Below are 56,175 nucleotides of genomic sequence, written 5' to 3'. Positions count from 1 at the left end.
GGGTGGTGCTGAGGCTGTCGGGCACGGGCACAAAGGGGGCCACGCTGCGGGTGTATCTGGAGAGCTACGTCCCCCCCAGCGGCGACCTCGACCAGAACCCCCAGCTGGCCCTCAAGGATCTGATCGACGCCATCGACGCGCTGGCCGAGATCCGGGTGCGCACCGGCATGGAGCGGCCCACCGTGATCACCTGAGCGGCCAGGGACCATGAGGCCCCCTGGCGCCACCGTTGCCGGGCTGGCGGCGGCCTGGTTCAGCGGTGCCGCGGGCCCTCTGCTGGCCCAGGAGCTGCCGCCGGACCCTCCCCAGGCCGCCACCGAGGTGCTGGAGGCCACCCGCTTCGCGCCCACCACCACCGTCAACCTGCAGATCAATGGCGTCCTGGGGGCCCTCCGGTACGACGGCAGCGGGGTGGACCGTGCCAGTAACACCGCGGTGGGGGCGCCGCTGCTGAACGGCGTCAGCCTCAACCACGAGCTGCGCCTGACGATTGACACCAGCTTCACGGGCCAGGACCTGTTCCGGATCCGCCTGCGCAGTGGTGACTTCGCCCCCTCCGGCTTCTTCGCCAACCCGCCCACGCCCCTGAGCCGGCTGGATGTGGCCTTCCAGGAACCCGCCTGCGGACCCGGGGAGCAGGGGTGCTCCGGCGGGCTGGTGAGCATCAACCGGGCCTACTTGCAGATGCCGCTCAGCCCCGAGATCCGGCTCAGCGTCGGTCCCCGGATCATGCAGCTCGACATGCTCCCCGTCTGGCCGAGTGTCTACAACGCGTCGCCAATCCTGGATCTGTTCCAGTTCGCAGGCTCGCCGGGCACCTACAGCAAACGGCTCGGAGGCGGCTTCGGACTCTGGTGGCAGCCCAAGGGCGGGCTGCAGGGGTTGAGCCTGGGCTACGCCTACGTGGCCGGCCAGGCCGGGGGCAACGAGCAGGGCGGCGGCCTGTTCTCCAGCTCCTCTTCCCAGACCAGCACTCTGCAGCTTGCCCTGAGCCGTCCCCGGTGGAACATCACCGCGGCCTACAGCCTGAGCAGCCCCCAGGTGAGGCTCAGGGGCACCCCCCTGGCCAGCCAGCTGGCGGCCGGCGGCCGCGACGGCAGCCTGGGATCCTGGTCGCTGGCTGGCTACTGGCAGCCCCGCCGCTCCGGCTGGCTCCCCTCGATCAGCGCCGGCTGGGGCCAGGACAGGTTCCGTTTCGGCACCCCGGCGCTGGCCGGACTCTCGGGGGTGCTCAGCCGCTCCTGGTACACCGGCCTGGTTTGGAGCGACGTGCTGGGGGTAGGCAACAGCCTGGGAATGGCCGTCGGCTCCCCTGCCCACGTGATCGCCATCCAGACGCCCAGCCAGAGCGGGATCGACGACAGCGGGCTGGCCTTTGAGCTCTTCTACCGGATCCAGATCAGCGATGAGCTCTCGGTGACGCCGGCGCTCTTCTGGCTGAGCCGGCCGCGGGGCGCCCTCAGCGGCAGCTCGGAGGTGTCCCAGGCCCTTCTCTTCCCCGCCGCTTCAGAGGGGGCCAGCCTGGGGGGGTGGGCCGGACTGATCCGGACGACGCTTCGCTTCTGAGGCCTTCTCCTCTGAGCCGCCGCCGGACCAACCCAAGCCCCCGCCGGATCAGCCGAACCAGTTCAGGAAGCGCTGGATCACCACGGCGTTGCTGATGTCCACGAAGAAGCCCGACACCAACGGCACAATGATGAAGGCCCGGTGGGCGGCACCGTACGTCTGGGCCACCGCCGACATGTTGGCCATCGCCGTGGGGGTGGCCCCCAGGGAAATGCCCCCGAATCCGGCGCAGATCACGGCGGCCTCGTAATCGCGCCCCATCACCTTAAACACCACGAACAGGGCGAACAGGAAGGACACCACGAACTGGGCGGCGAGGATGGCCAGGATGGGACCCGCCAGGGAGGCAATGGTCCAGAGCTGCAGGCTCATCAGGGACATCGTCAGAAAGATGCCCAGGGCGATCTCCGAGACGATGGCCAGGGACCGGGGGGCGGCCAGGTGGCGGATCGGCAGCAACCGCGGCACGGTGTTGGTGAGGAGGATCGCCGCGAACAGGCAGCAAACGAAGAGGGGCAGGTTGCTGCCGGCGGCCTTGAGGACTTCGTGCAGCACCTCCCCCAGGCCCAGGCTGACGTTGAGCCAGAAGAGGGTGCCCAGCAGGCTGAAGTAGGTCACCGCCTCCGGCTCCCTCTCCGGGGTGTCGCCCTCGGGCTTGGCCGCCGTGGGGGCCTGCGGCGTCTTGAGCCGGTGGCGGCGAATCAGGATCCGGGCGATCGGCCCGCCCATCAGCGAGGCCAGCACCAGACCGAAGGTGGCGCAGGCGATGCCGATCTCGAGGGCATTGCTGATGCCGTGGCTCTCGGCGAAGCGTGGTGCCCAGGCGATCGCCGTGCCGTGCCCCCCCAGCAGGGACACCGACCCCCCCAGCAGACCCACCAGGGGATTCAGCCCCAACAGCGCGGCCATGCCGATCCCGGTGAGGTTCTGCAGGATCATGTAACCCACGGTGGTCCCCACCAGGATCAGCAGGGGCCAGCCACCCGAGAGCAAGGTCTTGATGTCGGCATTGAGGCCGATGGCCGCAAAGAAATAGAGCAGCAGAAAATCCCGCGTCTGCAGATTGAAGCTGACCTCCGTGCCATTGATGGCATGGATCAGGGCCAGCAGAAGGCAGACGAGCAGCCCGCTGGTCACCGGTTCTGGGATATTGAATTCCCTCAGGAACACCACCTTTCGATTCAGCCAGCGACCGATCGCCAGCACCACAATGGCAATATTGAAGGTCGCGAAGCTTTCAAATTGCATGGTTTTCAATCACAACCCTGGACAGAAATGCGATAACTGAATCCGATGGCGGCAGGCGTGGTGGTGGAGCCGACGCGGAAATTCATCAACCTGGTGCGCTTGCCCGGAACGGCCTGAAAAGGCCCGAACATCCGGCCCGTGCCAGGCTCAAAGGTCGGGGTTTCGTTGATCACCTGCAGGTTGCTGCCGTCAGTGAACACCATGAAGCCGGACACCGGGAAGCTGGCGCGCTCGGTAGATGCGGACGTAAAGAAGAAGCGGTAACTGCCGAAGTTGCGATCCACGATGAAATCAGTGTTCCAGTTCGTTCGTCCTACAAGCCTGTCCGGCCCGATCCTTTTGGACACAACAGGGGTCCCACCGCCTCCGAGCGGCATCAGGAAGCGGCAGCTGGCCTGTGCGGCAGGCACACCGGTGGCCGCCGTCGCGGCAAACGCGGTGAGAGCGGCAAGGATCGAACGAATCACGGTCATGGGCGTAGCGGGGGAAATCACGAAAGGACAGCATGACAGCCGACTGAAACATCTCGGCAGCAGTGCCCTTGGGGAAGCTGTGTCGATCGCCGGCGGGCCCAGGGTGGCTGGCCATGGCTCTGTGCTTAGTCGTCACCCGCTGGGGTGAGAGCGATGGGGTCCTGTTGTTGGCGTTCTGCATGAATCCAGATGGCGATCATGCCGGCAAGAGGAATCGAAAGAAACACCCCCAGCAAACCCGCGACCCGCTGACCGATGAACAGCGCTAGAAACAGAATCACCGGGTTGAGCTCCATGGCTTTGCCCATCACCCTGGGACGGATGATGTTGTCCTGAATCTGACCAAGCAGCAGCGAAGCGATCAAGGCCCGCAAGCCGATGTCTCCACCCTGGGAACCGAAGACCATCACAGTGATCAGAACGATACCGAGGGTGGCGCCGATCCCAGGGATCACATCGAGGACTCCCACAATCACCGCCAGAATCAGACTGTACTTCACGCCCAGCAAAGGGAAAACCACGGCTGTCGAAACGGTCAGGAACACCATCAACAGCAGCTGACCGCGGATGAATCCCAGCACGCTCTGCAGAAAGATCACGGCAAAACGATCACGGTGGGGCTCCGGAATCAGTCGCAGAAATCCCTTCCAAAGCTTCTCACCATCGATCAACATATAGACACTAATCACTGCACCGAAAATACCTGTGAAGACTCCGGAGAACACAGTCTGCAGCAACCCCAACCCGGTGAGTAAGCCCTGTTGCAGCAACGTCGTGATTCTGTCGAATCCATAGGTTTTGAGGTATTGATGCAGGGGCGTGAGGTCTTGCTGTTTCAAGGTGCCCTGCAGATCCAGCAGCAGACCTTGGCCCTGATTCAGCACCTGCAGGCCAATGCCGGTGACGAAACCGATCAGGAGCACCAGGGCGCCAAGGGAAACGGCGGCGATCGCCCAGCCCCGCGGCAGATAACGGCTCAGCCACGTCACCGGGGCATTCAGCAGCGCCGCCACGATCGCGGCGGCTGTGAACACCGCAATCGTGCCTGAAAAGTAATTGAAGATCACCACCGTGACTCCGATGCAGGCCACCAGGAGTAAGTAGCGCACGAGATTGGTGGTGCTGATCATTGCGGCAAAGGCCCGATGCAGAGGCTGGATCGTAGACAACCGACGCCTTCTCCTCCCCTGCAGCAGCCTTGATTCAGCGGCTGCCCTCGGCTCTGGAGGCGAACAGATTCAGACCCAGCCGCTCAGACAGGAAGCGAGCCGTGAGCTGGCCGCGCACACTGTTGCCCGCCTCGTCGAGAGGTGGTGAATAGGTGGCCAGACCACCCTTCCCCGGCGCCACCGTGATCATGCCGCCGGCCACGCCGCTCTTCCCAGGCAGGCCGGTGGCGTACAGCCAGTCGCCGGAGGTTTCGTACAACCCGGCGGTGACCATCACCGCCAGCACGTGCTGGCAATGGATGGCCTCAATCACCTGCTCGCCGGTGACGGGCTGGCGTCCGCCGTTGGCCAGGGTGGCAGCCATCACGGCCAGATCAGCGGCCGTGACACTGAGGGAACACTGGCGGGTGTAGAGCTCGGTGGCCTCGTCGGGATCCCACCAGATGCGGTCATGGTCGCTGAGCAGGGTGGCCAGACCGGCGTTGCGCCGATTGGTGGCCAGCTCTGAATCGAAGACCCGTTCGTCAATCTCCAGCCGCCGGCCGGCGAAACGGGAGAAGCCGTCCTGGATGAAGGCCCATTTCTCCTCGCTGCTGGCCCCGGGCGCCAGGCTGGTGGCGGCGATCGCCCCGGCGTTCACCATCGGATTGGAGAGGCCCTCGCCGCTGCGCTCCACCGCCAGGACGGAATTGAACGGCAGGCCGGTGCTGTTGACGCCAAGCTTCTCGCGCGCCTCCTCCTCACCGATGGCCTGGCAGATCAACGCGAACAGGAACGGCTTGGAGATGCTCTGGATGCTGAAGGACTCCCGAGCCTCGCCCGCCTCGAACAAGGCCCCCCCGCAAGTCGACACGCAGAGGCCGAAATGCCCGGAATGGGCCGCCGCCAGGGCGGGGATGTAGTCGGCCACCTGGCCATCCAGAACCGGCGCGAAGCGGAGATGCGCCTCCGCCACCAGCTCCTGCACCACCTCGGCCGTGGGCAGGTGGCCGTTGGACACCCATTCGGAAACAGACCACATGGCGGAAGAGGACTCAGGTTGGCGACGCCTGCTCCCAGGCGAAATGGGGCAGGTGATAGAGGGCTTCCCGCTGGGCAGCGCTCCAGGTTTCGATCATGGCGGCCAGCTCAGGAGCCTCCGCCCCAAAGGTCAACTGGTGAGAAACCGCCAGGGCATCAGCGGGAATGATGGCCAGCTCGAACGGTGGACCTACGGTGAGATTCGAGCGCTGGGTGAGCACCTCCGAGATCAGGCAGAGCCGGGCGGCGTCCTCCAGAGAAAGGTTGGTGTGGCCCACGTTATCGAGGGGGGGTTTGCCGTATTTCGTCTCACCGATCTGCAGAAAGGGGGTTTCGCGGGTGGCCATGATGGCGTTGCCCTCTGAGTACACCAGATACAGACCGTGGGCCTCCCCGGCGATCTGGCCGCCCAGGATGAAAGAGGCGCCGGCACTGGCCCCCGCCTGCTTCAGGGCAGCGGCATTTTCCTGCTGCACCGCCACGCTCACCCGGCCGATGTAAGCGGCCGCTTCAAAGAGATAGTCACAGGAGCGCAGATCCCTGACCCCAGGGGAAAAGGCCTCGGCAGGGCGATCGAGATCCCGGCGGATCCAGCTGATCACAGCCTGGGTGGTGGCCAGATTCCCAGCCGCCAGAAGCACGAACAGCCGATCCGATGACGGCTGAAAGACATACATCTTGCTGTAGCTTGAAATATGATCAACCCCGGCATTCGTGCGGGAGTCAGAGACCAGAACCAGACCCTTCTCCAGCCAGTAACCGATGCAATACGTCACTCTGAAAGGCTGCAGATATGGCGCTCGAAGGCTAGCTCATTGCCAAAAACAAAGACGCCGAAAGTGATCAAGATCACCACCCTATGGCGCCGGGGCAGGTCCAGACCTCAAGGGGCGGAAGGGGGCGCAACGGTCGGACCGGTCGGGTCGCTGACGTTGGCGCAAAGATCCAGGACGATCTGCTGACCAACTGAACGGCCCACCGGAACCGCCCAGGGCTCCCAGATTCCATTGATCAGCCAGGCCTGGCGCAGGCTGCTGCAATGCACCGCCACAGCGGTCGCCTGCGCCCGGATCGGCCCGACCTCCGCCTGGCTGGGCTGCACCAGGCTGACCCGGACACCACCGGGGTGGAGCTTCCAGCCGCCCCAGTCCACGAGTGTGTTGCCGTAAAACCGCCAGCGGACCACGTCTCCCGGTTGTGGCGGCACGGGCGAGGGGGGGGCGGTGGGCGCCGGAGCCTTCACCGCAGGGGGACTTACCGGAGGAGACGTGGCGGAGCTTCTGGCTACCGGCGCCGGCACAAGGGGTTTGGGGGTGGCAGTGGGTTTGGACGCAGGCTTGGCTTTGGCTGTGGCGGTGGCCGTCGGTATGGCCTTGGCCACAGCGAGCGCCGCAGGCAGCTTCAGCCAGGCGCCGACCTTCAACTGGTCGGGCTTCACCCCGGGGTTCATCTTCTGGAGCTCCGCCACGGTGGTTCGGTGGCGGGCCGCCAGGACAGCCAGCGTGTCACCTGTGCGCACCTGCACAAGGCCCTTCGATGGCGGCAGTTTCAGTGACTGGCCGATCTGCAGCTCCTCGGGCCGGCTGATCTTGTTCAGCCGCATCAACTCCTGCACACTCACTCCGTAGCGGGCCGCCAAGGCCTCGAGCGTGTCCCCCTGGACGACCTGCACGCTGCGGACAGGCGGGGGCACCTGGGCGACAGTCATGGAGCTGAGGCCCAACCCGGAGAAGCAGAGAGCAAGGGCGAACAGAAACCCTTTCGTTGCCACAACCTTTCGACTCACGATCCCAGCCACTCTCTGAACAACGAAACTACCAGAGGTGTGCGCCAAACCGGGCCGTATCTTCACCGGCCGAACGGCCGTCATGGAGGGCCGAGACGTTACATCAAGATGTTGCAAAGTTGCTTCACAACGAAGGAGCCAACGAGCGGCATCCCTGCAGCAATGTTGTGGCTTCTGTGTCGCCAGGAGAATCAGAAACCCCTGCAGAGGATGGCGCCGCCGGGGTGATCCTCTGGCGGTGCGGCCCTGGCCTTCTGAGCTCACGTGCTGCGGCGCGATCAAGCAGGGAGGCCAGCGCCAGCGCCCCATCGATTAACACCAGCACGGCCCAGAACAGCAGCAGCAGCATTTCTGCCAGGGCCGTCCGGCTCTGGGGAGGAGTGGGGGCGACGGGCTCCGGAGGGGCGACGGCTTCAAGGCCAGCCACCTCATGGCGAGGCTGGAACAGCAGGGCGGTGGGTGGATCAGTGGACAGCGGCCAGGGATGGCGCGACGCAGGCCGGCTCCTGGTCTTCGCCTGCTGCTCCCGCAACCGTTCGGCAAGCGTCGGCAGCATGGCGATCTCTCCACAACCCCTTTGGAAGATCCTCACGGCCTGGCCCAGCGACCGCAATGGCGCAGCCAGGCCAACGCATGATTCGTTACACGGCCACAGCCTGGGCTGCCCTTAGGCGGGGGGTTGCTCCTGGGCCATGGGCAGATCCGCCTGGTCGTCGACCGACTCGCCGAACCAGCGGGCCTCCAGGGCTTTCACCACCACATAGAAGGGAGGCACCACCCCCAACGAGAGCACTGTGGCCACTAGCAGGCCGCCGAAGATCACGGTCCCCAGGGACTGCTGGCTGTTGGCTCCCGCCGTGGTGGCCACCACCAGGGGCAGGAAGCCGGCCAGGGCGGCGATGGCCGTCATCAGGATCGGCCGCAGCCGCGATTCAGCCGAGGCGATGGCGGCCTCGGCGGCCGTCATGCCCTCCTTCATGTGCTGCTCGGCCACCTCAACGATCAGGATGCCGTTCTTGGCCGCCAGGCCGATCAGGGTCACCAGACCCACCTGGGCGTAGATGTTGAGATCGATCGAGCGCAGGGCCAGGAACGCCAGGGCTCCGAGCATGGCCAGGGGCACGGTCATCAGGATGATCACCGGCGTCACATAGCTCTCGTACTGGGCCGAGAGCACCAGATAGACCACAAGGATCCCAAGGCCGAACACCAGCACGCTGGCATTGCCCGCCGAAAGCTGCAAAGCGGCGAGGCCGGTAAAGGCATAGCCGATGTTGTTGAACTCCTGGGCATGGAAGAGATCCTGAATCCTCGTCAGGGCCTGCCCGGAACTCGTGCCGATCGCCTCGGCCCCCTGAATCAGGATGGTGCGGTAGAGGTTGAAATGGCTGATCACCGGTGGCGCGCTGGTGAGCTCCGCCGTTGCGAATTCCGACACCTGAACCATCTTGTTGTCATTGCTGCGCACGTAGTAACTGAGCACATCCTCCAGGGAACTGCGGTTCTTCGACGCCGCCTGCACGTAGATGTTCCTGACCTGGCCACTCTCATAGGTGAGGCCTGAGTAATTGCTGCCCGCCAGCACAGCGATCGTCTGCATGGCCTGCTGGAAGTCGACGTTGAGGGCCCCCAGGATCGAGCGATCGATCTTCAGCCCGAAAGCCGGGGCGCTGGGGATGAACTGGGTGTAGAGCGTGGAGAAGCCACCACTGGCCGTACCGGCCTGGATCAGTTGCTTGGCCTGATCATTCAGCTGGTTGAAGCTGAAGGCCCCATTACTGAGGTCGTTGAACTGGAAATAGAAGCCGCCCTGGGCAGAGAAGCCCGGGATCGCCGGCGGCTGGGCCGCCACCGCCATGCCGGAGCTGATCTGGCTGAGCTTGGCGTTGAGCCGGTTGATGATCGCCGGCGCTTTCTGGTCGGCGCCACTGCGCTCCTCGAGCGGCTTGAAGCCGAAGAAGAACACCCCCTGATCAGGACTGGCGCCGTTGAAGCCGTAGCCACTCACCACCGAACCGGCGATGATCTCCGGCTCCGCATTGAGCACCTTGGCCACCTCCAGGCCGGTGCCCTGGGTCTGGCTGAGGGAGGCGCCGTTCTGGAGCTGGAAGATCCCCATGCCATAGCCCTGGTCTTCTTCAGGGATGAAGGCGGAAGGCAGGGCGGAGAAGGCAAACACGGTGAGGGCGATGCCAGCTCCCAGGCCCACCAGGATCCAGCGACGCCGGGCGATCAGGGCCCCCACCATGGAGGCGTAGCCATGCTCCAGGCGGGCGAAGAAGGCGTTGAAGCGATTGAAGATCCAGACCAGATTGGCCCCGGCCAGCACGCCGGCCACCACGCCCAGCACGTAGGTGAGATTGCCGAAGGAGGCGGCACTGAAACGGCCGAAGGCCAGGCCCACCACCACGCCGCCGATGATGCCCACCAGCCGCCCCGGGGGCGCCGACTTCTGGCTCCTCAGCAACAGGGCCGAGAGCATGGGAGAGAAGGTGAGCGCATTGAAGGCGGAGATGGCGATCGAGAAGGCGATGGTGAGGGCGAACTGTTTGTAGATGATGCCGATGCCGCCGGGGTAGAAGGCCACGGGCACGAACACCGCCATCAACACCAGGGCGGTGGCCACCAGGGCCCCGAACAACTCCCCCATGCATTCCATGGCGGCCTGGCGGGGACGCATCCCCTTCTCCAGGTTCTTCTCCACCGCCTCGATCACCACGATGGCGTCGTCCACCACCAGGCCCGTGGCCAGCACCAGGCCCAGCAGGGTGAGCTGGTTGATCGAGAAACCGAAGATCTTCACGAAGGCGAAGGTGCCGATCAGGGAGATCGGAATCGCCAGGCTGGGCACCACCGTGGCCCGCCAGTCCTGCAGAAACAGGAACAGGATCAGCAGCACCAGCACGATGGCCAGGCCGAGGGCATCGATCACCCCCTCCACGGCCGATTCGATGAACTGGCCGATGTTGTAGATCTCGAACACCTTGACCCCCGGAGGGACGGTCTGGGTGAACTGGTTCATCACCTGCACCACCTGGTTCGAAACGTCGAGGGCATTGCTCTCAGGGGTCTGGAAGACAGCCACCGTGATCGAGGGGTGGCCTTCGATGCTGACGGCCTGCTGGGCGTAGGTGTTGGTGCCGTAGGTGGCTTCGCCGACATCCTTGAGCCGCAGCAGGTTGCCGGCGGGCGTGCGGCCGACGATCAGGTTGTTGAGCTCCTCAACCGAGACCAGATTGCCGTTGTTCTCCACCAGGATCGGGTAGGCGAACTTCTGGTTGCCCCCAGCTGGCGGTCCCCCCACCAGGCCACCGATCGCCACGGAGTTCTGGCTGCTCACAGCCTTGACCACCTGATCGGCAGTGAGGTTATTGGCGGTCAGCTTGTTGGCATCGACAAACAACCAGAAGGCAGGATTGCTGCCACCGAGAAGGTTGACAGTGGCCACACCCGGCACCCGTTCCAGCTGAAAATAAAGGTTCTGATAAATCAGACCATTGAGATAGGAGGCATCAAACTGACCCTCCGTTGAGGTCACCTGGTAAGCGAGCAGAATGGAGGGGGTGCTCTGCATCACCGAAACCCCGGTGGCCTGCACCTGCTGGGGCAACTGGGGCATCGCCAGAGACACGCGGTTCTGCACGTTCACCTGGTCGATATTGATATCAGTGCCTTCGTTAAAGAAGACCTGAATTGTGCTCGTACCAGACATATTGCTGGTGGAAGAAATATAATTGGCACCCGGAACACCGTTGATCTGCTGCTCGATCGGGTTGGTCACCGCCTGCTCGGTCACCAGGGAATTGGCGCCTCCGTAGTTGGAGGTCACCTGGATGAGCGGAGGGGCGATGTTGGGAAGATTCTCGATCGACAGCGTGGGGATGGCGATCAGGCCCACCAGCACGATCAGGATGCTGCAGACGGTGGTCAGAACCGGCCGCTTGATGAAGTTATCGGAGAACGACATCGGTTCGCTCAGCTCGCCGCCGGAGCCGTCGCCCGCCGCACCGGCATGCCGGAGCGGAGCAGGGCCGTGTTGCTCACCACCACCTCATCCCCCTTGGCCAGGCCGGACAGCACCGGATAGGCATTGTTCTGCAACTTGCCAAGCTTCACTGCCGTCTGTACCACCACCGGCGTGGTGCCGGGAAGTTTTTCCAGCTGCTGCTTCTGGGCCGGCAACAGCTGATCGGAAGCCTTGATCTGGGGCAGAATTGTGGACAGCGGCAACACCTTGTAGACGAAAGGTTGCTGGGCCTGCATCATCACCGCCTCGACCGGCACCGCCAGCTGGTCGCTGATGCCCGTGATGATGCGGTTGCGCACGTATTGGCCGGTTTTCAGCACCCCGGTGAGATTCGGAAACTCCGCCTTCACCAGCACCGTGTTGGGCTGGGTGGAGGAGCCCTGCTGAGCGGTGGCGAAGTAGGGGGAGACGAACACCACCCTGCCCACGCCCTTCACCGGTGGATTTCCTTGGCTCTCCACCTGTACAGGCTGGCCAATCTTCACCTGGCTGGACTGGGTGGCCGGCACATCCATCAGGGTCCAGAGGGAGCTGTTGTTCACGATTCCCGTGATCGCCTGGCCCTGGCGCACGTAATCGCCGAGCTTGACCGAATCGAGATTGCCGATCTCCCCGTCGATCGGAGCGGTGACGAACTTGTAGCCCAGGGTGGCGGCGCTGGAGCGGGCCTGGTCCCGACTCTGGATGGCCTGGGTGATGTAGTAGTCCCGATCCTTGGTCGAGACGGCCCCCTGCTCATTGAGGAAGACGTAGCGCTCAGCGTTGACGCGATCTTTGATGGCCTCGGCCCGGTCCGAATCGAGCGTGGCCGATTCCTGCACGTTGTCGAGCACGAGGATGGGCTGGCCCGCCTTCACCCGCTGACCTTCCCTGGCCAGGATACGCACCACCCGGCCATCGGATTGGGGCCGCATCACCACATTGGAGGTGGACTCGATGACGCTGATCGTCTCGATGCCCGGGGCAAAGCGGAACTCCCCCACCGTCACCGTCTGCACCACCAGCGGCTGTCGGGCCTTGGGCTCAGCGGAGCCACAGGCTGCCAGCAACAGCGCCAGGGGAAGGAGAGAGGGAAAAACCTGCCAGCGCACCGAACCGGTCCATACCTCTGCAAGGTACCGGAAAAGCCCCGTTCGCCCCACTGGTCCGGCGCGCCTTGCGGCCCCTCAGGAGCGGGGGCCGGGCCCACCACGGCGGCTGGGGCGGTGGTGGTAGTCGGGCTCCGGGTTGGACTCCTGCAGTTGGCGCACCGCCTCCACCGCCATGCCGGCCACCACCCCAAACCCCCCGAGCACCACGGTGCTCCAGAACAGGGCCTCGGGGGTGATCCTCAAGGGGGTGTTCCCCACGATGGCCCGCAGAAACTGGGCGATCGCCAAGCCCACCAGACCCGTGATCAGTCCTGCGCAGAGCACCCGCCGGCCACTCAGTGGTGGGCAGGGGGCTGGCATCAGGACGCTCCGCCCGCCCGTGCCTCGGCGGTCGCCGGCGGCGAAGCGGCCGTGAGCTGTTTCACCACCACGTAGAACACCGGCACCACGAACAGGGACAGCACGGTGGCCACGGCCAAGCCCCCGAACACCACCGTACCCAGGGACGCCTGGCTTCTGGCGCCAGCACCGCTGGCAAACACCAGGGGAAGGAAGCCGAACAGGGAGGAGATGGCCGTCATCAGGATCGGCCGGAAACGGGACTGGGCCGAGGCCCGCGCCGCCTCCATGGCACTTGCGCCCTCCTCCATGCGCTGGTTGGCGAGATCGACGATCAGGATGCCGTTCTTGGCCGCCAGGCCGATCAGCATCACCAGCCCCACCTGGGCATAGATGTTGAGCACTTCACCCCGCAGGGCCAGGAAGGCCAGGGCCCCCAGCATGGCCGTTGGCACGGTCATCAGGATGATCAAGGGATCGCTGTAGCTCTCGTACTGCGCTGAAAGCACCAGATAGACCGCAAGAATGCCAAGCGCGAAGATCACGATCGCCAGGGCCCCCGCGCTCACCTCTTCCCGGGAGATCCCGGTCCAGTCGTAGCCGACCCCGGTGGTGGAGAGGTTGTTGAAGAGGTCCTGGATGTCCTTGATCGCCTGGCCGGAGCTGCGCCCTGGCAGGGCCGACCCCTCCACCTTGATCGAGCGGAACAGGTTGAAACGGGGGATCACCGACGGGCCGGTGACCGACTCCACCTGGATGAACTCCGACAGGGGGATCTGCTCACCACGGGCGTTGGGCACATACAGGGATTTCAGTTGGTCCGGATTGGCGCGGTAGCGCTCATCGGCCTGCACGAAGATGCGGCGCACCCTGCCGGCATCAAAGGTGTCGTTGACATAGAACGAACCGATGTTGAAGCTGAACGTCTGCATCGCCGTGCCGTAGTCGACCCCGAGCGCCGCCATCCGATCACGGTCGACGAGAATCTGCAGCTGGGGGGCTTCAGGAGAGAACTGGGTGAACACCCGATCGAACAGGCCGCTCTGGTTGGCCTTGCCGACCAGCTGAGTGGCCGCGGCGAAGAAATCGGCGGGGGTGAGGGAGCCACCGCTGCGGTTGAGCATCTGCATCTCGAAGCCGGCCCCCGTGCCGTAGCCGGGGATGGCGGGGGGTTCGATCACGATGATCCGCGCCTCTTCAATCACCGAGAGCTTGCGGTTCAGACGCTGGGTGATCGCCGCCACCGACTGGTCCGAGGAGGTGCGCTCATCCCAGTTGCGGGTGCCGAAGAAGAACAGGCCCCGGTTGGGAGCATTGCCATCGAGACTGGCGCCGCTGAACACCGCCGCCGAGGTGATGTCCTTCTCGCTGCGCAGGATTTCGGCCACCCGCTGATTGATGCGGCGGGTGTTCTCCAGAGAAGCCCCGTCTGGGGCCTGGACGAAGCCGATGGCATAGCCCTGATCCTCCACGGGCACGAAGCCCGTCGGGATAGCGGTGAAGGCGTACGCGGTGAGAAGGATGCCACCGGCCAGCAGAGCCATCATGAGACGACGCTTACCGAGCACCCAGCCCAGTCCAGCTTGATAGCGCCGCTCCACACCGGCATAGATGACGTTGAAGCGGCGGAAGATGAACGGAGCCCCCCAACCCAGGACCCCGCCGATCAGCGTGTAGATCAGCACCTCCACAGGACTGTTGACCCCCGCCAGCAACAGGGCCGAGACGGCGCCACCGATCGCGAAAGGCAGCCGCAGGGGAAGTTTCGTGAGCAGAAGCAGGCCAAAGCCGATCCCCGTGGCCAGCGCCAGGACGCCCAAGGCCACCAGGGTGCCGCCGCCGCTGGCAAGCAGGCCGTACACGAAGCCGATGAACACCCCGGAGATGGCATAGGTGCGGCGACTGGGGGGCTCGCTCTCCCGGGCCAGCAACAGGGCCGAGAGCATCGGCGAGAAGGTGAGGGCGTTGAACGTGGAGATCAGGATGGAGAAGATGATCGTGGCGGCGAACTGCTTGTAGATCGTTCCTGTGGCCCCAGGGAAGAACAGCACCGGAACGAACACCGCGAACAGGACCAGGGAGGTGGCGATCACGGCGCCGAACAACTCATCCATGGTGGCTTTGGCGCTCTGGAGGGCACTCAGTCCGGCGGCCTTCTTGGTCGATGTGTCTTCGATGATGGTGATGGCGTCATCCACCACCAGTCCTGCGGCCAGCACCAGGCCGAAGAGGGTGAGCTGGTTGAGGGTGAAGCCGAAAGCCTTCACGAACAGGAACGTGCCCACCAGGGCCACCGGGATGGCGATGGCCGGCACCAGGGTGGCCTTCCAGTTCTGCAAGAACAGGAACAGGATCAGCACCACCAGCACCACCGCTTCCCGCAGGGCGGTGGTGACGCCGTCAATCGAGGCCTCGACGAATTCGGTGTTGTCGTAGATCTTCTGGATCGTCATGCCCACCGGCATGACGTCCTCGAATTCCTTGATCACCTCCTCCACGCCACTGGAGACGTCAAGGGCATTGCTGCCGGTGAGCTGGTAGATCGCCATCCCCACCGAGGGGACACCGCGCAGGTCGGAGGCCTCGATGTCGAAGGATTCACCCCCCAGCGTCACCCGGCCCACATCGCGCAGGCGAACCAGGCCGCCATCGGCAGTGGAGCGCAGGATCATCGATCCGAATTCCTCGGTGGTCCGCAGCCGTCCCTGCAGCTGCACCGTCAGGGTGAACTTCTGGCCCAGTGGGGAGGGGGCACCGCCGATGCGCCCGACGGGCACCAGACGATTCTGGCTGCGCAAGGCCTGCACCACATCGGCGGCGCTCAGCTTGTTGGCGGCCAGGCGATCCGGGTCGAGCCAGAGGCGGAAGGCCAGCTGGCGGTTGCCGAAGTAGGTGAGTTCACCGACACCCGGAACTCGCCGGACAGCATCAGTGAGGTTCTGATCAAGGAGCCCGCTGATGGTCTCAAGACTATATTGCTGTTTCGGATCTTCGCTGGTGAAGTTATAAACGAGCAGGATGGAGTTTGAGGCCTTATTCACCGTGATGCCCGACTGGCGCACCTCTTCCGGCAGGCTCGGCTGGGCCAGCGACACCCGGTTCTGAACATTCACCTGGTTGATGTCGCCGTCACTGCCGCTGGCAAACGTGACGGAGATGGCGCTGGAGCCATCGGCCGCACTGTTGGAGGTGATGAACTCCATGTTCTCCACACCGTTGATCTGCTGCTCGAGCACGCTGGTGACACCCTGCTCGACGCTGACCGCGTCGGCCCCCACATAGCGGGAGGTGACCCTCACCGTCGGCGGCGCGATGTCCGGCAGGTTCTCGATGGGCAGCAGCGGGATCGCGATCAGTCCGCCGATCACAATCAACAGGCTGCACACCGTGGTGAGCACCGGCCTGAGGATGAACGTGTTGGAAGGAGACATTCAGGCTTTGCTCAGTTCACCTTGACGGGCGCGCCGTTACGGAGGTTGATCAGGTTGGTGGTGATCACCCGGGTCCCGGCCTGGAGTCCCTTGAGCACCGGATAGCGGTTGTTCTGCAGGGGGCCCAGTTGCACGGGGGTCTGCAGGGCGAAGCTGGTGCCGGCGGGGAGCTTCCGGGCCACAGCCAGATCGGTGCGGCCTGGACGCCGCTCCAGGTCGGCCAGGCTGCCCACTTCATAGACGAAGCTCTGACCAGAGATCTGGGTGACAGCGGCGAAGGGCACCGACAGCTCCTGGCGGCTGTCGAGCACCAGCCGGGTGCGGGTGCGCAGGCCGGTGCGCAGCAGCCCGCCCGGATTGGCGAATTCCGCCTTGGCCAACAGCGACTGGGTGCCGGCCACCACGCCAGGATCGAGGGAGCCAACCACGCTCTGGGCCATGGGCTTGTTGGTGGCGGGATCCATGAGGATCACCGGCTGCCCCAGCCGCAGCCGATTGGAGAACACGGCCGGCACATCCACCCGGGCCATCAGTCGGTCGTTGCGGATGATCGTGGTAAAGGAAGCACCCGCGGCGATCACGTCGCCCAGCTTCACCTGCAGGTCGCCGACGATGCCGGAGATCGGCGCCTTGAGATCGCGGAAGGCCAGATCCGCCCGGCGCGCCACCAGATCCTGCCGCGAGGAGAGGTAACGCTGGCGAAACTCGTCCCGCTGGAAGGCACTGGCCGCTCCCTGGCGCACGAGGTATTCGTAGCGCTCATAATTGAGCTTGTTGGTCTGCACCTCCGCCTCCAGGCGGGCCACATCGGCGCGGCCCTGGGCTTGATCAAGCACCAAAAGGATCTGACCGGCGCTCACCTTGTCCCCCTGACGCACCTGCAAGCGCTCGATGCGGCCGCCGGCCTGGGCCGCGAGCCGCACCTCTTCGATGGCCTCCAGGGTGCTGACGGTGTCGACGTTGTCGGTGAAGGGGGCCAGGGTGGCCGTTTCGGCGCGGACCGAAAGGGGTGGCCTGGCGGCGGGAGGCTCGGGCTGGCAACCCGCCAGCAAGACCGCGACGAGAAGGGGTCCGCTCAGCAGACCAGCCCCGACAGCCTTGGATGAACGGCGACGCTGGGGGGAGAGGAGATGGGTTGCACGCTGTCGCAGCCCTGATGAAGTTATGCGCACCGAACCTTCAACGCGAACCCTTCAGCCCGGCGAATGCTACGGCATGGGAGAAGAATCCTGGGGCTGAAGCCGGGGTGGCGGCAAACCCTGATCCATCGACGTCTTCAATACCACACCAGAGGCCCCGAAAGCGCCGCATCCGTGTCAACCCTGGGCCCAGGTCGCGGCGGGTCCTTCAGCAGCTGTGGCGGGCCATCCCCCGAAGAACGATTCAAAGGTCAGACGCAGCTTCACCCGATCAAGAAATCTCCATATCACGGCACCATTATAGAGACCGAGACCCTGTCTTGCTCACCTGAAGACGAAGGCCAGTCCAGGGCCAGAGGTCGCGAAACGCCTCTCCCATGACCCCCAAAGAACCATCAACAACAGCCCAGCCACCACACCCTTTTGATCCACGCAGGTACCACTACAATCGGTCAAGACACTCGTCAAGAGCAAGCGACAAGTGACGAGCGAGACACCACCTCTGTTCGGAAAAACCAGGTTTCTCCAGGGCCTGATCGATGAGTTCATTGATCAGATCAACGAAGGAACCATCTACTTGGAAATGGGCATCAAGGCCTACCTTTCCGCAGGGGCGGCGACACCGGCCTGCGAAGAGAAACTAAGGCAGATCGTTGACACCAAAGAACGTTGTGCGGAATTGCGGCGCCGAATTCTCACCTTGCTCTATACCGAAATGCTGATCCCTGATGCCCGTGGAGACGTCTTGAAGTTGCTGGGAGAACTTTTCGCCTTGCTTGATGAAATGGGCAGCAAGTATGAAGACCTGATCATTGAGCATCCCGGCGGAATTCTCGGTGAGTTTCGTGAGGACTTTGAAGATCTGAACGCCATCGCCTTGAAATGTGTGAGGACCGTCATCACAGCAGCACGGACCTTCTTCCGAGACCCACCTTCGGTGCGTGATCACATCAATGAGGTTCGCATTTTTGAATCAGAGACTGACATGGTTGCCCTGCGACTAAAGAAACGAATCTATGGCTCTGATTTATCGTTCGAACGAAAGACTCAATTACGCGATGCCACCAACATGCTCGACAAACTGGCCGACAGATCCGAGAGCCTTGGTGATGACCTGGCCATTTTTGCGATCAAACGTGCCCTTTGATCGGCAAGCCTCCTCATGAGTCTGATCGTCACCCTGATCTTCATCTCCAGCGGCTTGTTTCTGGGCTGGTCCATGGGTGCCAATGATGCGTCCAATGCCTTTGGAACCGCCGTCGCCACCAGGATGATCCGCTTTTCCACAGCGGCCTTCCTCTGCAGTGTCTTCCTGATCATCGGCGCTGTGACAAGCGGGGCAGGGGCCGCCGATGGGCTGGGCAGACTTGGAACCATCAACACCCTGCCCGGTGCATTCACGGCCGCCCTTGCTGCCGCCGCCACGGTGGGCTGGATGAGCAAGCTGGGCCTGCCGGCCTCCACCGGACAGGCCGTGGTGGGATCGATCATCGGCTGGAACCTGTTCAGTGGGTCGGCGACGGACCTGAACACGCTGAGCCGCATTCTCTCCACCTGGATCGTTTCCCCCATCCTCGGAGGGATCTTCGCGATGGTGCTGCACAGCTGTCTTGTCTGGTGGATCCGGCTCACCAAGCCCCACCTGCTCGTGCTGGATAGAAACACGCGCACGGGCCTGATCCTGGCTGGGATTTTCGGCTCCTACGCGATGGGGGCCAATGGCATCGGCAACGTGATGGGCTTCTTCGTGGGGGCTTCACCCTTTCGGGATCTCACTTTCGGACGCTTCAGCATCTCCTCGGTCGAGCAGCTCTTCCTGATCGGCGCCATCGCGATAGCCATCGGGGTCTACACCTATTCCCGCAGGGTGATGATGACCGTGGGCGACAGCCTGCTCACCCTCACACCACTTGGAGCCCTCGTGGTGGTGGTATCGCACTCCCTGGTGCTGTTCATCTTCTCGTCCACGGCGCTTGAGGCCTTCCTGGCCAGCCACGGCCTGCCCACAATTCCCCTATTGCCGGTCTCAGGGTCCCAGGCCGTGATCGGCTCCGTTGTGGGGATCGGTCTGCTGCAGGGGATCAAAGGAATCCGCCAGATCCGATGGAATGTGCTGGTGGGCATCGCCTCCGGGTGGATCACCACGCCTCTGCTCGCGGCGGTGATGGGTTTCGTGTTGCTGTTTGTCGTGCAGAACGTTTTTGGCCAGCAGGTTTACCAAGCCGAGGTGAACCCACCGATGCCCGCAGCGCTGGAACGACCCAACATGGCCGCTCAGCCCATCAGCGAAGTATTCCCCTTACGAGGAGAGATTGGGGCGGTCGGTGCCACTGGCAGCAACGGATCAGGTGGCCCAACCAATTCCCATGGCGAGAAGCAAGCCGATTCGGGCGAAGCCTGAACAGTCAGAAATCCTTAACAGGACCACCATTTCTCTGACGATGGCGACCCCATCCTTTGCCTGGTCGAACCTCATGGTATCGCCAATAACTACCGCTGCAATTCGTCTCTCCAGGACCAGATTGCCATGGACAAAAGATGTTAGAATAAACAAATAGCCGATGGAGCCTGCGAGACAGGCCTCCTGGTCTTCCGCTACCTACGGGTCCAATCCCTGCCATTTCCTCACACCAAATCTCCAGGAATGACAAAACCAAGCGCCTCCCTTCATCAAGCGGATCCACAGAGCACAGCACAGGCCATCCCCTGGCACAGCCTTGACCTTTCTGCGGTGCTGACTCGCGTTGATGTCGATCCAGTCCAGGGTCTCTCCGATGCCCAGGCCGCAAAGCAACAGGAACGCTACGGGAAGAATGAACTGACAGCCAAGAAGGGTCGCTCTCCTCTTTGGATGTTTCTGATTCAGTTCAAGAATCCACTGCTTTACATTCTGCTCATCGCTGGTGTCGTCAAGGCCTTCATGGGCTCCTGGATTGAAGCGGGAGTGATCACCGGCGTTGCCGTTCTGAATGCCGTGATCGCTTTCGCCCAGGAATCAAAGGCGGAGTCTGCGATCAAGGCGTTGGCCTCCTCGGTCACCACCGAGGCCATGGTGCGTCGCAATGGCGAGATGCAGAAGCTGCCGTCTTCTGACCTTGTGCCAGGCGATGTGGTGCTGCTGGCTTCCGGCGACAAAGTGCCCGCCGATCTTCGCCTGGTCACAAGCCGCAGCCTGCAAGTCAATGAGTCCGGCCTCACGGGAGAATCCGTGGCCGTGGAAAAGGATGCCGACTGCAAGGCACTGGGTCCGGACATGCCCCTGGCTGATCGCATCAACATGGCCTATGCCGGCAGCTTCATCACCTTCGGGCAGGCTGAAGGCGTTGTCGTCGAAACCGGGCAGAGCACCGAGACCGGTCGGATTTCAACCTTAATGGATGAAAGCAGCGCCCTCACCACGCCGCTGACGCGAAAGTTTGAACGTTTCAGCAATCTGCTTCTCAGAGCGATTCTGGGGATTGCCATTTTCACCTTCATGGTTGGCCTGGCCTGGGGCAATACCCCATTTGACATGTTCCAGGCTGCCGTCGCCCTTGCGGTGAGTGCCATCCCGGAGGGTCTTCCAGCCGTGGTCACCATCACCCTGGCCATCGGTGTTTCGCGCATGGCGGAACGTCATGCCATCGTCAGGAATCTGCCGGCCGTGGAAACGCTCGGCAGTGCCACCATCATCTGTTCCGACAAGACCGGAACCCTGACGGAGAATCAAATGACGGTGCAAGCGCTTTACGCCGGCGATCACCATTATCAGTTTGTCGGTGATGGCTATGCCCCAAAGGGAGATCTTCTGGATGCCGAAGATGAACCGATGGACATCACCCAGTTGCCTGTGGCTGTTCGGGACTGCCTGCTCGCCGGCGTGCTCTGCAACGACTCTGAACTGGCCCATGAAAACAGGATCTGGAGCATCGTGGGTGATCCCACCGAAGGTGCCCTGCTGGTCTCAGGTCGCAAGGTCGGCCTCGACCGCGCCAAGCTCGCCGAAACCCATCCTCGCCTCGACAGCATCCCGTTCGAATCCGAGTATCAATACATGGCAACCCTGAACCAGATGCCGAACGGGGCCGGCGGGGTGATCTGGATGAAGGGTTCCGTCGAATCCTTGCTCAAGCGCAGCGATGCACTCCTTGATTCCCAGGGTCATGCCCACCCGATCAGCAGGGAAAAGCTCCAACAGCAGGCCGATCGCATGGCGTCCAAGGGTCTGCGCGTCCTGGCCTTCGCCCAGAAGCCGCAGGCGAGCACCGCCTTCGATCACGACGATCTGGCCTCGGGCCTGATTTTCCTCGGTCTTCAGGGAATGATCGACCCGCCACGCTCCGAGGCCATCCAATCGATTCGGGCCTTCCATGGCGCGGGCGTCGCTGTCAAAATGATCACCGGAGATCACAAGGTCACCGCTGAAGCGATTGCCGATCGCATGAAGCTCAGCCAACAGGAGACGACCACGGCCTTCAGCGGGCAGGAGCTCACGGACCTGGACAAGAACGAGTTCGTCCATGCCGCTCTGGAGGGAAGTGTCTTTGCCCGGGTCGTTCCGGAGCAGAAGCTTCGCCTAGTTCAGGCACTCCAGTCCCGAGGTCACATCGTCGCCATGACCGGCGATGGTGTGAATGATGCGCCTGCCTTGAAGCAGGCGGATATTGGCATCGCCATGGGGATCACCGGCACGGAAGTGGCGAAGGAGGCTGCGGATATGGTGCTCACCGACGACAACTTCGCTTCGATCGAAGCGGCCGTGGAGGAAGGCAGGAATGTGTTCCAGAACCTGATGAAGGCGCTGGCCTTCCTGTTGCCGGTCAACGGTGGTCTGGCGGCCAGCGTGTTTCTGAGCGTGATGGTTGGCCGGGGTCAGTCCCTGCCGATTCAGCCGCTTCAGGTGCTCTGGATCAACATGATCATTTCGATCACGATGACAATTCCCATCGCCTTCGAGCCCAAGCCCTACGACCTGATGGAGCGCCCGCCCCGCTCTCCCCAGCAGCCCCTGTTATCGCGGCCGTTGCTGGTACGGATCGCCCTGATTTCCACACTCAACCTGATCTTCATCTTCGGCGTCTTCGCCTGGGTCCGCGATTACAGTGGTGATCTCGCCCTCGCCCGCACCATGGCCATCCAGACCCTGGTCACGGGCCTGGTGATCTACCTGTTCAGCCTCAGCCAATTCTGGGCCTCCCTGGTGGCACGACTGCGGGGACGCCAGGTGGTTCTGGGGAACGTCTCACGCATCGGCTTCGGCATCCTTGCCGCTTTTCTGATGCAGGTGATGTTCAGTCAGTGGCGCGTGATGAACCTGCTGTTCGAGACCACACCGATGACGGCCAACCAATGGCTTACTTGCTTCGGCCTGGCAACGCCGATGCTGCTGGTGGCTCTGCTCGCCAACCGTTGGCCTGTCAACTGGGTACCGCCCCAGCGCACCGTCTCCTGAGCTGGCTGAGCCGGCTGCAGCGGGGCCCGGCCCTTCAGAGCAGGCCCCGGTAACGCACGAACAACTGCACCATCGTCCAGGAGCCCAGGGTCACCTTGATGGCCATCAGCACATTGAGCAGCGGGATCCAGCCACCGCTTTCCACCGTGCCGAAGCGGCCGCTCACTGGGACGATCCCCTCGAAGCTGACCATGGCGACGACAATGAAGAGCAGCACCGCCATCTTTTCCCACAGCTCGGCGTGCACCTTCCTGTAGAAGCGATCCGCCAGCCTGGCGGAGCCGCTGATCACCACCAGGCCGAAGGCCGTGCCGCCGGCCACACCGGCTGCGAAGCCACCCCCTGGGGTGAGATGGCCCCGCAGCGCCAGCTCCACCGCCACCATGGCCGCCACCGTCGCCCCGAGTCGGCAGAGCACCACCGAGGCCGTATCACTCAGCGCCTCGATCTGCCGCTCCGGGCGGGTGTCACTGAGCAGCCAGCGCACCCCCAGCGAAGCCATGGTGAACACCACCACCTCGCCGATGGTGTCGTAGAGGCGCGCCTGCAGGATCACGGCGGACACCGTGTTCGGGATACCGCTCTGACCCACAAGAAGGCTGATCAGGTGGACCGAGTCCACCGAGCTGTCCCTGCCGGCGAGCAGGGGTGCCAGGCAGAGGATGGCCGCAGCGGTGAGGACCAGGATCTTCACGGTTCGCGTGCTTCGTTCGCCGCCTCCATGCGGCCGATCTCCCCACCCCAGCTCTGCCAGCGCTGGGCGCCCTCCAGGGCCAGCAACCGTTCCCGCAGCCGGTCGTTATGCAGCCGCAGGCTTCGGCTGCCCACCAGCTCACCGTGCAGATCAGCCGCCATGCCTGGCTTCGAGGTCCCCTTCGCTGCCGAGGGCACCAGCTGAAGGCGCAACCGGGCCGGCTTCAGCCAGCTGGCCAGCAGCTCCGCCGCCGCCGCCTCCACCGGGTCGTCGGCGGCCACCGCCAGACGCAGCACCATCGAGGAGCGCAGCGCCACGGCGTAGAGGGTGCTGGACAGCAGCGTGCCCACCATCGCCTCCGTGAGGGCCACATCCGCCGCCCCCAGCAGCACGTAGACAAGGGCGGCCACCACCCCCAGGACCCCCCGCAGGATCAACACCTGGTACGGGTCGGCCCGGCTCACCAGCAGCACGGCCGTCAACGGCAGCAGCGCCGTGACCGGCAGCAGCAGGTAGAAGTCGTTCACTGGGATCTACGCCCCGGTCGCGGCTGGGAGCAGGCCGCCAGGACATAGCCCAGGATCGTGTTCCAGATCACGAGCATCAGCAGCGCCATCAGCAGCAGAGGCCATTCCCTCGGCAGTTTCAGCAGCAGACCCACCAGAATCAGCGCGGAGCCCAGGTTGTCGGCCACCGAGAGGCTGTGCAGCTTGCTGAGGTAGCTGCCGCTGCCGAGCAGGGGCCAGCTTCCCCAGAACCAGAACACCAGGCCCAGAGCAATCAGCAGCAGGCTGAGCAGGTTCAAGGCTCGCTGCTCCAGAGCAGGTTGGCCAGCAGCATGAGCCCGGCGTTCCCCACGCTCAGGATGATGACCCCCACCAGGCCGATCATCCAGTCGTCGCGCACCACCGACACCACCAGCATCAACACCGCCACCTTGGTGGAGAGGCTGGTGAAACCGGCCAGCAGATGCCAGACATCGGTGCGGCGGCAGGCCACCGCGATCGGAATCAGCAGCGCCAGCACCATGCCGTAAACCAGGGCGATCATGGCTTCATGGGCTCCTCACGGTCAGTCTGACGGCTGGGTTCGAGCCGATGCAGGCGGTAACGGCGACCATCCGCGCTGATCCCCAGCACAAGCGTCAGGGGCGTGAAGCTGATCCGGAAGATTTCCAGGAACACCAGTAGTCCGTGGGCACCCCGCGCCCGGCCCGGCCCCACCGGCTCGCTGGCCGGGATCTCCACCAGCCGCTCCTGGCCGTGGGGGACCCGCATCATGCGGAAGGCTTCGGCGTAGCCCTGGGGAATCACCCGCAGGGTGCGGCCCACCGCCGCCGCCAGCTGCCGCGGTGTCAGGCCAGGGCCGCGATCGCTGGGCAGCAGGAACGCCACGATCAGGCCGATCGCCAGGTTCACGGGCCGCAGATCGGAGGTCAGCAGGCACCACAGCACCAGCCGGAACGCGATGGTGAGGAACGGTGTCATCGGCCCAGCAGCAGCACCAGGGCGGCCCCGACCAGGACGGCGCCACCCAGCAGATCATCAAGGCCCTCCAGATCGGGCAGGCGAACACCATCCGGGCCCTTGGGCCACAGGCGCTGAAGGCCCAGTCCGGCGAGCAGCAGGCCAGCCGACTTGAGCAGGGCCTCGCCGATTCCCTGGGCCAGCAGCGTCCGCCAGCCCTCCAGGGCCCAGGGGGAGAGATTCAGCAGCAGCAGCGCCGCCACCAGCAGCAGCGCACCCGGCGAGCTGGGTGGGGCCTGCGCCGTGGCGGCGTCGTTGCCGGGCAGGCGCCACAGGCGGGCATACACAGCCGCCGTGCCCACAGACAGGAGCAGGACGGCGGCAGGCAGCGCGGCCCCAGGAAGCACCCCCACCGGCGGACCAGAAAGGGCCAGGCCCAGCTGCTCCTTGGCCAGAAAGCCGAGCAGGGGGGGTGCCCCGGCGATCGAGAGGGAGGCCAGCAGGAGCGGAGCGGCGTGCCGCCACGGGAACGTCTGGGAACGCCAGCCCTCGAGAGAATCGGCGGGCAGGCGGTCGCAGACCAGGAACAGCGCCGCTTTGGCCAGACCATGGGCCAGGGCATACAGCCCACCGACCGCCGGCACGAGCAGAACCATCCCCATCTGGGAGATGGTGCTCCAGGCCAGCAACCGGGCGACCCGGCGCTCGGCCAGGGCGAAGATCAGCCCCAGCAGGGCACTGGCGAGGCCGATCCAGCGCAGCAGGGAACCGGCACTCTCGGCCGCCACCGCGATGCGCAGCAGGGGGGCCAGACCGGCGCACACCACTCCTCCCGAGATCAGGGCGGAGACGGCGGCCGGTGCCACGGCGTTGGTGCGGGGCAGCCACAGCCCGGAGAGGAACACTTCAGCCTTGGTCAGCAGGGCCAGCAGCAGCAGGGCCAGAGCAATACCACTGCTCTGCTCCAGACCCGCCAGCGCGAAACTGCCCTGCTCGCGATACACCAGCGCCGCACCGAGCAGATAGAGAAGCATCACGCTGTTGCCGATCAGCAGGTACCGCAGACCGATCCAGAGCTGGGGAGCCCGATTTCCCTGGACCAGCAACAGAAAGGTGCTGATCCCCACCACCTCCTGAGCCACATAGATGCTGATCAGATCGCTGGCCACGATCGCCGAATGGATGCCGCCCTGCAGGAGAAGTAGTAACAGCAGAAAGGGCTTCTCCAGATCGCGGCCCCAGCCCTCCAACAGCACGGCCCCGTGCACCAAGGCCGTCAGCAGGAGCAGGGGCGAGGCGAGCGGATCGAGTTGCAGGCGAACCCCGAGGGGCCCGAGCAGGAGCAGATCCGCCGGCAGCCAGCCCTGCCAGGCCGCCAGGGCCATCGCCAGCGTCGTGGCCACCACCAGCAGGATCAGGGGACGCGCCAGCCGCGGCACCAGAGCCGCCAGGAACGCCGCCAGGAAAGGCAGAAGCAGCCAGGCGACCGTCAGGAGTGAACCACTCGGGTTCCAGGACACCAGGGAAAGGGGAGACATCCGTGACCCTCAGTCGCGGCCCAGCTGATCGAGCTGGCCCGCATCGAGGCTGGGATCCACGCTGGCCAGACGGGTGATCGCCACCAGCAGCAGCGCCTGAATCGAAAGGCCGATCACCACAGCGGTCAGGATCACGGCCTGGGGGATCGGATCGGCCCAGTCGTTGCCACCTGGAAACGCAACATTGCCGTCGAGGATCGGGGTGCGAAACCCGCTGCGGGCAGCAACGAGCACGAAGAAGGAGATCACCCCCGTGCCCATCACATCCATTCCCATCACCTTGAGGAAAAGGTTACGGCGAAGCAGCAGACCCACCAGTCCAGTGAACACGGTGAGCAGCATCAGCGCCTCCATCACCACAAAGCCATCGATGGCATCAATGATGGCCATGGATTCTCAGACATTGCGGAAGATCCGCAATCTATCGAGGACTTCTTCCGCACTGAGCAGCGCACCTCACTGCCAGGGTCTCTCCTTCACAACCTTGTCCCACCGACATGGGACGGATGAAGCGCGGACCGCCCTGACCAGCCAACTCGCCTCCCGCTCCCAAGACCGGCAGAGCGGCTCCTGGTCGATGGCCGGCTATGGGCAAGCCTTCAACGGAAGGTTGGATCGCCTCGATCAGAGCCGGCTGGGGCCACGACCGGTTCGCGTTCACCAGCCATCCGATGGCGGTGCGGACTCCGGCCTCGCCTTAGAACTGGCCACTCGGATCCGGTTCAGCCTGCGTTCGCCGCAAACAGACCATTCCGCCAGCCTCAGCGTGTGGGCCGCGCTGCTTCGCGACACCCTTCGCTTCTGATCGTGTGGAGTAGGCTCCCTGCCAACAAGTTCGTTCCACCCAGGTCACCGAAGATGAACGTTGTGGATGGAACGATTGAGGTGCAGTCGTTCCTTACGGTGACCCTTGGGATTCTCGTTCTTTTCCTCGGCAAGAGTCTCAACAGTCGCTTCCGATTGCTGCGGGAATTCACCATTCCGGAGCCCGTCAGTGGCGGCCTGCTGGTGGCTCTGCTGATCACCCTGCTGCATTTCGCCTTCGGTTTTGAGATCAACTTCGGCATGCGGGCCCGTGATGTGCTGCTCGTCTACTTCTTCACCACGGTGGGCATGAATGCCAGCTTCGCCGACCTGCGCCGTGGTGGCCGCTCCCTGGTGGTGCTGCTGGTGCTGAGCATCGTGCTGATGGTGGCGCAGAACCTGGTGGGAATCGGCCTGGCCCGCTGGAGTGGATTGCCGGCCGCCACCGGACTGCTGGTGGGCACGGTGTCGTTGATCGGCGGCCATGGCACCACGATCGCCTGGGCACCGAAGTTCGCCGCCGAACACGGCGTGGCCAACGCCCTGGAGATCGGCATTGCGGCCGCCACCTTCGGCCTGATCATCGCCAGTGCCACTGGAGGACCCATCGCCCAGTACCTGATCCGCCGCCACCGTCTGGCAACTCCCGGCTCCGAGGAGACGCCCGTGCAGGCAAGCCCGAGGGGCGGCGGGGAGGTGATGGGTCACCTCGATTTTCTGGGAGCGGTGCTGGCGATCAACATCTGCATCATCCTCGGCTCGATTCTGCAGAAGCTGATGCGCGACCTCGGGCTGTTCCTGCCATTGTTCGTGCCCTGCCTGATCGTGGGCATCCTGCTCAGCAACCTGCTGCCCAGCCAAGGGCCGAAGGCAGGGTTCCGCTGGCCCTCCAGAACACCGGCCCTGGCCCTGATCGCCGAGATCTCACTCGGGGCGTTCCTGGCGATGTCCCTGATGGCCTTGCAGTTCTGGACGCTGGTGGATCTGGCGGGGCCCCTGCTGCTGATCCTGATCGCCCAGTTCCTGCTGGCCCTGGTGATCAATCTTTTCTTGGTGTTTCCGCTGCTCGGTGGCACCTACGACGCCGCCGTGATCGCCGCGGGCTTCGGCGGCATCTCGCTGGGCTCCACCCCCACCGCCATGGCCAACATGACGGCGGTGACCCAACGATTCGGGCCCTCGTACAAGGCCTTCATCGTGCTGCCGCTGGTGTCGGCGTTCCTCATCGATCTGTTCAACGCCGTGCTGATCCCCTTCTTTCTGCGTCGCCTCTGAGCCTGCTGCCGCCATCAGGCGCTGCCTTCAGCGGCTCAGCCACCCCCGGCCTTCGGCGTCGCTCTCCACCCGCGGGGCGATCACGCAGATCTCAGGTTCGCTGTCGGTTGTTGGCGCCGCCCAGCCCCCGTCCCCATCCCATCCATTCCCATCACCTTGAGGAAGAGGCTGCGGCGCAGCAGCACGGCCTCCATCACCCGAAAGCCAAAGATGGCCATGGAGCTGCAGACGCTGCCAAGAATCCAGCACATACGAGGCCTTGATTCGCTACCAAGCCACCCAGCGTCAATCTCATACCATGACGGGGAAGGCACGGCAAGTTTTCCCTTGCCTACGTTGCCAAGGATGTGTCCATGGGTCTTATGCCTTCCGGCGCCACCTTCAACTCTCCCGATGCGGAGGATTCATCAGGCCTCCCCCTGGATCGCACAGCGGCCGAAGCGGGCCGGCTCCAGGGCCTCACCCAGGCCGAGGGAATCATCATGATCGTGCTGGGGCTTCTGGCCCTCAGCTTTCCTGTGGTGGCCTCAGCCTCCGTCACCGTGATGGTGGCGATCGCCTTCCTGGTGGGGGGCCTCATGGGCTGGATCGACAACCTCTCGCGTGCCCGACGCCTCGGCCGCTGGCACTGCTTCTGGAGGCTGGTGGTGTCCACCCTGTTCCTGGTCACCGGCATCTGGATGCTGCTGCAATTCAAATCCGGGGTGGTTCCTGCCGCCCTGCAGGTGAAGGCGCTGGCCACAGCACTCGGCCTGGTGTTCCTTGTGGAGGGGGGCGTGATGGCGATCGTCTCCCTCACCCACCGCACCACCAGGGGCTGGGGATGGGGACTGGCCAACGGCATCGTCACCCTCGCTCTTGGCTTGCTGATCCTGACGATGAGTCCGGCCAGCCTGCTCTCGGTGATCGGTCTGCTGGTGGGTATCAGCTTCCTGTTCAGCGGGTTTGACCTGCTGGCCTTCAGCTCCCGCTTCCATTCACGGGTGGAGTGAGCCAAGGCACGCCACAGTGAGTGATCTGTTCAGCCATCAAGGCGAGCAAGCCAGGCGCAGGATTGCCCCGCTGGCGGATCGCCTGCGGCCACGCACCCTGGACGACTTCGTGGGACAGGCGTCGATCCTGGGTCCGGGGCGCCTGCTGCGTCGTGCCATCGCCGCCGACCGGGTGGGCAACCTGATCCTGCACGGCCCCCCCGGCACCGGCAAGACGACCCTGGCGCGGATCATCGCCGGCAGCACCCGGGCCCACTTCAGCAGCCTCAACGCCGTGCTGGCCGGGGTGAAGGATCTGCGGGCCGAGGTGGACGCCGCCAAGTTGCGCCTCGAGCACCACGGCCTGCGCACGATCCTGTTCATTGACGAGGTGCACCGGTTCAACAGTGCCCAGCAGGATGCCCTGCTGCCCTGGGTGGAGAACGGCACCGTGACCCTGATCGGCGCCACCACCGAGAACCCCTACTTCGAAGTCAACAAGGCCCTGGTCAGCCGCTCCCGCCTGTTCCGTCTCCAGCCCCTGGAACCCGGCGACCTGGGCCTCCTGCTGGATCGAGCCCTGGCCGATCCCGAGCACGGCTATGGCCAGCGACCCGTCGAGCTGTCCGCACCGGCGGGCGCCCACCTGCTGGACGTGGCGGGGGGCGATGCCCGCAGCCTGCTCAATGCCCTCGAACTGGCGGTGGAAACCACCGAAGCCGACGCCGACGGGGTGATCCGCATCGATCTGTCCATTGCCGAGGAATCGATCCAGCAGCGGGCGGTGCTTTACGACAAGCAAGGCGACGCCCACTTCGACACGATCAGCGCCTTCATCAAGTCGATCCGAGGCTCCGATCCCGATGCGGCCCTGTTCTGGCTGGCACGGATGGTGGAAGCGGGCGAGAACCCCCGCTTCATCCTGCGGCGTCTGCTGATCTCCGCCGGCGAAGACATCGGTCTGGCCGATCCCCAGGCCATGGTGGTGGTGGAGGCCTGCGCGGCGGCCTTCGACAGGGTGGGCCTGCCGGAGGGGCTCTACCCCCTGGCCCATGCCACGCTCTACCTGGCCGGCACCGAGAAAAGCAACAGCAGCCTGGGCTTCTTCGATGCGGTGAAGGCGGTGCGCGACAGCCGCCGCCAGCAGGTGCCGGCCCATCTGCGCGATGCCAACCGGGATGGACAGGCCTTCGGCGATGGGGTGGGCTACCGCTATCCCCACGCCTATGCCGACCACTGGGTGGCCCAGCAGTACCTGCCACAGGCGTTGCAGGGGGAGGTGTTCTGGCAGCCGGGGTCCCTGGGCTGGGAAGGGGGGCTGCGAAAACGGCTGCAGCAGCGCCGGGCCGGCCAGCTGGCCGCCGCGGCCGAAACGGCGGCCGACGACAGGGGCGACCTGCTCAGCAGCAGCCCGGACGACCCCCTGCTGAACCGCTGGCTGCAGCGCCAGGCGGGGGCGGAGGGGGAACGGCTCGATCGGCTGCGCCAGCGCTTCTGGCAGGACGCCGCCATCGGGCGCCTCGACAGGGTGCTGGTGGTCGAAGCCCACTCCCTGCTCTGGGCCCTCGATCCCCTCGAGGCCGCCAGCGAAGGGGAGGTGGTGCTCACCACACCGAGCGCGGCGGTGCTCGATCGCCTGCAAGCCCAGCTGCAATTGCTGGATCAGCTGCGGCGACCCCGCTTGCTGGCCGTGGCACCCGACGCCCCCGACCAGCTCCAGGCGCAGCTGACCGCTCCGCCCCCGGGGGAGGGGCGCTTCGAGTGGATCGCCGCACGCCAGCCCTGGCGACACTGCTCAGCAGAGCAACGGCTGGCCTGGCTGGAGCAGCTCACGGCCTTGGCGGCCCCGGGAGCCCTGGCCCGCTTGCTGTTCACCCATCCCTTACTGGGACCGGCGGGCAGCCTGCGTGCCCACCTGCTCAGCCGCGCCGCAGGCGACATGCCGGCCGTTCTTGAGCGCGCGGCCACCAGGGAAAAGGCGTGGCTGGCGGGCGACGCCGAGCTGGCCGATCGGGTGCAGGAGGGGCTGGAAGCCCTCGGCTGGAGTGTGCAGCGCCGCTTCTGGGAGGAGGGGCTCGACCTTCCCCTGAGCGACGCCCTGCTGGAGCGCTGGTTCGGCGCTGAGGCCAGCTACCGGAAGCATCTGGCGGCGGCGCTTCCGGCCGCTGGCCGCAAGGGCCTCGAAGCCCTGTTCCGGGAGCGACGGGGTACCACCCTGCCCCAGCCCCTGGGACACACCCTGCTCTTGGCTCACAGGCTCCCGGGGCCATAAAAAAACCCCGGCATCGCCGGGGCTGAAGCGGATAGGGGGGAGGATCCTCCCCGATCGCTCACCAGAGGCCGCGAACCGGCTGATCCATCATGGGCGCAGGGGCGGGGGTGTCCCGGACCATGGCCACGGGATCGGCCATCTGGTTGGCCTGGATGCAGGCGGGCAGGAAGACGTACCAGGACAGCAGGGAGGTGCACTGGGCGGTGCCGGGCTGGCAACGACCCTCGGCGCAGATGTTCTGGGAACCGGTGTAGGTGTTGCAGAAATCAGCCAGACGGAAGTCGGTGGGCAGGGCCTTCATGATGCCTGCCGACGTGATGGAACCGTCCTTGGCGTCGGAGATGATCGCCGAACGCAGAGCCTGCACAGCATAGGTATTCATGCTGTAGTAAGGGAAGTAGCTGTTGGTCGCGTTCTTGAGGAACTTGACGCCGGCGTCCGAATAAAGGAAGCGAGACACGCCAACGAGGTTGACGGCATAGGTCTTGGTCATGCCCGACTTGACCTCATCGGAGGTCCAACCGGAGCGGGCGAGTCCACCTTCGAGACCCCGATCGGTGATGTCTCCGGAACCCAGAAACGTGTCGAAGGCAGCTTGGTTTGTCGACCACACGGCGCCGCCGGTGTTCCAACGGACAGGCAGATCGTTGTCCACAGCCGCAGAAGCGGGCAGCACGGAAGCCGTGAGGGCCGTTCCCACGAAGAGACCGGTGAGAATTTGCTTGAGCACGGGAGACGATGTTGACTTCACAATCAACCTAGCCATCAAGGGTGGCCCTGCCTACATCGGGTGTGCAGTTTCTTTGCCTCTCCACACACACCGGACGGGCACTAGTGGAGGAAGCGGGCCGTCTCGCCGCGCCTTGGGAAGGACAGTGCCCTTAGGGTACGAACACCTTCATCGTCTTCAAGGTTCGACCCATGGCCCTGCAGGTGGGAGATCCCGCACCCGATTTCAGCCTCCCCGATCAGAAGGGTGAGGCCGTGGCCCTCGCCGCCCTGAGGGGGCAGCGGGTCGTGATTTATTTCTACCCCAAGGACGACACCCCGGGCTGCACAAAGGAAGCCTGCAATTTCCGGGACCGCTGGAGTGCCTTCGAAACCCACGGCATCAAGGTCCTGGGGATCAGTAAGGACGGTGCGGCCAGCCATGGCAAGTTCGTCGCCAAGTACGACCTGCCCTTCACCCTGCTGACCGACGCCGAGCCCTGCCCGGTGGCCGAGTCGTACGCCAGCTATGGCCTCAAGAAGTTCATGGGCAAGGAGTACATGGGGATGATGCGGCACACCTTCGTCGTCGATGCCGACGGCAAGCTGGAGCGCGTTTATCTCAAGGTGAAGGCCGAAGCCATGGCCGATCAGATCCTTGAGGACCTGGGACTGGCCTGAGCCACGCCGCCGACCGGCGGACGGGGTCGCAGGGCCACAAGGGCCTCCAGGCAGAGGTCGGGGCAATGCATCAAAACGCCCTCCCCCAGCTCTGATGCGTGCTGCAGAAGCGGCATCAGGGTCGGCCCATCCCCTCCGGTGAGCACGATCCGGCAGCCAGGCTCAAGGGCCCTTGCCTGGCGTCCTGCCTCCAGCACCGCGGCGGCCAAGCCCTCGGCCACCCCCCTCCTCATCGCCGCGTCGGTGGCTTTGGGCCAGGCGTCCCCGCCGCCTCCAGCCGACAGCCCCTCCTCCAGGGACGGCAAGCCCTGGGTGCCGGAGGCCATGGCCCCCAGTTGCAGGGCGGCGCCCGCCATCAGCCGGCCGCCGGCGAAACGGCCGCGGCCATCCACCCGGGTGAGGCTCAGCACGGTGCCGGCGTCAGCCACCAGCACCGGGCCGCCCGTCAACCGTGCCGCCCACCAGCCCGCCAGGGCACGGTCGATGCCCAGCCAGGGGGGGACCTCAGCCAGGGGCACATTCTTCAGCTCCAGGCGCGTGGCGGCCGGCAGCCCGGCCTGGGGAGGCACCGGGCCCACCGCGGCCCAGGCCAGCGGAGGATCCCCCACCGCCGTCGGTGGGGGCAGGTGCAGGAACCGCAGCGGAGCGTCGCCACCACCCCCATCCGCACCGTCCAGGGCCCAGTGCCAGCGGCTGTTGCCGATCAGCAGCCAGCGGAGCTGGCGAGCCGGCACCTCAGATGCCCTCGCCCATCAGCCCGGGCATATGGATACCGCATTCCTGCTGCAATCCGCCGAAACGGGTGGCCCGGCCACTGGTGGTGCCGTCGTCAGGGGCACTCGTGTGCCAGTCGCCCACGGTGGAGTAGCCCTGCTCAAAGAGGGGGTGCTGGGGCAGGTCGTGCTCCTGCATGTAGTAGTAAACGTCGCGGCGACTCCAGGCGAGCAGAGGCCGCAGCGACCAGCGCTCACGCACCGGCTCAAGACACTGCATCGCTCCACGGTGATCCGTCTGGCCGGCACGCACGCCGCTGGCCCAGCAGTGCACCTCCAGCCGTTGCAGCCCCCTGTCGAGGGGGTCGACCTTTCGCACCCGGTTGTAGGTGCGCATGTCGTCGCGATTCCCCGTTTCCCAGAGACGGCCGTGCAGGGCCTCCATCCGGGCCGGGCTGAGGTCGGCCTGCAGCACATGCAGGTCGAGCTTGAGGCGGTCGCAGAGCTCGTCCGCGTAGCGGTAGGTCTCGGGGGGCAGGTAGCCGGTGTCAACCCAGAGCACGGGAATCGCCGGCCAGGCGCCGGAGCCGTCCAGGGCGCTCACCATGTGGAGCATTACCGCCGACTGGATGCCGAAGCTGGTGGTGACGGCGAAGTGGCCGGCGAACGCCTCCTGGGCCCAGCGCATGCGGCCGATGGCGTCGAGGGGCTCCAGAGAGGAGCAGGCGGCACCGAGGTCGATGGCGGATCCATGGCGATCGCGGGGCAAGGCCTGGTGGGCCGCATCCAGACCCGCCACGCTGCCCTCTGAGCTGATGGACGCCGTGAGGGGAAAGGACACCATCACTCCATCATCGCCCTTCAGGGATCCAGTGATTGTGGTTAAGGTGACGCCATGCAAGGGCAACGGGAAAAGGCCCAGAACGTCGTCATCGTGGGGGGTGGCTTCGGAGGCCTGTACACGGCACTGGCCCTGGCCCAGCGGAAGAACCACCCACCCGTCCTGCTGATCGAGCCGAACGACCGCTTCCTGTTTCTGCCACTGCTCTATGAGCTGCTGAGTGGCGAGTTGCGCGGCTGGGAAATCGCCCCCCGCTACGACGGCCTGCTGGCGGGCCGCGGCCTGGCCTGGCTTCAGGACCGGGTCGAGGGCATTGATTCCCACAATCGCCAACTGCACACGGCGGCGGGCCGTACCCTCCCCTACGGCCGCCTGGTGATCGCCACAGGCGCCCAGAGCAACACCTTTGCGGTGCCAGGGGCCGACCGCTACGGCCTGGGCTTCCGCAGCCTGGCCGATGTGGAGCGGCTGCAGCGCCTGATGGCCGACCTGAAAAGCCAGCGGCGACCCCTGCAGCGCATCGCCGTGGTGGGCGCAGGACCAACTGGGGTGGAGCTGGCCTGCAAGCTCGCCGACATGGCCGAAGGCAGCGCCGTGATCGAGCTGATCGAGCAGGGGCCGCAGTTACTGCCCCAGGCCAGGGCGTTCAACCGGGAACAGGCCGCTATGGCCCTGAGGCGTCGTGATGTGCGTCTTCGCACCCGCACCCAGGTGGAGGCGGTCGAGGCCGAGGCGATCAGCCTTCGGTGCCATCCGGAAGGGGACAGCACCACCCACAGTGAGACCCTGGCCGTTCGGGCGGTGGTGTGGACCGCCGGGCTGAGCTTCCGGGCACCCCGGATCGACCCCGCCCCCGCCTGCGACAGCCGCGGCCGCCTGCTCTGCGGGCCCGATCTACGGCTGCAGGACCATGGCGATCTGTTCGTGGCCGGAGATCTGGCCGCCCCGGTGGATCCGGACGGAACCGCTACCGAAGCCCCCGGCGCTGCCACTCCAGCCACGGCCCAGGTGGCCTTTCAGCAGGCAGCGGTGCTGGCCACCAACCTGATCCGGTCGTTGCGGGGCGAACCCCTGGAAGCCTTCCAGTGGAATGATCTGGGCGAAATGATGAGCCTGGGCATCGGCGAAGCCAGCCTCACCGCCGCCGGTGTCACCCTGGCAGGGCCGGCCGCCTACCAGCTTCGCCGTCTGGCCTACCTGACCCGCCTGCCGGGCCGGCCCCACCAACTGCGGGTCGCCGCGGGCTGGTTAGCCGACTGGAAACCATGACGGCAACGCCGGGTTCGCCGTCAACCTGGCCCCGTCCCCGGGGCCTGTTGCTCGATGCCATGGGCACCTTGATCGGCCTGCGCACAACCGTGGGCCACACCTATGCCGCCGTGGCGGCCGAGCACGGAATCGACGTCGCCGCTGACGCCATCGACCGGGCCTTCCCGGGTGTTCTGCGGCAGGCCTCACCCCTGGCCTTCCCCGGCCTCGAGGGCGACAGCCTGCTCCAGGCAGAGCGCCGCTGGTGGGGGGAGCGCATCGACGCCGTCCTGGGGGCCGCCGGGGCGGCAGGGGCTTCGGCGGCCCTGCAGGACGCCCTGTTCGATCGCTTCGCCGATCCTTCGCTGTGGCACGTCTTTGCCGATGTCCCCTCCGTTCTGCGCCGCTGGCACGGGGCGGGCTTGCGCCTGGCCGTTGTCAGCAACTTTGATCGCCGTCTGCAGCCGCTGCTGGAAGGCCTGGGCCTGGCGGACCTGTTCGGGGCGGTGGTGGTCTCCAGCAGTGCCGGGGCCGCCAAGCCGTCGCCGGTGCCTTTCCAGGTTGCCCTGGAGTCGATCGATCTAGAGCCATCCCAGGTCTGGCATGTGGGCGACAGCCCGGAGGATGGGGCCGGCGCCCGGGCCGCCGGGGTGCGTTGCCTGCTGGTGCGGCGTCCTTGAGGCAGGGGGTGCTGGCCGGTAAAACGGCGGGTCTGCGGCCCGCGGAACGGCGCCGGCTGGAGCAGATCTGCCACCGGCGTCACCCGGGCGATGCGGTGGCGGATCTGCTCACCCTGCAGCGCCTGGCGGCCGAAGGCCGCGACCTGGAGTTGCCCCTGACCCTGGTGGTGGACGGGCGCGGTCTGTGCCGCCTGCTGTGGGTGGGGGAGCTGGACCATTCGGCGCGCCTGCTGGAGAAACTTCCCGGCCCCTCCAGGCGCCAGGGCCACAACCTGCGTTTGCTCACCTGCGCGGGGGCTGGACGCCAGGCACACCTGCAACCCTCGGTCCAGGAGGCCGTTGTCGGCATGGACGTGGCGCCGGACCTCTGGCTGCGCTTCGGCCAGCAACCGGACACCGGCGGACGTTGGCCAGCTGCGATCCACACCCCGGCCGGCAGCGGCGATCGCGCCTGGAACTGCGTCCTGGAGGGGGATCTGGCCGAGCTCTGCGACCTGGATCCCGTCGCCCTCGCCGCTGCGGAGCCGCCAGATCCATCCCCAGCACCCGCCCTGGAGGGCCCCGAGCGGGTGCTGCTGCTGGTGCAGACCAGCGGCGACCGGGCCCTGAGCGACCGGCGCATCGCTGAACTCGAGGGCCTGGTGCGCAGTGCCGGCTCCATCCCGGTGGGCCGGGTGGAGCAGCGCCGCCATGGCCCCGTCTCCCGCAGCCCCTGGGGGGAGGGCAAGCTGCGGGAAGCGGCCCTGGAGGCGCGCCGCGTCGGCGCCAGCCTGGTGGTGGCCGACCGGGAACTCACCCCTGCCCAGGCCCGCGATCTGGAGGGGCTGCTCGACCTGCCGGTGAGCGACCGCAGCGAACTGATCCTCGACATCTTTGCCCAGCGGGCAGCGAGCGGCGCCGGACGGCTCCAAGTGGAGCTGGCCCAGATGCGCTACCGCCTGCCGCGGCTCACCGGCCGGGGCCTGAGCCTGTCGCGGCAGGGGGGCGGCATCGGCACCAGGGGCCCCGGCGAAACCCAGCTGGAGAAGGACCGGCGCGCCATCGCCCGTCGCATCGAGCGGCTGCAGCGCGAAGTACAGCGGCTGGGGGCCCACCGGGCCCGCCTGCGGGAAGGGCGACGCGACCTGCCGCGGGTGGCCCTGGTGGGCTACACCAATGCGGGCAAGAGCTCCCTGCTCAACGCCCTCACCGGGGCCAGCGGCAGCCAGGCCGTGCTGGCCGAGAACAAGCTCTTCGCCACCCTCGATCCCACCACCCGTCGGATCGAGCGGGCGGCGGGCGGCGACACGGACGGCCAGCCGCTGCTGGTCACCGACACGGTGGGATTCATCCGCGATCTGCCCCCCCAGTTGATGGAGGCGTTCCGCTCCACTTTCGAGGAGGCCCTCGATGCCGACGGCCTGCTGATCGTCGTCGATCTAGCCGATCCAGCCTGGCCCGAACAGCTCACCACCGTGCAGGCGATCCTCGATTCCCTGCAGGCCGCCATGCCCAGGCGGGTGATCGGCAACCAGATCGACCGATGTGCCAGCGGCGAACTGGAGCGAGCCAGGGCCGTGGATCCGGCCATGCTGTTCGTTTCGGCCACTGCGGACCTGGGACTCCAGCATCTGCGCCAGGAGCTGCAGTCCTGGCCGGCCGGAACCACGACCAGCGGCCCCACTGCTGTGCCAGCATCATCCGGCGCTAATTTCTCCCCGATGACCCTGCAACTGGGCGACACCGTTCCTGATTTCACTCAGGAGTCCCAGCTCGGCCCGATCAACCTCTACGACTTCGCCGGCGACAGCTGGGTGGTGCTGTTCTCCCATCCCGCCGACTACACCCCCGTCTGCACGACGGAGCTGGGTGAGGTCTCACGGCTGCGCGCCGAATGGGAGAAACGCAACGTCAAGACCATCGCCCTGAGCGTCGATTCCGCCGAAAGCCACAAAGGCTGGATCGGCGACATCAACGACACCCAGAACACCACCGTCGACTATCCGATCCTGGCGGACAGCGACAAGAAGGTGAGCAGCCTCTACGGAATGATCCACCCGAATGCCCTGAGCAACCTCACGGTGCGCTCGGTGTTCATCATCGATCCCAACAAGAAACTGCGTCTGCAGATCACCTATCCCGCCAGCACGGGCCGCAATTTCGATGAAATTCTGCGGGTGATCGACTCCCTCCAGCTCACCGACCACCACCAGGTGGCCACTCCTGTGAACTGGAAGGAGGGCGAGGACTGCGTGGTTGTGCCCTCCATCCCCACCGAAGAAGCCCGGGAGAAATTCCCCAAGGGTGTCACTGAAATCCGTCCCTATCTCCGGATGACCCCCCAGCCCAACAAATGAAGCGGCTGCAGAGTTGGCGGCACCGTCTGACGGTGCCGCAGTTCACGGTGGTCACCGGCGGTCTGGTGATTGCCTTTGGCACACTGCTGCTGGCAAGCCCGCTCTGCTCCAGCGATGAGGTAGGCCTCTGGGAGGCCCTCTTCACCGTCACCTCCGCCATCACCGTCACGGGCCTGTCGATCATCGACGTGGGTGCCGAACTCACCTTTTTCGGCCAGGTGACCCTGGCCGGGCTGATCCTCACCGGCGGCCTCGGGCTGATGGCCATCACCACCTTCCTGCAAGGCTTCGTCCAGGGCCGCTCGGGGCTGCGGCAGCGGCTCGACAAGGGGCGCGCCCTTGATGACTTCGGCGTCGGCGGCATCGGCCCCACCCTGAACCAGATTCTGCTGATCGCCGCCATCGTGATCGGCATCGGCACCCTGATTCTCTACAACTTCGGCTTCACCGATATTCCAGACAAGGGCCAGCGGCTCTGGGCTTCGCTGTTCCATTGCATCAGTGCCTACAACAACGCCGGCTTCGGGCTATGGCGCGACAATCTGGTGGGTTATCAGAGCCAGCCGGTCGTCAATGGGGTGATCGGTCTGCTGATCGTGATGGGAGGCATCGGCTGGCGCGTCACCAACGACATCTGGGTGAACCGTTTCCGACTGGCCCGCATCCGCCGCCTCAGCCTGCACACCCGGCTCGTGATTCGCACCACCATCCTGCTAATCGTGGTGGGGGCCGTTGGCCTGATGTTCACCGAACACTTCGCTACGGAGGATCTGGTGGGTCAGATGGGGTTCTGGGACAAACTCCAGGTCACCCTGTTCCAGTCGATCACCACCCGCACCGCCGGATTCAACACGATTCCCCTGAGTCTGGAAACCATCTCCGACTCGGGCATCCTGCTGATGATCATCCTGATGTTCATCGGCGCCAGTCCAGGTGGCACCGGTGGCGGCATCAAGACCACCACCTTCGCCGCCCTGCTCGCGGCCACGCGTTCCACCCTGCGCGGCCATGACGAGGTGGTGGTGAGGAACCGAGAGATCCCCCTCAAGGTGATCCTCAAAGCCGTGGGTGTCACCCTCGGCTCGGGCCTGTTCATTCTGTTGATGGCCTTGTTGCTGGGGCTGGGCAACACCACCGCCGGAACCCCGGGGAGCGAGGCCTTCACCTTCCTGGAAAAGCTGTTCACCTGCGTCTCCGCCTTCGGCACCGTGGGCCTCGACGTGGGTGTCACCAGTCAGCTCAACCGCTGGGGCCAGCTGGTGCTGATGATCGGCATGTTCGTGGGCCGGATCGGTATTCTCCTTTTGCTTTCGGCCGTCTACGGCAGCCGGCCCCAGAATCGTGTGGGCTATCCGCGCGAGGAGCTCTACATCTGACCACAGTCTCTCCCCTCCCCGCGCACCGAAGCCCCTTGACCCCCGCTCCATCCATGACTCTTTCAACGTTGGTCCCATGAATCAGTGGTGGCAATGGCAGGGCAGCGAGGCGGACACCTCCAACAGCTACGCCGTGATCGGCGTCGGTCGTTTCGGCAGTGCCGTCTGTAAGGAACTCCTCCGCCATGGGGCCGAGGTGCTGGCGATCGACAACAACCAGCGGGCCATCGATGAGCTGCGCCAGATGGACACCGCCATCGAGGCCCGAGTGGTGGACTGCACCGACGAAGAGGCCCTGCGGGCCGCCGGCGCCCTCGATGTGGGCACGGTGGTGGTGGCCATCAGCGAACCGATCGGCGCCAGCATCACCGCCACCTTGATCGTCAGGGACGGTGAAGGCAGCCGGGTCAGACAGGTGATCGCCAGGGCCACCAGCGACCTGCACGAAAAGATGCTGCGGCGGGTCGGAGCCGACAAGGTGGTGTTCCCCTCGAAGATGCAGGGAACGCGGCTGGGCATGGAACTGGTCCGGCCCAACCTGCTCGAGCGGCTTCGTCTCGACGACCGCAACAGCATCGAGGAGATCAAGGTTCCGAGTTCCTTCGTCGGCCAGTCACTGCGGGATCTGAATCTGCGCAAGAACTACAACGTCAGCGTGCTGGCCGCCGGCCCTTCCAACCAGCTCACGGTCAACCCGCCCGCTTCTCATGTGCTCAACGCTTCCGAGCTGCTGGTGGTGATGGGCAGCAGCGAAGCCCTCGAAGCCCTGCCCTCCCACTGAAGGCCTTGCGACAGACAGCCATGCGGGTGCTTGGCCTGATGAGCGGCACCAGCGCCGACGGGGTGGACGCGGTGCTGGTGCGCCTGGAGGGTCGTTCCGCCCGGCCCCGCTGGCGCATCCTGGCCGGCGCCCACACCCCCTACCCCCCGGACCTGCGCGAGCGCCTGGTGGCCGTCGGCCAGGGGAGGCCCCTGGACGCCGACGCCTGGCTGACCCTGGCCGAAGACCTGACCGAGCACCAGGCCCTGGCCGCCCGGGCCTGTGATCCCGACGGCCGCGCCGAGCTGGTGGGCTGCCATGGCCAGACCCTGTGGCACCGCCCGCCAGAGGGCGAGCGCCGCGGCGCCAGCTGGCAACTACTGCAGGGGCCGTTGCTGGCGGAGCTGCTGGGGCGGCCGGTGGTCTTCGACTTCCGCAGCGTCGATCTGGCCCTCGGCGGCCATGGCGCGCCCCTGGTGCCGGCCACCGACGCCGCCCTGCTGGGAAGGATCGGCGGCTGGCGGGCCCTGCTCAACCTGGGCGGCATCGCCAATCTCACCTTGCTTCCCCCCCCCACGGGGCCCGACCGGAAGGCCCCGGTGCAGGGCTGGGACTGCGGCCCGGCCAACACGTTGCTGGATCTGGCGGTGGCCCGCTTCAGCGGCGGACAGCTGCAGTTCGATGCCGATGGTGCCTGGGCACGGCAGGGCCGCATCAACGAGGGGCGGCTGCGGCAGTGGCTGCAGGAGCCCTACCTCCAGGCGGCGCCGCCGAAATCAACCGGCCGCGAGCTGTTCGGGGCCGCCGATCTGGATCGACGCCTGGCGGAGCTCGGCACCGATGTGGATCCGGCTGATGCCTTGGCCACCCTGACGGCCTTCAGCGCGGCGGCGGTGGGCCAGGACCTGGCCAGGGGTCCCCGTCCCCTGGAACTGCTGGTGGCCGGGGGCGGCACCCGCAATGGCTTCCTGATGGAGCAGCTGCAGCGCCGCTGCCGCGGCATGGCCGTCCAGGGCCTGACCGGTCATGGCATCGCCGATGATCAGCGGGAAGCCCTGGCCTTCGCCCTGCTGGCCTGGTGGCGCTGGCGGGGCCACCCGGGGTCTCTGCCCTCGGTCACCGGGGCCCGCCGGGCCGCCGTGCTCGGCGTGATGGCTGTGCCGCCTCCGTTAGGAGACTGAAGGGGGCAGGCGCAGCCGGCGGGGCGCCCCGCGCAGCCGGCGGGTGCCGCCCTGTTCCTGCTGCTCGAGTTCCCGGCGAAAACGATCTGCGGTGGCGGCCGGCCCATTCAGATAGGGCGCCTCGGCGGGCTGAACGGGGCGCTGATGTCGCTCGAGCCGTTCCACCCCTTGCTGGATGAGCACCTTGGCCATGTTGCTGATCGTGCGCGATTCGCTTTCGGCCAGTGCAGCGAGACGGGCACAGAGCTCCTCCGGCAGGACGACCTGGATCCGTGGCGACTTGGGCTTGCCGCTGGAGGAGGACTGACGGGTAGGCACGTTTCCTCTGGGTGGGTGCCGGAGACAGGGTGCCGCTGGGGTACGGCAGGATAGGAAAAAGTGTACAGTGACTGTCATGGGTAGTATCCAAAAGTAGGGTTGTGGACCCCTTCGGGACCCCGTCCCCCGAAGTTCCCGAACTCACCCTTCAGGCTCCAGACCGTTTCACCTGCCCGACACCCGTCCCTTCCGACGGCCCACCGGCCGCCTCAGTCATGGCCCGCTCCACCCAATCCCGCCCCACCGGCTCCGAGATCCCTCTGCAGCCCAAGAGCCGCCAGAGCCGGCGGCGCAGCACGGCGGAACGCAGCGACGTGCTGGTTTCGGCTGTGATCAGCACCTACCTGTTGACCCATCTGCACCACGTGCTGCAGCGCGCCGAGTACGGTGCCCAGCAGGAGGATCGGCAGTCCCTGGCCGCCAACTACGCCCAGTTGCGCAAGGTGCTCTGCCTCGATGCCCGCAGCATGGAAGATGCCTCAGCCAGCGGGTCAGAGGATGACATCAGCCCGCGCGCGGCCTGATCCCGCCCCATCGCCCCTGACGTTCCATCCCCAGGGGGTGCGCCGATGGCCCCCGAGCCCATAAGGTCAGGAAAGAATCCCGGCCAGGATGACCACCAGCAACGCCGCCGAGCTCTACGGACGCATCAGCACCGACGTGGAGCTCACCCAGTCACTGTTCCGCCAGGCGCTTCAGGATCCGAGCGGAGCCCTCAGCAGGATCGTCGCCCTCGGCGAGCAGGCCGGCCTGCCGGTCAGCCCGGAGGAGGTCAAGGCCCACCTGGCCGGCCTCGATGACGGCGCCACCAAGCAATGGCTGATCAAGGCCCGGGGCGGACTCTGAAGCCGGAGAACGGCGCCCCTCCTGCTGGGATCGGCGCGGCGGTTCACGACGCTGGGAGCCTCCCCCCTGGGCCCAGCTGAAGAACAGCCAGTAGCTCGTCAGCGCCAGGCCCGCCGCCACCACCAGGGCAGCGATCTGCTCGAGGCGCTTGATCATTCTGACGACACGACCGAACCCATCTGACAGTCTGCAGGACGCCACGACAGGGGATGATGCGCTCATTGCGACCGCTTTACGCTCCGTGCTGCGCCTCGAACGCATCGGCAAGATCTATCCCACCGGTGAGGTGCTCAAGGACATCACCTGGGAAGTCAAGGCGGGTGACCGGATCGGCCTGGTGGGGGTGAATGGGGCCGGGAAATCCACCCAGATGCGCATCATCGCCGGGCTGGAGGAACCAACCAGCGGTCAGGTGGTCCGCCAGGGGGATCCCCGCATCGCCTACCTGCAGCAGGAGTTCGATGTCGATCTCGCCCGCAGCGTCCGCCAGGAACTGTTCCAGGCCTTCGGTGAGGCGGCCCAGGTGCTCAATCGGCAGCGGCAGGTGGAGGAGGCGATGGGTACCGAGGAGGCCGCCGCCGATCCGGACCTGCTCGACCGGCTGATCGACGAACTTGGCCAGCTGCAGAGCCGTTTCGAGGCCCTGCACGGGTACGAGCTCGACGCCCGCATCGACAAGCTGCTGCCCAGCATCGGCTTCACGCCTGAAACAGCCGAGCGGGTCGTGGGGGACTACTCCGGCGGCTGGCAGATGCGGATCGCCCTGGGCAAGATCCTGCTGCAGGAACCGGATCTGCTGCTCCTCGACGAACCCACCAACCACCTGGACGTGGAAACCATCCAGTGGCTGGAGAGCTACCTGGTGGATCAGACGGTTCCCTTGGTGGTGATCAGCCACGACCGGGCCTTTCTCGATCGGGTCTGCAACCAGATCGTGGAAACCGAGCGCGGCGTCTCGCGCACCTACCTGGGCAACTACAGCCAGCATCTCGAGCAGAAGGCCCTCGAGAGGGAGGCCGGCCAGGCGGCCTTCGAGCGCCAGCAGAAGGAATTGAGCAGTCAGCAGGCCTACATCGACCGCTTCCGGGCCAGTGCGACACGCAGTACCCAGGCCAAGAGCCGCGAGAAGCTGCTCGACAAGGTGGAGCGGATCGAGGCGCCGCTGGAATCGGTGAGCGGGCCGCGTTTCTCCTTTCCCCCCGCCCCCCGTTCGGGCCGCGTGGTGGCGGCGATCGAGAACCTCACCCACGGCTACGACGATCAGATCCTGTTCCTGGGGGCGAATCTCGAGGTGGAGAGGGGTGATCGGATCGCCTTTGTCGGCCCGAACGGAGCAGGCAAATCCACCCTGCTTCGGCTGGTGATGGGCTACGAGATCCCCCTGGAGGGCCAGGCCGGCCTGGGGGAGCACCACGTGGTGGCGGGCTACTTCGAGCAGAACCAGGCCGAAGCCCTCGACCTGGCCAAATCAGTGATCGACACCCTGTTCGAGGCCGTTCCCGACTGGACCCAGACCCAGGTGCGCTCCATGCTGGGCAGCTTCGGCTTCAGCAACGATTCGGTCTTCAAGCCGGTGGAAAAGCTGAGCGGCGGGGAGAAAGCCCGGCTGGCGCTGGCCCTGATGCTGCTCACCCCCTGCAACCTGCTGGTGCTCGATGAGCCCACCAACCACCTCGACATCCCCGCCAAACAGATGCTCGAGGAGGCCCTGATGGCCTACGAGGGGGCGGCCCTGCTGGTCTCCCACGACCGCTTCTTCATCGGCCGGGTGGCCAACCGGATCGTGGAAGTGCGCGACGGCGAACTGGTGCTCTATCGCGGTGACTACGCCTACTACCAGGAGAAGAAACGCGAGGAGGCCGAGGAGAGCGAGCGCCTGGAGCAGGAGCGAAAACTGGCTGCCAAACGGGAGGAGCAGCGGCAGAAACAGCGGGCCAAATCGGCCGAGAAGGCCAGTGGCAAGGCCGGCACGACGGCTGACGACGGCTGAAGAGGCGAGAGAAAATACAACTTCATGGTTCCCTAGGCAGGAAGACTCATTTCTCTGGTATCGCGCGATCTGTGTGCATAAGCTGACAAGGTCACCCATCCAGGAGCAGCGATGACCATCCAGAACGTCGTCACCGACGGTCGGAACGCCGAGCGGGAGGAAACGGTCGGCGCCAGCGATGCGATGGAGGTGTACTTCGAATGCATCACCACCTGCTCCCTGGAGGACGGGGAGTGTGTCACCCGTTGCGTGGAAGAGCTGCGCGAGCGCCACTGACCAGAGCCAGCTCCCAGGCAAGGAACCGGGGGGTCAGGCCTGGGAGCCCCCTTCTCTGGATGTTGAGCGGATTTCCTGACCAGGGCGTAGGCCCTGTAACAGCCGCTACGTGACATCTTGAAACAGTTTGTAGCTTTGGGCCGGTCAGAAACGCCCCATCGCGCCTTCCACCATGTCCGAACCCCTCGCCCTCAGCCTCGGTCAAAAATTTGAGCTTGAGCGCATGACCCGGGCCATTGACGCCACGGGGGATCCGCAGGTCCTGCGGGGTCTGGCCAAGCAGTTGCTGCAGGCCTGGCAGAGCCAGAAGGCCGCCACCCAGTGGGTCATGCGCCAGCAACTGGGAGCACCGGCCCGTTTCGGCGCCGAACTCGCCGTGGATGCCGGCCTGCTCGATGCCCTCCGTTCCGACGACGGCAAGGGAGGCATGGACATCCTCTGAGGCACGGACTGAACAGGTTCAGTGGCCCGGCCCCGAGGTGGTGGGGTCGGGCCACCCGCTCATCCCTGGCGCAACAGGGCCATGTCACCAGGGACGAGGCGCAGGTTCACCGTCGCCCCCTGACGGTTCACCGTCAGGTTGAGCGTTCCTCCCACCCCGGCCCGCTCGACGGCCGTGATCACCTGGGAAGGATCCTTCACCACAGCCCCCTGGGCAGCAACGATCACGTCACCGGTCCTGAGGCCTCCCCGATCCGCCGGTCCGTTCGGTTGCACGGAAACCACGACCGCACCCCGGCCAGAACTCTGACCGCTGGCCGCCCTGACCTCATCAAGACCCACCCCGATCATCGGATGGGTGGCACGACCGGTCGCCACCAGTTGATTGACGATGCTGCGGGCCCGGTTGATCGGGATGGCGAAGCCCAGCCCTGCCCCCGGCCCTGAGCGCACCAAGGTGTTGATTCCCACCACCTCGCCATCGGCATTGAGCAGCGGTCCACCGGAATTGCCCGGGTTGATGGCCGCATCGGTCTGGATCAGATCCAGTCGTTTGTCGGTGATGCCCAACTTGCTGGCGTTGCGGTTCAGGCTGCTGATGATCCCCAGGGTGACGGTGTTATCGAGGCCGAAGGGGTTCCCCACGGCGATCGCCCAGTCCCCCACCTGCAGGGCATCGGAATTACCCAAGGGGGCCACGGGCCAGGGTCCTGCCCCCACCAGCCTCACCACGGCCAGGTCGGTGAGCTTGTCGAGGCCCACGACCCTGCCCTCGTAGCGCCGGCCATTCTCCAGGCCCACGGTCACCCGGTCGATCTGATCCACCACATGGGCGTTGGTGAGCACCAACCCATCGGACTGCAGGATCACGCCGCTTCCCTGGCCCCGTTCGGTGCGACGCGAGGGAGCCCCCTGCTGGGGGATGCCGAAGAACTGGCGAAACAGGGGGTCGTTCATCAGCCCCCTGGGCAGACCGCCACCGCCACCGGCAGATTGCACCGTGCGCTCCGTGTCGATGGTGACCACGGCCGGGCCCGCCCGGCGGATCGCCGCCGCCACAAAGGATTGCCGCCCGAGCACGGCCCCGGCCGGTTGGGCGAGGCCAGGGGAGGTGAGTGTCGGGCTGAGGAGAGTGGTGGTGGCCATGACCGTGGCCGTAGCCGCCGCCGTGGCTGTGGCAAGCCCCGCGGCGGCGGCGGCAAGAACGCGGGAGGAACGCATCGCGAAAAGCTCGTTAGTAACAAAACCGTAGACACGTCGTCGGCAGGCAGGAAGGGGAGGCAAACCGGCCTGATCGACTATGCTTTGTAAACTTTCTTATCGAGTCATGGACACAAGCCACCTGCTTCTCGCGTTTCTCGCCTTCGGTGCCGCCTGCACCACGCTCTGGGCCTGGATGGTGGCCACCTCCACCGCTCCAGCGGACGGGTGATGATGGGGGAGATTCCGCGGCATGCGGGGTTCCCATCGCGCCATGACCTCCCTCCTCTCGCAGATCCTTCCGATCCTCTATGGGGCCTGTTTCATCCTGCTTCTCTGGCAGGCCTTCAGGGTCATGGGGCAGGGATTTCGCGCGGTCCCACGGCCGGGCGACCCTGGAGCTGCTGCAACCGAAGCGGCCGGTGTTGTGGGTGATCGAACCGGCCGCCTCACCATTCATCCAGAGCTTCTCGACGCCGATGGTCAGCTGACCCAGGAGGATCTGCTGACGGTTCGTTTCAGTGGCGACAACGAGCAACCCGCCTTTCCCGCCGATCCGAACTGACCACGCCCGGCCGGCCGCTGAATAGGCTCCCTGAGGTGAACGCGCTAAACGGCGGAGATCGATGGTGGATCAGAGAACGCGAATCGTGGCGGCCGTGCTCGGAGCACTGAAGTTGCCACCTCGTTTTCGCCTCAAGATGGTGAAGGACGACCCCATCCGGCTCGAGCTCAGCATCACCCCGTCCTACGGGAAGGATCCAATCCTGGTGGGCATCGTCGAATCCCAGGACCTGGTGGCCCGGCGGGATCGGGAAGGCCGCATTCCCCGTGATCTCCAAGGGACCTGGGACTGGACGGTCCGCCACGGCAAGGTCACCACCGGCGGCTGGAATCCCTACCTGAAGGAGGCCCTGCAGACCATGTTCGAAACAGGGCTGCCGGCCATCGTCTACGAGGAAACCACCGGTGAGGCCTACCACCCGGTGGATGGCCTCCGCCACGTGCGCTGAACCCGCCTCTGCCCATTGACGGCCGCCTCGCGGCTATCACGGCCGCCCTCAGGCCCGGCTCCACCGTGCTCCTCCAGGCCGAACCGGGAGCCGGCAAGACCACCCGGGTTCCCCTGGCCCTGCTCGAAGCCTTCGGCCGGGAAGGCCGCCTCCTGATGCTGGAGCCGAGGCGGCTGGCGGCCCGCTCCGCCGCCGAGCGCCTGGCGACCAACCTCGGCGAACCCCTCGGCGAACGGGTCGGTTACAGCGTGCGGCTGGAATCACGCACCTCGGCGGCCACCCGTCTGGAGGTGGTTACCGCTGGGCTTTTTCTGCGCCGGCTCCAGGCCGATCCCGCCCTGGAAGGGGTGGCCTGCGTGATCTTCGACGAATTCCACGAGCGCCAGGCCGAGGCGGATCTGGCCCTGGCCCTGGTGCGCCAGGCCCGCAGCCTGCTGCGCCCCGAGCTGCGGCTGCTGGTGATGTCGGCCACCCTCGACCTGGAACCCCTGGCCGCCCAGCTGGACGGGGCTGCCGTGATCAGCTGCGAGGGCCGCAGCCATCCGGTCACGGTCGCCTACCAACCGCCGCGGCAGGAGGAGCGGCTCGAGCGCCAGGTGCTGCGGGCCCTCGAAGGCCACTGGCTGGATCTGCCCCAGCCGCGGGGCACGGTGTTGGTCTTCCTGCCGGGCCTGGGGGAGCTGGAGTCGGCGCGCCGAGCCATCGAAGCCACCCCCTGGGGGGCCGACGTCGACTGCGCTCTGCTGCATGGCCAGCTGCCGCTGGCGGCCCAGGGTCGGGCCATCGCGGCCACCCACCAGGTGGCCGGCAAGGTGGTGCTGGCCACGGCGGTGGCGGAGAGCTCACTCACGATCGCCGGCGTGACCCTGGTCATCGACAGCGGCCTGAGCCGTCTCAGCCGCTTCGATCCGGCCACGGGCATGGATGGGCTGGTCACCCAGTCCGCCAGCCAGGCCAGTGCCGAGCAGCGACGCGGTCGGGCCGGCCGGCTCGGACCCGGACATTGCCTGCGGCTTTGGTCCCCTGCGGAACAGCAGCGGCGACCCGCTTTCGACCCGCCGGAACTGCTCGAAGTCGACCCCCTACCGATCGCCCTGCAGCTGGCGGAATGGGGTGGCGCGGTGGACGACACCCTGCCCTGGCTCACGGCGCCCCCCCGCCGTTCCCTCGCCGAGGCCCGGAGCCTGCTGGGGCAGCTGGGGGCCATCGATGGCGACGGGCGCATCACCAACCACGGGCGGGCGATGGCCCGTCTGGGGGTCCATCCCCGCCTGGCCCACATGCTGCTGCGGGCCAGGGAACGGGGCTGGGAGACCCTGGCCACTGCCGTGGCCGTGCTGCTGAGCGAACGGGATCCCCTCGATCGGCGCGAGGCCGGCAGCGATCTGATGCGACGCCTTGACTGGCTGCGGCGGGATTCCGCAGGCCACAGGAGCGACGACGGAGCTGGAGCCCGGGGCCCCTGGCGAAACCTCCAGTCCCAGCTGCTGCGCCAGCTCGCGGACGGACGAGCCCCACGAGGGTCGGCGCCCAGCCGCTCAGTCCGTGACGTCCCCTCCGATCCCGACGACACCCGTGTGGCCCAGCTGCTGGGCTGGGCCTATCCGGAGCGGCTGGGCCGGGGCAGGGGCCGGGGCGATGGGCGCTTCCTGATGCGCAGCGGTCGCGGTGCCGTTCTCCCTCCGGGGGACCCCCTCGCCGGAGCCGAAGCCCTGGCGATCGCCAGCGTTGACGGCCAGGGCCAGGAGGCCCGGGTGCGGCTGGCGGTGGCCCTCTCCCGCCAGGGTCTGGAGGAGCTGCTGGCGGATAGCGTCGAGGAGTGCAGCGAAGCCCGCTGGGATGGCAGCGACCAACGGGTGCGCTGCGAACGGCTGCGGCGTGCCGGGGCCCTCGTGCTGGAGCGCCGCCCCTGGCCCGAAGCCTCCGGGGAGGTGGTGGAGCGGGCGCTGCTGGAGGGTCTGGAGCGGCTGGGGTTGGAGGTGCTGCCCTGGTGCCGCGCCAGCCGCCAGCTGCAGCAGCGACTGATGCTGGCCCACCGGCTCCTGGGAGCCCCCTGGCCCGACCGTTCGCCCCAATGGCTTCAGGAGAATCCGGGGGCCTGGCTGGGGCCGCACCTGGGTGGCCTGAGCAGTCTTCAGGATCTGCAGCAGCTGGACCTGACGGAGATGCTCTGGGGCGATCTGGACTGGTCCCTGCGCCGGGAGCTGGACCGGCTGTTGCCCCTCAGCCAAGCGGTCCCATCCGGCCGCCGGGTGCCGTTGGACTACGGCAGCGGAGCCCCGGTGCTGGCCGTGAAGCTGCAGGAGATGTTCGGCTGCCTCGAAGGGCCGACGGTCCTGGATGGCCGGCTGGTGGTGAAGGTGGAGCTGCTGTCACCGGCGGGACGCCCGGCGGCTGTCACCAGCGACCTGGCCGGCTTCTGGAGCCAGGGCTACGCCGAGGTGCGCCGGGAGCTGCGCGGTCGTTACCCCCGCCACCCCTGGCCCGAGGATCCCCGACAGGGCATCGCCAGCGCCCGGACCAAGGCCGCACTGGCACGGGAGGGTCGTGGCCAGGCTCCAGATCCCTGATCCAGCCGGTCCACCGAGGCCAGGCCCCTCAGACCAGACCCTCCAGAAGATGGCCGAAGCCGAAATGGCGCAGTCCCTCGAGGATGCCCATGCAGCCATGGCCGCTGGCGCGGTAGGTGAGCGCCAGACCCGGCAGAGCCTTCACAAGACCTGGCTCCGCATTGCCCACCATCACGCTCTGAAGCCCCGTCTCGAACATGGCCAGATCGTTGAGGGAATCACCGGCCGTTACCACCAGAGCGGGTTCCAGCTCCAGCCACTCCAGCAGCCCCAGCAGGGTGCTGCCCTTGTTGACGCCGGCCGGCAACACATCGAGGTACTTGTCGCCGGAAACAAGACAATCCACCCCATGGGCCTCGATGGCCGGCAATCGGCGGCGGTCGAGCCGGCGGGAGTCAATGCCGTAGGCCAGGCGTCGAACACTGCTGAGGGGCTTGGAGGAGAGTCCCGGGAGGCCCGCCAGCAGGGGCAGCACCCGCTCCTCCCGTCCGCGCCAGAGGGCCTCGATCGGCTCCAGCGCCAGGGGCGAGGGGGTGAGGGAGGCGCCGCAGGCCACGGTGCAGCCCACATCTCCGATCACCAGGTGGGGGGGATGGAGGCCAAGGGCCGCCTCCTCAGCCAGTAGCCGGGCGACGGAGCGCAGGTCCCGTCCGGTGCTGAAGACCTGCAGGATCCTGTGGCGCTGGGAGGCCAGCCAGCCATAGAGGCGGCGGCGGGTCGGGACACTCCCCTCCAGCAGGGTTCCGTCGAGGTCGGTGACCAGCACCAGATCGGTCTCGCTGGGCAGCGGCGCCATGAGGTGCTGCTGGAAATGGGCCCGGGGCGCCCGCCGGTGCTCCTCCGTGTCAGGCCCCCAGAGGGAACCCCGAGCAGAGCCAAAGGCCGGACTCGGCTTCACACCCATCGCCGTGCACGCCTGTCAACCGTGCAACCCACACCCGAGTTTGTAGCCCCTGCCACTGTCAAGATCCCTCCATGATTCGTTACAGTGAGGTTTCCACCGAGGGTTCCTTCCATGTCTGACGCTTCCCAGCCCCGCTTCGGTTTCGTCAATTTCGCCGAAACCTGGAATGGCCGCCTGGCCATGATGGGTTTCGTGATCGGTCTGGCGACCGAGATTCTCACCGGTCAAGGCATTCTGGCCCAGGTCGGCCTCGGCTGAAGGCCTGCCGCCCCAAGCCCACGATCTCTTGAGCCAAATCCAAGGCGAAGGCCGCCGGTCGATCCGGCGGCTTTTTCATGGCAACGGCAGCGGTCCTAGGTTGGCTTCCTTCCCGGGCTGCGCACCCCGATGGCACCCAACGCTGCCGTTGATCGCTTCTATGTCGGCAATCGCCGCGACGGCTCCAGGCTGCTGAGCAGCGCCCTTGTGATCACCGGGGCCGGCCTGATCCGCATCGACCATCCGGTCGGTCGGGCGGTGGCTCTGCTGGCGGGCCTGCTGAGCTTCTACTGGTGGCTCTGTTACCGCAAGCTCCAGCACTGACCCCATGCTCACGGTCCCTGGCAGCACCGCCATCCCCCGCCAGCACGACGGCATTCCCCGTTTCACGGTCGCCGAGCTCAACCAGGCCATCGGCACGCTGCTCGAACGGGGCTTCGCCCCCCGATTTCTTCTCGAGGCCACCGTGGGCCGCCCTCAGCAAAAGAAGGGCCATCTCTGGCTCAGCCTTGCCGACGGCCAGGCCAGCATCCAGGGGGTGATCTGGGCCTCCCAGCTGCAGAAACTCAGCTTCGTTCCCCAGGAAGGGGATGGGGTGGTGGTGGTCGGCAAGCTCAACTTCTGGGCCGCTCGGGCCAGCCTCACCGTGCAGGTGCTGGATGTGCGCCCCAGCCTGACCACCGTGCTGCGCCAGTTCGAGCAGGTGCGCAGCCGGCTGGAACCTGAGGGGTTGTTTGAACTGGAGCGGAAACGACCGCTGCCACCCTGGCCCCGCCGCATCGCGCTGCTCACCAGCGTGCCCAGCGCCGCCCTGGCCGACATGTTGCGCACGGCCCGGGAACGCTGGCCCGCCACGGACCTGCTCGTGGTGCCGATCCCTGTTCAGGGGAATGTGGAGTTCCAGATCGTCCATGCCTTCGAGACCCTTTGCCGCAAAGCCGCCAGCCTCGGCATCGAAGCCATCGTGCTGGCCCGCGGCGGAGGCAGCCGGGAGGATCTGGCCGTCTTCGATGGCGAGCAGCTGGCCCGCTGCCTGGCGGCGTCACCATGTCCGGTTGTTTGTGGCCTCGGCCACGAAGATGACGTGACCATCGCCGATCTGGTGGCCGACTACAGGGCCGCCACACCGACGGCCGCCCTGGTTGCTGTGTTGCCGGAACGCAGCCAGGTGCTCCGATCCCTGGTGCAGGAACGCGGCCATCTGCAACGCACCTTGACCCTGCGCATTGCCTCAGCCCGGCAACGGCTGACCACACGCCAGGAGCAGTTGGGGAGGCTGCACCCGCGTCGTGTTCTGGAGCAACGGCAGCAGTGGCTGGGCCAGCAACGACAGTTGCTGCGAGCGCTTTCTCCCCAGCACCTCCTCGCCAGGGGATTCAGCCTGCTGCGGGATGCCGACGGACACCTGCTGCGATCAGTGGTTCAACTGCTTCCGGGCGCCGACGTCATCGCCGAGCTGGCGGATGGCCGGGCGACGCTGAAGGTGCAGGGGACCGAACCAGCCGACGAACCAGCCGCAGCTCCCCCCTCCCAGACCGCCGGACCAGCCGGCTGAATGTTGCCCGTCCCTTCCATTCTTCCAACCCATGGCCAGGCCTACCCCCAGATCCAGCCCTCCCCTCCAGGAGACCTCCGAACCGGAATCAAGTCCGTCCTCAGCGGCAAACGTGGCGGCGGATCTCAGCTTCCGGGAAGCCCAGACGGCCCTGGAGCTCTGTCTGGCCCAACTGCAGGACCAGGAGCTGGATGTGGAGTCCATGGCTGATCTTTATCGCAGGGCCCTGGCCTACGCGGAGCGTTGCGAGTCTGTGCTGCAGCAGGTGGAACAGCAGGTGATGCAATGGGATCCGACCGAGCCGGAACTGGCTCCCACGCCCTACGTCCCATGAGCGAAGAAGTGATTCCGGCCCCGACAGGCCCTGGGGGCCTCAACTGGATGGCCTGGCTCTATCTCCTTCTTGCCGTAGCGGGCGGGGTCCTGCCCTGGATAGCCAATCTGGACTTCATCCGGGCGGAGGGTTCAGCCTTCGATCTGGGTCTGTTCATTCGCCAGGCGAATGCCAATCCTGCGGCCCGATCCCTGTCGAGCGATCTGGCCATCGGGGCAACGGCCGTCACCATCTGGATGGTGCGCGAAAGCCGACGGCTCGGTATGCGGGGACTCGGCTGGGTGTTGCTCAGCTGCATCACGATCGCGTTTGCCTTCGGAGCTCCCCTGTTCCTGCACTTACGCGAGCGCCGGCTGCTGGAGCTGTCCCGGACTAGCTCGGAAGGTGGCTCTCCAAACGTATGAGCCGAATGCTCAGGCAGATTCGTTCTCCCGGCTGCTTGGCTCCGCGGGGCCAGGGGCCTCGAGGTCGATGGCATCGACGTTGATGGTCACGTCGCGGGCGTCGATCTCCTTCTCTGGTCCAGATCCCCAGAAAATCTGTCCGGACGCTGGGTTGGCCGACGAACCAGGGACTTCGGCGCCATCGAAAACATTGCCGCAGGCCGGGCAGGCCTCACGAGCCAAGCTGGTGAAGCCGCAGGCAGAACAGGTGCGAAGGCGGCGGCGGAGCAGCTGCCAGCCGATCAAGCCCACCCCTGTGAGCAGCAATGGCAGGAACAGCAAAGTGAGGGTAAGCCCGCCGATCACATCGAGAAGCACACGTCCAGCCGAAGTGGGAACCAGAAGCAGGGCCGCTGCCACGCCAATCCACAGCCAGGGGATGCGACGCTCCATCAGCGCTGGAAGCGTGGATCATTTTCGATCCAACGCTCAATCGCCGCCAGACCTTCAAGGCCGGCCCAGCCCAGCAACAGCGCCGCCACCAGCCAGGCCGCCAATAGGCCAAGGCCGAGCAGCAGTGGGACCAGCGCCAAGGTGGTGAAGCCGATCACCACGACCGCACCAACGGCCATGCAGACAAGGGCGATGCTGGCCGGCAGAGGGGGAATCCGGAGGGAAAGTTTGGCCAAGGGTCGATGCATCGAGCGATCTCCATCTTGCCCCGAAAGTGGCCTCTCCTCACCGCGGTAGAGGTGTCGATGGCCCCCCCGCGGCACCGCCGGAAAGCACCACACTGAAACACTGGCCAAAATACAGAATCACCCCCACCATCCAGACCCAGAGCGTCAGCAGCAAGACACCCCCTACAACCCCATAGGCCTGGAAACGTAAGCCGAGCGCCAGCAAGCTCCTGCCCAGCAGAAGATTTGACAGAGTGAGGCTGCTGCTGACAAGAAGCGCGCCCGGAATCAGGGGTCGAAAGGGAATCCGGCGCGACGGCAGCATCCAGAAAAACACCAGGGTGGCGCCAAAGCTGATCAGCAGGGAAAGCAGCAGGTCAAGGCCGAAGGAAAGAGAACCCAGCCAAAGCAAAGGCTCAGGGAGATAACCCTTCAGCTGGTCATGGAAGCCAATGGATCCGAACAGCCGCACTGTGCTGAAAAGCTGGTCAACAACGATCAGGATCCCCACGAACAGGATCAGCGACAGCGCCTTCAAGCGCAGCGCCAGGAAACGGACCACAAGCTGCTGCCAGCGCAGGTGGTCAAGACCAAAGGGGCGATTCCACCAGAGACGGTCGGCACCGCGCTGGAGCGTCAGATAGATGTTGCTGGCACTGAGGGCGAGAAGCACCAAACCAAGGAGGCCGGCTCCAAACCCCTGATTCGTGAAGCGCCTCAGGGTGGCCTCAAAGCCTGGCAATGCAGATGGCGGCAACACCTGGGCCACGTAAACAATCAAACGATCAAAACGCTCGACGTCACGGCCGAGAAGCCGCGAAGCCACCGACAGCGCAATCAGCAGGGCCGGGAAGAAGGATTGAAGGGTGTGGTAGGCGAAGGCGGCACTGAGATCGACGCAATCCGCCCGCATCCACAACGCATAGGCCTTCCAGATAGGACGAAAGCGACGACGCCAACTCAAGACAGGATCCCCCAGAACTCCAGTAGGACGCGGCATGGCAGCGCCGTCAAAAAGCAGCCAACAGAAAAGCCACCCTACTCGGGTGGCTTCTCTCAGATCCACTTGGTGGAACTGTTGGCTCACAGGGTGCCTTACGGCTGCCTTGGAGCGGATGTTTTACCTGGCATCGAGCTATTTTC

The 56,175-nt window shown here is 65.8% G+C and carries 56 protein-coding genes and 1 pseudogene (1 of these 57 only partly in view); 29 read left to right on the top strand and 28 right to left on the bottom strand.

Annotated elements, in window-relative coordinates; genetic code table 11:
- Both KQ305_RS11860 and KQ305_RS11855 read left to right on the top strand, forming a co-directional pair.
- Window positions 1-194, top strand: partial view of an alpha-D-glucose phosphate-specific phosphoglucomutase gene (locus KQ305_RS11860; protein WP_259725610.1) — the 3' portion only. It extends 1,453 nt beyond the left edge of the window; only the last 194 of its 1,647 coding nucleotides appear in the window; its start codon lies off the left edge, out of view; the stop codon is at window positions 192-194.
- A 13-nt stretch (window positions 195-207) separates the two neighbouring features.
- Window positions 208-1,566 (top strand): carbohydrate porin, encoded by a 1,359-nt coding sequence (locus KQ305_RS11855; RefSeq protein ID WP_259725609.1) that lies wholly within the window; start codon window positions 208-210, stop codon window positions 1,564-1,566.
- 48 nt (window positions 1,567-1,614) lie between these two features.
- On the opposite strand, the gene gltS (KQ305_RS11850) is transcribed toward KQ305_RS11855, so the two are convergent.
- The 12 genes from gltS (KQ305_RS11850) to KQ305_RS11795 all read right to left on the bottom strand — a co-directional run bounded on the left by gltS (KQ305_RS11850) (window position 1,615) and on the right by KQ305_RS11795 (window position 17,202).
- Window positions 1,615-2,814, bottom strand: coding sequence for a sodium/glutamate symporter (gltS, locus tag KQ305_RS11850; protein WP_259725608.1), 1,200 nt, complete (start codon window positions 2,812-2,814; stop codon window positions 1,615-1,617).
- 5 nt (window positions 2,815-2,819) lie between these two features.
- Window positions 2,820-3,287, bottom strand: coding sequence for a hypothetical protein (locus KQ305_RS11845; protein WP_259725607.1), 468 nt, complete (start codon window positions 3,285-3,287; stop codon window positions 2,820-2,822).
- Window positions 3,288-3,412: 125 nt separating this feature from the next.
- Window positions 3,413-4,417, bottom strand: a complete 1,005-nt coding sequence (locus tag KQ305_RS11840) for an AI-2E family transporter (RefSeq protein ID WP_259725606.1) — start codon at window positions 4,415-4,417, stop codon at window positions 3,413-3,415.
- 73 nt (window positions 4,418-4,490) lie between these two features.
- Window positions 4,491-5,477 (bottom strand): glutaminase A, encoded by a 987-nt coding sequence (gene glsA / locus KQ305_RS11835; protein ID WP_259725605.1) that lies wholly within the window; start codon window positions 5,475-5,477, stop codon window positions 4,491-4,493.
- Between the two features lie 13 nt (window positions 5,478-5,490).
- Complete coding sequence (locus tag KQ305_RS11830) at window positions 5,491-6,252, bottom strand: 20S proteasome subunit A/B (protein WP_259725604.1); 762 nt, start codon at window positions 6,250-6,252, stop codon at window positions 5,491-5,493.
- Window positions 6,253-6,359: 107 nt separating this feature from the next.
- Window positions 6,360-7,184 carry a LysM peptidoglycan-binding domain-containing protein gene (locus KQ305_RS11825; protein WP_259725603.1) on the bottom strand — a complete coding sequence of 275 codons (825 nt, stop codon included), beginning with the start codon at window positions 7,182-7,184 and terminating at the stop codon, window positions 6,360-6,362.
- A gap of 202 nt (window positions 7,185-7,386) precedes the next feature.
- Window positions 7,387-7,818 (bottom strand): hypothetical protein, encoded by a 432-nt coding sequence (locus tag KQ305_RS11820; protein ID WP_259725602.1) that lies wholly within the window; start codon window positions 7,816-7,818, stop codon window positions 7,387-7,389.
- A 111-nt stretch (window positions 7,819-7,929) separates the two neighbouring features.
- Entirely contained in the window at window positions 7,930-11,229 is a 3,300-nt protein-coding gene (locus KQ305_RS11815; RefSeq protein WP_259725601.1) for an efflux RND transporter permease subunit, read from the bottom strand.
- Window positions 11,230-11,237: 8 nt separating this feature from the next.
- Complete coding sequence (locus KQ305_RS11810; protein WP_259725600.1) at window positions 11,238-12,380, bottom strand: efflux RND transporter periplasmic adaptor subunit; 1,143 nt, start codon at window positions 12,378-12,380, stop codon at window positions 11,238-11,240.
- A 75-nt stretch (window positions 12,381-12,455) separates the two neighbouring features.
- Complete coding sequence (locus KQ305_RS11805; RefSeq protein ID WP_259725599.1) at window positions 12,456-12,740, bottom strand: hypothetical protein; 285 nt, start codon at window positions 12,738-12,740, stop codon at window positions 12,456-12,458.
- Window positions 12,740-16,150, bottom strand: coding sequence for an efflux RND transporter permease subunit (locus KQ305_RS11800; protein ID WP_259725598.1), 3,411 nt, complete (start codon window positions 16,148-16,150; stop codon window positions 12,740-12,742). The genes KQ305_RS11805 and KQ305_RS11800 overlap by 1 nt, the downstream gene beginning before the upstream one ends.
- An 11-nt stretch (window positions 16,151-16,161) precedes the next feature.
- The gene (locus KQ305_RS11795; RefSeq protein WP_259725597.1) at window positions 16,162-17,202 is read right to left on the bottom strand and encodes an efflux RND transporter periplasmic adaptor subunit; all 1,041 of its coding nucleotides are present in this window, start codon (window positions 17,200-17,202) and stop codon (window positions 16,162-16,164) included.
- 568 nt (window positions 17,203-17,770) lie between these two features.
- On the opposite strand from KQ305_RS11795, the gene KQ305_RS11790 reads away from it, so the two are divergent.
- From KQ305_RS11790 to KQ305_RS11780, 3 genes are all read left to right on the top strand, one after another.
- Window positions 17,771-18,436, top strand: a complete 666-nt coding sequence (locus tag KQ305_RS11790; protein ID WP_259725596.1) for a DUF47 domain-containing protein — start codon at window positions 17,771-17,773, stop codon at window positions 18,434-18,436.
- Between the two features lie 15 nt (window positions 18,437-18,451).
- On the top strand, window positions 18,452-19,690 hold the full coding sequence (locus KQ305_RS11785) for an inorganic phosphate transporter (protein WP_259725595.1): 1,239 nt from the start codon (window positions 18,452-18,454) through the stop codon (window positions 19,688-19,690).
- Between the two features lie 243 nt (window positions 19,691-19,933).
- Entirely contained in the window at window positions 19,934-22,720 is a 2,787-nt protein-coding gene (locus tag KQ305_RS11780; protein ID WP_259725594.1) for an HAD-IC family P-type ATPase, read from the top strand.
- A gap of 34 nt (window positions 22,721-22,754) precedes the next feature.
- On the opposite strand, the gene KQ305_RS11775 is transcribed toward KQ305_RS11780, so the two are convergent.
- The 7 genes from KQ305_RS11775 to KQ305_RS11745 are packed head-to-tail and all read right to left on the bottom strand — an operon-like array spanning window position 22,755 to window position 26,808.
- On the bottom strand, window positions 22,755-23,414 hold the full coding sequence (locus KQ305_RS11775) for a Na(+)/H(+) antiporter subunit B (protein ID WP_259725593.1): 660 nt from the start codon (window positions 23,412-23,414) through the stop codon (window positions 22,755-22,757).
- Window positions 23,411-23,941: a hydrogenase subunit MbhD domain-containing protein gene (locus tag KQ305_RS11770; protein ID WP_259725592.1), complete on the bottom strand. Its 531-nt coding sequence runs from the start codon at window positions 23,939-23,941 to the stop codon at window positions 23,411-23,413. Before KQ305_RS11770 ends, KQ305_RS11775 begins: the two co-directional genes overlap by 4 nt.
- A complete protein-coding gene (locus KQ305_RS11765; RefSeq protein ID WP_259725591.1) occupies window positions 23,938-24,219 on the bottom strand; it encodes a monovalent cation/H(+) antiporter subunit G in 282 nt (93 codons plus the stop codon). The genes KQ305_RS11770 and KQ305_RS11765 overlap by 4 nt, the downstream gene beginning before the upstream one ends.
- Window positions 24,216-24,464: a hypothetical protein gene (locus KQ305_RS11760; protein ID WP_259725590.1), complete on the bottom strand. Its 249-nt coding sequence runs from the start codon at window positions 24,462-24,464 to the stop codon at window positions 24,216-24,218. The genes KQ305_RS11765 and KQ305_RS11760 overlap by 4 nt, the downstream gene beginning before the upstream one ends.
- Window positions 24,461-24,901 carry a sodium:proton antiporter gene (locus KQ305_RS11755; protein ID WP_259725589.1) on the bottom strand — a complete coding sequence of 147 codons (441 nt, stop codon included), beginning with the start codon at window positions 24,899-24,901 and terminating at the stop codon, window positions 24,461-24,463. Before KQ305_RS11755 ends, KQ305_RS11760 begins: the two co-directional genes overlap by 4 nt.
- A complete protein-coding gene (locus tag KQ305_RS11750) occupies window positions 24,898-26,418 on the bottom strand; it encodes a proton-conducting transporter membrane subunit (RefSeq protein ID WP_259725588.1) in 1,521 nt (506 codons plus the stop codon). Before KQ305_RS11750 ends, KQ305_RS11755 begins: the two co-directional genes overlap by 4 nt.
- A 9-nt stretch (window positions 26,419-26,427) precedes the next feature.
- Window positions 26,428-26,808: a cation:proton antiporter subunit C gene (locus tag KQ305_RS11745; protein ID WP_259725587.1), complete on the bottom strand. Its 381-nt coding sequence runs from the start codon at window positions 26,806-26,808 to the stop codon at window positions 26,428-26,430.
- 495 nt (window positions 26,809-27,303) lie between these two features.
- Here KQ305_RS11745 and gltS (KQ305_RS11740) point away from each other — a divergent pair, with 495 nt between their 5' ends.
- The 3 genes from gltS (KQ305_RS11740) (at window position 27,304) to KQ305_RS11730 (ending at window position 31,740) form a co-directional block, all read left to right on the top strand.
- Window positions 27,304-28,497 (top strand): sodium/glutamate symporter, encoded by a 1,194-nt coding sequence (gene gltS / locus KQ305_RS11740; protein WP_259725586.1) that lies wholly within the window; start codon window positions 27,304-27,306, stop codon window positions 28,495-28,497.
- A gap of 482 nt (window positions 28,498-28,979) precedes the next feature.
- Entirely contained in the window at window positions 28,980-29,489 is a 510-nt protein-coding gene (locus KQ305_RS11735; RefSeq protein WP_259725622.1) for an HdeD family acid-resistance protein, read from the top strand.
- A gap of 16 nt (window positions 29,490-29,505) precedes the next feature.
- On the top strand, window positions 29,506-31,740 hold the full coding sequence (locus KQ305_RS11730) for an AAA family ATPase (protein WP_259725585.1): 2,235 nt from the start codon (window positions 29,506-29,508) through the stop codon (window positions 31,738-31,740).
- 58 nt (window positions 31,741-31,798) lie between these two features.
- Here the strand turns inward: KQ305_RS11730 and KQ305_RS11725 are convergent, their stop codons facing one another.
- The gene (locus KQ305_RS11725) at window positions 31,799-32,506 is read right to left on the bottom strand and encodes an alpha/beta hydrolase (RefSeq protein ID WP_259725584.1); all 708 of its coding nucleotides are present in this window, start codon (window positions 32,504-32,506) and stop codon (window positions 31,799-31,801) included.
- Window positions 32,507-32,661: 155 nt separating this feature from the next.
- Here KQ305_RS11725 and bcp point away from each other — a divergent pair, with 155 nt between their 5' ends.
- On the top strand, window positions 32,662-33,129 hold the full coding sequence (gene bcp, locus KQ305_RS11720) for a thioredoxin-dependent thiol peroxidase (RefSeq protein WP_259725583.1): 468 nt from the start codon (window positions 32,662-32,664) through the stop codon (window positions 33,127-33,129).
- On the opposite strand, the gene KQ305_RS11715 is transcribed toward bcp, so the two are convergent.
- The gene (locus KQ305_RS11715; protein WP_259725582.1) at window positions 33,099-33,863 is read right to left on the bottom strand and encodes a type III pantothenate kinase; all 765 of its coding nucleotides are present in this window, start codon (window positions 33,861-33,863) and stop codon (window positions 33,099-33,101) included. The genes bcp and KQ305_RS11715 overlap by 31 nt on opposite strands.
- Window position 33,864: 1 nt before the next feature.
- Complete coding sequence (locus KQ305_RS11710; RefSeq protein WP_259725581.1) at window positions 33,865-34,686, bottom strand: phosphoadenylyl-sulfate reductase; 822 nt, start codon at window positions 34,684-34,686, stop codon at window positions 33,865-33,867.
- A 51-nt stretch (window positions 34,687-34,737) separates the two neighbouring features.
- On the opposite strand from KQ305_RS11710, the gene KQ305_RS11705 reads away from it, so the two are divergent.
- The 7 genes and pseudogenes from KQ305_RS11705 to KQ305_RS11675 all read left to right on the top strand — a co-directional run bounded on the left by KQ305_RS11705 (window position 34,738) and on the right by KQ305_RS11675 (window position 42,264).
- Window positions 34,738-35,952 carry an NAD(P)/FAD-dependent oxidoreductase gene (locus KQ305_RS11705; RefSeq protein WP_259725580.1) on the top strand — a complete coding sequence of 405 codons (1,215 nt, stop codon included), beginning with the start codon at window positions 34,738-34,740 and terminating at the stop codon, window positions 35,950-35,952.
- Window positions 35,949-36,611 (top strand): HAD-IA family hydrolase, encoded by a 663-nt coding sequence (locus tag KQ305_RS11700; RefSeq protein ID WP_259725579.1) that lies wholly within the window; start codon window positions 35,949-35,951, stop codon window positions 36,609-36,611. Before KQ305_RS11705 ends, KQ305_RS11700 begins: the two co-directional genes overlap by 4 nt.
- 347 nt (window positions 36,612-36,958) lie before the next feature.
- Window positions 36,959-38,227 (top strand): annotated as a pseudogene (hflX, locus tag KQ305_RS11695) (GTPase HflX); the annotation flags it as partial.
- 84 nt (window positions 38,228-38,311) lie between these two features.
- Window positions 38,312-38,947 (top strand): peroxiredoxin, encoded by a 636-nt coding sequence (locus KQ305_RS11690; RefSeq protein WP_259725621.1) that lies wholly within the window; start codon window positions 38,312-38,314, stop codon window positions 38,945-38,947.
- Window positions 38,944-40,323, top strand: coding sequence for a TrkH family potassium uptake protein (locus tag KQ305_RS11685; protein ID WP_259725578.1), 1,380 nt, complete (start codon window positions 38,944-38,946; stop codon window positions 40,321-40,323). The genes KQ305_RS11690 and KQ305_RS11685 overlap by 4 nt, the downstream gene beginning before the upstream one ends.
- A 76-nt stretch (window positions 40,324-40,399) precedes the next feature.
- Window positions 40,400-41,104, top strand: a complete 705-nt coding sequence (locus KQ305_RS11680; protein ID WP_259725577.1) for a TrkA family potassium uptake protein — start codon at window positions 40,400-40,402, stop codon at window positions 41,102-41,104.
- A gap of 20 nt (window positions 41,105-41,124) precedes the next feature.
- The gene (locus KQ305_RS11675) at window positions 41,125-42,264 is read left to right on the top strand and encodes an anhydro-N-acetylmuramic acid kinase (protein WP_259725620.1); all 1,140 of its coding nucleotides are present in this window, start codon (window positions 41,125-41,127) and stop codon (window positions 42,262-42,264) included.
- Here KQ305_RS11675 and KQ305_RS11670 read toward each other — a convergent pair.
- Window positions 42,253-42,582: a ribbon-helix-helix domain-containing protein gene (locus KQ305_RS11670; protein ID WP_259725576.1), complete on the bottom strand. Its 330-nt coding sequence runs from the start codon at window positions 42,580-42,582 to the stop codon at window positions 42,253-42,255. The two genes, KQ305_RS11675 and KQ305_RS11670, sit on opposite strands and share 12 nt — an antisense overlap.
- A gap of 215 nt (window positions 42,583-42,797) precedes the next feature.
- On the opposite strand from KQ305_RS11670, the gene KQ305_RS11665 reads away from it, so the two are divergent.
- The 5 genes from KQ305_RS11665 to KQ305_RS11645 all read left to right on the top strand — a co-directional run bounded on the left by KQ305_RS11665 (window position 42,798) and on the right by KQ305_RS11645 (window position 46,136).
- Entirely contained in the window at window positions 42,798-43,106 is a 309-nt protein-coding gene (locus KQ305_RS11665) for a hypothetical protein (protein WP_259725575.1), read from the top strand.
- 88 nt (window positions 43,107-43,194) lie between these two features.
- Window positions 43,195-43,428: a hypothetical protein gene (locus KQ305_RS11660; protein WP_259725574.1), complete on the top strand. Its 234-nt coding sequence runs from the start codon at window positions 43,195-43,197 to the stop codon at window positions 43,426-43,428.
- Between the two features lie 241 nt (window positions 43,429-43,669).
- On the top strand, window positions 43,670-45,418 hold the full coding sequence (locus KQ305_RS11655; RefSeq protein ID WP_311134350.1) for an ABC-F family ATP-binding cassette domain-containing protein: 1,749 nt from the start codon (window positions 43,670-43,672) through the stop codon (window positions 45,416-45,418).
- A gap of 111 nt (window positions 45,419-45,529) precedes the next feature.
- A complete protein-coding gene (locus KQ305_RS11650) occupies window positions 45,530-45,694 on the top strand; it encodes a hypothetical protein (protein WP_259725573.1) in 165 nt (54 codons plus the stop codon).
- A 172-nt stretch (window positions 45,695-45,866) separates the two neighbouring features.
- On the top strand, window positions 45,867-46,136 hold the full coding sequence (locus KQ305_RS11645; RefSeq protein ID WP_259725572.1) for a hypothetical protein: 270 nt from the start codon (window positions 45,867-45,869) through the stop codon (window positions 46,134-46,136).
- Window positions 46,137-46,195: 59 nt separating this feature from the next.
- Here the strand turns inward: KQ305_RS11645 and KQ305_RS11640 are convergent, their stop codons facing one another.
- The gene (locus tag KQ305_RS11640; RefSeq protein WP_259725571.1) at window positions 46,196-47,356 is read right to left on the bottom strand and encodes a trypsin-like peptidase domain-containing protein; all 1,161 of its coding nucleotides are present in this window, start codon (window positions 47,354-47,356) and stop codon (window positions 46,196-46,198) included.
- A gap of 253 nt (window positions 47,357-47,609) precedes the next feature.
- Between KQ305_RS11640 and KQ305_RS11635 the strand changes: the two genes are divergently transcribed.
- The 3 genes from KQ305_RS11635 to hrpB all read left to right on the top strand — a co-directional run bounded on the left by KQ305_RS11635 (window position 47,610) and on the right by hrpB (window position 50,918).
- Complete coding sequence (locus tag KQ305_RS11635; RefSeq protein ID WP_259725570.1) at window positions 47,610-47,900, top strand: DUF2973 domain-containing protein; 291 nt, start codon at window positions 47,610-47,612, stop codon at window positions 47,898-47,900.
- Between the two features lie 64 nt (window positions 47,901-47,964).
- The gene (locus KQ305_RS11630; protein WP_216909205.1) at window positions 47,965-48,348 is read left to right on the top strand and encodes a hypothetical protein; all 384 of its coding nucleotides are present in this window, start codon (window positions 47,965-47,967) and stop codon (window positions 48,346-48,348) included.
- The gene (gene hrpB, locus KQ305_RS11625; protein ID WP_259725618.1) at window positions 48,345-50,918 is read left to right on the top strand and encodes an ATP-dependent helicase HrpB; all 2,574 of its coding nucleotides are present in this window, start codon (window positions 48,345-48,347) and stop codon (window positions 50,916-50,918) included. Before KQ305_RS11630 ends, hrpB begins: the two co-directional genes overlap by 4 nt.
- A 28-nt stretch (window positions 50,919-50,946) precedes the next feature.
- Here hrpB and KQ305_RS11620 read toward each other — a convergent pair whose 3' ends face one another.
- The gene (locus KQ305_RS11620) at window positions 50,947-51,714 is read right to left on the bottom strand and encodes an HAD family hydrolase (RefSeq protein ID WP_259725569.1); all 768 of its coding nucleotides are present in this window, start codon (window positions 51,712-51,714) and stop codon (window positions 50,947-50,949) included.
- A gap of 219 nt (window positions 51,715-51,933) precedes the next feature.
- On the opposite strand from KQ305_RS11620, the gene KQ305_RS11615 reads away from it, so the two are divergent.
- The 5 genes from KQ305_RS11615 to KQ305_RS11595 all read left to right on the top strand — a co-directional run bounded on the left by KQ305_RS11615 (window position 51,934) and on the right by KQ305_RS11595 (window position 54,373).
- A complete protein-coding gene (locus KQ305_RS11615; RefSeq protein WP_015109196.1) occupies window positions 51,934-52,080 on the top strand; it encodes a chlorophyll a/b-binding protein in 147 nt (48 codons plus the stop codon).
- A 129-nt stretch (window positions 52,081-52,209) separates the two neighbouring features.
- The gene (locus tag KQ305_RS11610) at window positions 52,210-52,404 is read left to right on the top strand and encodes a hypothetical protein (protein WP_259725568.1); all 195 of its coding nucleotides are present in this window, start codon (window positions 52,210-52,212) and stop codon (window positions 52,402-52,404) included.
- 4 nt (window positions 52,405-52,408) lie between these two features.
- Window positions 52,409-53,635, top strand: coding sequence for an exodeoxyribonuclease VII large subunit (gene xseA / locus KQ305_RS11605; protein ID WP_259725567.1), 1,227 nt, complete (start codon window positions 52,409-52,411; stop codon window positions 53,633-53,635).
- Window positions 53,636-53,747: 112 nt separating this feature from the next.
- The gene (gene xseB, locus KQ305_RS11600; protein ID WP_259725566.1) at window positions 53,748-53,969 is read left to right on the top strand and encodes an exodeoxyribonuclease VII small subunit; all 222 of its coding nucleotides are present in this window, start codon (window positions 53,748-53,750) and stop codon (window positions 53,967-53,969) included.
- 47 nt (window positions 53,970-54,016) lie between these two features.
- Window positions 54,017-54,373 (top strand): DUF2834 domain-containing protein, encoded by a 357-nt coding sequence (locus KQ305_RS11595; RefSeq protein WP_259725565.1) that lies wholly within the window; start codon window positions 54,017-54,019, stop codon window positions 54,371-54,373.
- Window positions 54,374-54,382: 9 nt separating this feature from the next.
- On the opposite strand, the gene KQ305_RS11590 is transcribed toward KQ305_RS11595, so the two are convergent.
- The 3 genes from KQ305_RS11590 to KQ305_RS11580 are packed head-to-tail and all read right to left on the bottom strand — an operon-like array spanning window position 54,383 to window position 55,996.
- On the bottom strand, window positions 54,383-54,805 hold the full coding sequence (locus KQ305_RS11590) for a hypothetical protein (protein WP_259725564.1): 423 nt from the start codon (window positions 54,803-54,805) through the stop codon (window positions 54,383-54,385).
- Window positions 54,805-55,041 carry a glypican gene (locus KQ305_RS11585; RefSeq protein WP_259725563.1) on the bottom strand — a complete coding sequence of 79 codons (237 nt, stop codon included), beginning with the start codon at window positions 55,039-55,041 and terminating at the stop codon, window positions 54,805-54,807. Before KQ305_RS11585 ends, KQ305_RS11590 begins: the two co-directional genes overlap by 1 nt.
- A 49-nt stretch (window positions 55,042-55,090) precedes the next feature.
- Window positions 55,091-55,996, bottom strand: coding sequence for a YihY/virulence factor BrkB family protein (locus tag KQ305_RS11580; protein WP_259725562.1), 906 nt, complete (start codon window positions 55,994-55,996; stop codon window positions 55,091-55,093).
- Between the last annotated feature and the right edge of the window lie 179 nt (window positions 55,997-56,175).

Origin of the sequence: Synechococcus sp. CS-1332, assembly GCF_025127995.1 — a bacterium.
GTDB lineage: Bacteria > Cyanobacteriota > Cyanobacteriia > PCC-6307 > Cyanobiaceae > Cyanobium.
This window is presented reverse-complemented; position numbering and strand designations above follow the sequence as displayed.

Coding starts and splice junctions, on each gene's coding strand:
- KQ305_RS11855 (WP_259725609.1), top strand. CDS start 208: ATGAGGCCCCCTGGCGCCACCGTTGCCGGGCTGGCGGCGGCCTGGTTC.
- gltS (WP_259725608.1), bottom strand. CDS start 2,814: ATGCAATTTGAAAGCTTCGCGACCTTCAATATTGCCATTGTGGTGCTG.
- KQ305_RS11845 (WP_259725607.1), bottom strand. CDS start 3,287: ATGACCGTGATTCGTTCGATCCTTGCCGCTCTCACCGCGTTTGCCGCG.
- KQ305_RS11840 (WP_259725606.1), bottom strand. CDS start 4,417: ATGATCAGCACCACCAATCTCGTGCGCTACTTACTCCTGGTGGCCTGC.
- glsA (WP_259725605.1), bottom strand. CDS start 5,477: ATGTGGTCTGTTTCCGAATGGGTGTCCAACGGCCACCTGCCCACGGCC.
- KQ305_RS11825 (WP_259725603.1), bottom strand. CDS start 7,184: ATGACTGTCGCCCAGGTGCCCCCGCCTGTCCGCAGCGTGCAGGTCGTC.
- KQ305_RS11820 (WP_259725602.1), bottom strand. CDS start 7,818: ATGCTGCCGACGCTTGCCGAACGGTTGCGGGAGCAGCAGGCGAAGACC.
- KQ305_RS11815 (WP_259725601.1), bottom strand. CDS start 11,229: ATGTCGTTCTCCGATAACTTCATCAAGCGGCCGGTTCTGACCACCGTC.
- KQ305_RS11805 (WP_259725599.1), bottom strand. CDS start 12,740: ATGCCAGCCCCCTGCCCACCACTGAGTGGCCGGCGGGTGCTCTGCGCA.
- KQ305_RS11800 (WP_259725598.1), bottom strand. CDS start 16,150: ATGTCTCCTTCCAACACGTTCATCCTCAGGCCGGTGCTCACCACGGTG.
- KQ305_RS11785 (WP_259725595.1), top strand. CDS start 18,452: ATGAGTCTGATCGTCACCCTGATCTTCATCTCCAGCGGCTTGTTTCTG.
- KQ305_RS11780 (WP_259725594.1), top strand. CDS start 19,934: ATGACAAAACCAAGCGCCTCCCTTCATCAAGCGGATCCACAGAGCACA.
- KQ305_RS11760 (WP_259725590.1), bottom strand. CDS start 24,464: ATGATCGCCCTGGTTTACGGCATGGTGCTGGCGCTGCTGATTCCGATC.
- KQ305_RS11755 (WP_259725589.1), bottom strand. CDS start 24,901: ATGACACCGTTCCTCACCATCGCGTTCCGGCTGGTGCTGTGGTGCCTG.
- KQ305_RS11750 (WP_259725588.1), bottom strand. CDS start 26,418: ATGTCTCCCCTTTCCCTGGTGTCCTGGAACCCGAGTGGTTCACTCCTG.
- KQ305_RS11745 (WP_259725587.1), bottom strand. CDS start 26,808: ATGGCCATCATTGATGCCATCGATGGCTTTGTGGTGATGGAGGCGCTG.
- KQ305_RS11735 (WP_259725622.1), top strand. CDS start 28,980: ATGATCGTGCTGGGGCTTCTGGCCCTCAGCTTTCCTGTGGTGGCCTCA.
- KQ305_RS11725 (WP_259725584.1), bottom strand. CDS start 32,506: ATGGCTAGGTTGATTGTGAAGTCAACATCGTCTCCCGTGCTCAAGCAA.
- bcp (WP_259725583.1), top strand. CDS start 32,662: ATGGCCCTGCAGGTGGGAGATCCCGCACCCGATTTCAGCCTCCCCGAT.
- KQ305_RS11710 (WP_259725581.1), bottom strand. CDS start 34,686: ATGGTGTCCTTTCCCCTCACGGCGTCCATCAGCTCAGAGGGCAGCGTG.
- KQ305_RS11705 (WP_259725580.1), top strand. CDS start 34,738: ATGCAAGGGCAACGGGAAAAGGCCCAGAACGTCGTCATCGTGGGGGGT.
- KQ305_RS11700 (WP_259725579.1), top strand. CDS start 35,949: ATGACGGCAACGCCGGGTTCGCCGTCAACCTGGCCCCGTCCCCGGGGC.
- KQ305_RS11690 (WP_259725621.1), top strand. CDS start 38,312: ATGACCCTGCAACTGGGCGACACCGTTCCTGATTTCACTCAGGAGTCC.
- KQ305_RS11685 (WP_259725578.1), top strand. CDS start 38,944: ATGAAGCGGCTGCAGAGTTGGCGGCACCGTCTGACGGTGCCGCAGTTC.
- KQ305_RS11680 (WP_259725577.1), top strand. CDS start 40,400: ATGAATCAGTGGTGGCAATGGCAGGGCAGCGAGGCGGACACCTCCAAC.
- KQ305_RS11675 (WP_259725620.1), top strand. CDS start 41,125: ATGCGGGTGCTTGGCCTGATGAGCGGCACCAGCGCCGACGGGGTGGAC.
- KQ305_RS11665 (WP_259725575.1), top strand. CDS start 42,798: ATGGCCCGCTCCACCCAATCCCGCCCCACCGGCTCCGAGATCCCTCTG.
- KQ305_RS11660 (WP_259725574.1), top strand. CDS start 43,195: ATGACCACCAGCAACGCCGCCGAGCTCTACGGACGCATCAGCACCGAC.
- KQ305_RS11650 (WP_259725573.1), top strand. CDS start 45,530: ATGACCATCCAGAACGTCGTCACCGACGGTCGGAACGCCGAGCGGGAG.
- KQ305_RS11645 (WP_259725572.1), top strand. CDS start 45,867: ATGTCCGAACCCCTCGCCCTCAGCCTCGGTCAAAAATTTGAGCTTGAG.
- KQ305_RS11640 (WP_259725571.1), bottom strand. CDS start 47,356: ATGCGTTCCTCCCGCGTTCTTGCCGCCGCCGCCGCGGGGCTTGCCACA.
- KQ305_RS11635 (WP_259725570.1), top strand. CDS start 47,610: ATGACCTCCCTCCTCTCGCAGATCCTTCCGATCCTCTATGGGGCCTGT.
- KQ305_RS11620 (WP_259725569.1), bottom strand. CDS start 51,714: ATGGCGCCGCTGCCCAGCGAGACCGATCTGGTGCTGGTCACCGACCTC.
- KQ305_RS11615 (WP_015109196.1), top strand. CDS start 51,934: ATGTCTGACGCTTCCCAGCCCCGCTTCGGTTTCGTCAATTTCGCCGAA.
- KQ305_RS11610 (WP_259725568.1), top strand. CDS start 52,210: ATGGCACCCAACGCTGCCGTTGATCGCTTCTATGTCGGCAATCGCCGC.
- xseA (WP_259725567.1), top strand. CDS start 52,409: ATGCTCACGGTCCCTGGCAGCACCGCCATCCCCCGCCAGCACGACGGC.
- KQ305_RS11595 (WP_259725565.1), top strand. CDS start 54,017: ATGGCCTGGCTCTATCTCCTTCTTGCCGTAGCGGGCGGGGTCCTGCCC.
- KQ305_RS11590 (WP_259725564.1), bottom strand. CDS start 54,805: ATGGAGCGTCGCATCCCCTGGCTGTGGATTGGCGTGGCAGCGGCCCTG.